The 57,671-nt window shown below is 41.7% G+C and carries 39 protein-coding genes and 2 pseudogenes (1 of these 41 running past the window's edge); 15 read left to right on the top strand and 26 right to left on the bottom strand.

All coding sequences use genetic code 11. The annotated features are described in order from the left end of the window. The 5 genes and pseudogenes from BIW53_RS18620 to BIW53_RS18640 form a co-directional block, all read left to right on the top strand. A pseudogene (locus BIW53_RS18620) lies at positions 1–618 on the top strand (MFS transporter); the annotation flags it as partial. Positions 619–778: 160 nt separating this feature from the next. Next, positions 779–3,415, top strand: coding sequence for a leucine-rich repeat domain-containing protein (locus BIW53_RS18625; protein ID WP_070993533.1), 2,637 nt, complete (start codon positions 779–781; stop codon positions 3,413–3,415). Between the two features lie 330 nt (positions 3,416–3,745). After that, complete coding sequence (locus BIW53_RS18630) at positions 3,746–4,036, top strand: ArsR/SmtB family transcription factor (protein WP_070993534.1); 291 nt, start codon at positions 3,746–3,748, stop codon at positions 4,034–4,036. Between the two features lie 58 nt (positions 4,037–4,094). Beyond that, entirely contained in the window at positions 4,095–5,054 is a 960-nt protein-coding gene (locus BIW53_RS18635) for a permease (RefSeq protein ID WP_070993535.1), read from the top strand. A 13-nt stretch (positions 5,055–5,067) separates the two neighbouring features. Beyond that, positions 5,068–6,228: a M14 family metallopeptidase gene (locus BIW53_RS18640; protein ID WP_070993536.1), complete on the top strand. Its 1,161-nt coding sequence runs from the start codon at positions 5,068–5,070 to the stop codon at positions 6,226–6,228. An 83-nt stretch (positions 6,229–6,311) separates the two neighbouring features. Here the strand turns inward: BIW53_RS18640 and BIW53_RS18645 are convergent, their stop codons facing one another. From BIW53_RS18645 to BIW53_RS18660, 4 genes are all read right to left on the bottom strand, one after another. Beyond that, positions 6,312–7,778 carry a flavin monoamine oxidase family protein gene (locus BIW53_RS18645; RefSeq protein WP_070993537.1) on the bottom strand — a complete coding sequence of 489 codons (1,467 nt, stop codon included), beginning with the start codon at positions 7,776–7,778 and terminating at the stop codon, positions 6,312–6,314. 181 nt (positions 7,779–7,959) lie between these two features. Beyond that, positions 7,960–9,069, bottom strand: a complete 1,110-nt coding sequence (locus tag BIW53_RS18650) for an ATP-binding protein (RefSeq protein WP_070993538.1) — start codon at positions 9,067–9,069, stop codon at positions 7,960–7,962. A gap of 186 nt (positions 9,070–9,255) precedes the next feature. Next, positions 9,256–12,597, bottom strand: a complete 3,342-nt coding sequence (locus BIW53_RS18655) for a LamG domain-containing protein (protein ID WP_070993539.1) — start codon at positions 12,595–12,597, stop codon at positions 9,256–9,258. A 1,386-nt stretch (positions 12,598–13,983) separates the two neighbouring features. Then, positions 13,984–15,336, bottom strand: a complete 1,353-nt coding sequence (locus BIW53_RS18660; protein ID WP_070993540.1) for a glycosyl hydrolase family 28-related protein — start codon at positions 15,334–15,336, stop codon at positions 13,984–13,986. 753 nt (positions 15,337–16,089) lie between these two features. Here BIW53_RS18660 and BIW53_RS18665 point away from each other — a divergent pair. Next, positions 16,090–16,899 (top strand): alpha/beta hydrolase, encoded by an 810-nt coding sequence (locus BIW53_RS18665; RefSeq protein ID WP_139158887.1) that lies wholly within the window; start codon positions 16,090–16,092, stop codon positions 16,897–16,899. A gap of 200 nt (positions 16,900–17,099) precedes the next feature. On the opposite strand, the gene BIW53_RS18670 is transcribed toward BIW53_RS18665, so the two are convergent. Together BIW53_RS18670 and BIW53_RS18675 are read right to left on the bottom strand one after the other, a co-directional pair. Continuing rightward, positions 17,100–19,427, bottom strand: a complete 2,328-nt coding sequence (locus tag BIW53_RS18670; protein WP_070993542.1) for a hypothetical protein — start codon at positions 19,425–19,427, stop codon at positions 17,100–17,102. Positions 19,428–19,443: 16 nt separating this feature from the next. Then, the gene (locus tag BIW53_RS18675; protein ID WP_070993543.1) at positions 19,444–20,733 is read right to left on the bottom strand and encodes a hypothetical protein; all 1,290 of its coding nucleotides are present in this window, start codon (positions 20,731–20,733) and stop codon (positions 19,444–19,446) included. Between the two features lie 290 nt (positions 20,734–21,023). On the opposite strand from BIW53_RS18675, the gene BIW53_RS18680 reads away from it, so the two are divergent. Then, positions 21,024–21,512: a hypothetical protein gene (locus BIW53_RS18680; protein WP_070993544.1), complete on the top strand. Its 489-nt coding sequence runs from the start codon at positions 21,024–21,026 to the stop codon at positions 21,510–21,512. Positions 21,513–21,524: 12 nt separating this feature from the next. Here BIW53_RS18680 and BIW53_RS18685 read toward each other — a convergent pair whose 3' ends face one another. The 3 genes from BIW53_RS18685 to BIW53_RS18695 form a co-directional block, all read right to left on the bottom strand. Then, positions 21,525–22,715 (bottom strand): anhydro-N-acetylmuramic acid kinase, encoded by a 1,191-nt coding sequence (locus tag BIW53_RS18685; RefSeq protein WP_070993545.1) that lies wholly within the window; start codon positions 22,713–22,715, stop codon positions 21,525–21,527. A 15-nt stretch (positions 22,716–22,730) separates the two neighbouring features. Beyond that, a complete protein-coding gene (locus tag BIW53_RS18690; protein ID WP_070993546.1) occupies positions 22,731–23,141 on the bottom strand; it encodes a hypothetical protein in 411 nt (136 codons plus the stop codon). 62 nt (positions 23,142–23,203) lie between these two features. Further along, entirely contained in the window at positions 23,204–25,159 is a 1,956-nt protein-coding gene (locus BIW53_RS18695; RefSeq protein WP_070993547.1) for a RecQ family ATP-dependent DNA helicase, read from the bottom strand. A 126-nt stretch (positions 25,160–25,285) separates the two neighbouring features. Between BIW53_RS18695 and BIW53_RS18700 the strand changes: the two genes are divergently transcribed. Beyond that, positions 25,286–26,803 carry a phospholipase effector Tle1 domain-containing protein gene (locus BIW53_RS18700; RefSeq protein WP_070993548.1) on the top strand — a complete coding sequence of 506 codons (1,518 nt, stop codon included), beginning with the start codon at positions 25,286–25,288 and terminating at the stop codon, positions 26,801–26,803. Here BIW53_RS18700 and BIW53_RS18705 read toward each other — a convergent pair. The 8 genes from BIW53_RS18705 to BIW53_RS18740 all read right to left on the bottom strand — a co-directional run bounded on the left by BIW53_RS18705 (position 26,780) and on the right by BIW53_RS18740 (position 38,521). Next, entirely contained in the window at positions 26,780–27,478 is a 699-nt protein-coding gene (locus BIW53_RS18705; RefSeq protein ID WP_245699483.1) for a substrate-binding periplasmic protein, read from the bottom strand. The two genes, BIW53_RS18700 and BIW53_RS18705, sit on opposite strands and share 24 nt — an antisense overlap. Before the next feature lie 220 nt (positions 27,479–27,698). Continuing rightward, positions 27,699–27,917 carry a DUF2798 domain-containing protein gene (locus tag BIW53_RS18710; protein ID WP_070993550.1) on the bottom strand — a complete coding sequence of 73 codons (219 nt, stop codon included), beginning with the start codon at positions 27,915–27,917 and terminating at the stop codon, positions 27,699–27,701. A 202-nt stretch (positions 27,918–28,119) separates the two neighbouring features. After that, positions 28,120–30,579: a glycosyl hydrolase family 18 protein gene (locus BIW53_RS18715; RefSeq protein ID WP_070993551.1), complete on the bottom strand. Its 2,460-nt coding sequence runs from the start codon at positions 30,577–30,579 to the stop codon at positions 28,120–28,122. A 123-nt stretch (positions 30,580–30,702) separates the two neighbouring features. Beyond that, complete coding sequence (locus BIW53_RS18720; protein WP_070993552.1) at positions 30,703–32,139, bottom strand: lytic polysaccharide monooxygenase; 1,437 nt, start codon at positions 32,137–32,139, stop codon at positions 30,703–30,705. 47 nt (positions 32,140–32,186) lie between these two features. Then, positions 32,187–35,309: a glycosyl hydrolase family 18 protein gene (locus BIW53_RS18725; protein ID WP_070993553.1), complete on the bottom strand. Its 3,123-nt coding sequence runs from the start codon at positions 35,307–35,309 to the stop codon at positions 32,187–32,189. A 571-nt stretch (positions 35,310–35,880) separates the two neighbouring features. Continuing rightward, positions 35,881–36,846, bottom strand: a complete 966-nt coding sequence (locus BIW53_RS18730; RefSeq protein WP_070993554.1) for a sensor histidine kinase — start codon at positions 36,844–36,846, stop codon at positions 35,881–35,883. Continuing rightward, the gene (locus BIW53_RS18735) at positions 36,827–37,393 is read right to left on the bottom strand and encodes a heme NO-binding domain-containing protein (RefSeq protein ID WP_070993555.1); all 567 of its coding nucleotides are present in this window, start codon (positions 37,391–37,393) and stop codon (positions 36,827–36,829) included. The genes BIW53_RS18730 and BIW53_RS18735 overlap by 20 nt, the downstream gene beginning before the upstream one ends. Before the next feature lie 3 nt (positions 37,394–37,396). Next, positions 37,397–38,521, bottom strand: coding sequence for an HDOD domain-containing protein (locus tag BIW53_RS18740; protein ID WP_070993556.1), 1,125 nt, complete (start codon positions 38,519–38,521; stop codon positions 37,397–37,399). A gap of 88 nt (positions 38,522–38,609) precedes the next feature. Here BIW53_RS18740 and nosR point away from each other — a divergent pair, with 88 nt between their 5' ends. After that, the gene (nosR, locus tag BIW53_RS18745; RefSeq protein WP_070993862.1) at positions 38,610–39,953 is read left to right on the top strand and encodes a response regulator c-di-GMP phosphodiesterase, NosR family; all 1,344 of its coding nucleotides are present in this window, start codon (positions 38,610–38,612) and stop codon (positions 39,951–39,953) included. On the opposite strand, the gene BIW53_RS18750 is transcribed toward nosR, so the two are convergent. The 5 genes and pseudogenes from BIW53_RS18750 to BIW53_RS21320 all read right to left on the bottom strand — a co-directional run. Beyond that, positions 39,916–43,032 carry an efflux RND transporter permease subunit gene (locus tag BIW53_RS18750; protein WP_070993557.1) on the bottom strand — a complete coding sequence of 1,039 codons (3,117 nt, stop codon included), beginning with the start codon at positions 43,030–43,032 and terminating at the stop codon, positions 39,916–39,918. The genes nosR and BIW53_RS18750 overlap by 38 nt on opposite strands. Further along, positions 43,029–44,387, bottom strand: a complete 1,359-nt coding sequence (locus tag BIW53_RS18755; protein WP_070993558.1) for an efflux RND transporter periplasmic adaptor subunit — start codon at positions 44,385–44,387, stop codon at positions 43,029–43,031. Before BIW53_RS18755 ends, BIW53_RS18750 begins: the two co-directional genes overlap by 4 nt. A 1-nt stretch (position 44,388) precedes the next feature. Further along, positions 44,389–45,039 (bottom strand): TetR/AcrR family transcriptional regulator, encoded by a 651-nt coding sequence (locus BIW53_RS18760; protein WP_070993559.1) that lies wholly within the window; start codon positions 45,037–45,039, stop codon positions 44,389–44,391. Positions 45,040–45,147: 108 nt separating this feature from the next. Next, positions 45,148–46,239, bottom strand: coding sequence for a methyl-accepting chemotaxis protein (locus BIW53_RS18765; protein ID WP_425415559.1), 1,092 nt, complete (start codon positions 46,237–46,239; stop codon positions 45,148–45,150). A gap of 129 nt (positions 46,240–46,368) precedes the next feature. Then, positions 46,369–46,827 (bottom strand): annotated as a pseudogene (locus BIW53_RS21320) (PAS domain-containing protein); the annotation flags it as partial. A gap of 202 nt (positions 46,828–47,029) precedes the next feature. On the opposite strand from BIW53_RS21320, the gene hemH reads away from it, so the two are divergent. Further along, positions 47,030–48,049, top strand: coding sequence for a ferrochelatase (gene hemH, locus BIW53_RS18770; protein ID WP_070993561.1), 1,020 nt, complete (start codon positions 47,030–47,032; stop codon positions 48,047–48,049). 51 nt (positions 48,050–48,100) lie between these two features. On the opposite strand, the gene BIW53_RS18775 is transcribed toward hemH, so the two are convergent. Then, positions 48,101–48,841: a hypothetical protein gene (locus BIW53_RS18775; RefSeq protein ID WP_070993562.1), complete on the bottom strand. Its 741-nt coding sequence runs from the start codon at positions 48,839–48,841 to the stop codon at positions 48,101–48,103. A gap of 168 nt (positions 48,842–49,009) precedes the next feature. Between BIW53_RS18775 and BIW53_RS18780 the strand changes: the two genes are divergently transcribed. After that, positions 49,010–50,116 carry a sensor histidine kinase gene (locus tag BIW53_RS18780; protein ID WP_070993563.1) on the top strand — a complete coding sequence of 369 codons (1,107 nt, stop codon included), beginning with the start codon at positions 49,010–49,012 and terminating at the stop codon, positions 50,114–50,116. Beyond that, positions 50,109–50,750, top strand: a complete 642-nt coding sequence (locus BIW53_RS18785) for a response regulator (RefSeq protein ID WP_070993564.1) — start codon at positions 50,109–50,111, stop codon at positions 50,748–50,750. The genes BIW53_RS18780 and BIW53_RS18785 overlap by 8 nt, the downstream gene beginning before the upstream one ends. Before the next feature lie 63 nt (positions 50,751–50,813). Here BIW53_RS18785 and BIW53_RS18790 read toward each other — a convergent pair whose 3' ends face one another. Then, positions 50,814–51,959 (bottom strand): acyltransferase family protein, encoded by a 1,146-nt coding sequence (locus BIW53_RS18790; RefSeq protein ID WP_070993565.1) that lies wholly within the window; start codon positions 51,957–51,959, stop codon positions 50,814–50,816. A gap of 89 nt (positions 51,960–52,048) precedes the next feature. Beyond that, positions 52,049–54,583, bottom strand: a complete 2,535-nt coding sequence (locus tag BIW53_RS18795; RefSeq protein WP_070993566.1) for a bifunctional diguanylate cyclase/phosphodiesterase — start codon at positions 54,581–54,583, stop codon at positions 52,049–52,051. Positions 54,584–54,836: 253 nt separating this feature from the next. On the opposite strand from BIW53_RS18795, the gene BIW53_RS18800 reads away from it, so the two are divergent. From BIW53_RS18800 to BIW53_RS18810, 3 genes are all read left to right on the top strand, one after another. Beyond that, positions 54,837–55,247, top strand: a complete 411-nt coding sequence (locus BIW53_RS18800) for a hypothetical protein (RefSeq protein ID WP_070993567.1) — start codon at positions 54,837–54,839, stop codon at positions 55,245–55,247. A gap of 188 nt (positions 55,248–55,435) precedes the next feature. Continuing rightward, positions 55,436–55,972: a hypothetical protein gene (locus tag BIW53_RS18805; protein WP_070993568.1), complete on the top strand. Its 537-nt coding sequence runs from the start codon at positions 55,436–55,438 to the stop codon at positions 55,970–55,972. A gap of 127 nt (positions 55,973–56,099) precedes the next feature. Next, positions 56,100–56,285 (top strand): hypothetical protein, encoded by a 186-nt coding sequence (locus BIW53_RS18810; protein ID WP_070993569.1) that lies wholly within the window; start codon positions 56,100–56,102, stop codon positions 56,283–56,285. A 57-nt stretch (positions 56,286–56,342) separates the two neighbouring features. Here the strand turns inward: BIW53_RS18810 and BIW53_RS18815 are convergent, their stop codons facing one another. Continuing rightward, positions 56,343–57,671, bottom strand: the 3' portion of a protein-coding gene (locus tag BIW53_RS18815) for a S9 family peptidase (protein WP_070993570.1). The gene runs 834 nt beyond the window's last position; the window shows 1,329 of its 2,163 coding nt (coding positions 835–2,163); its start codon lies off the right edge, out of view; it ends in the stop codon at positions 56,343–56,345.

The raw sequence follows: 57,671 nt of genomic DNA on the forward strand, positions 1-57,671 counted from the left end.
CTGCTCACCTCGTTTTACTACATCGGCCTATTATTTGGTTCTAAACTTGGTTACCACTTGATCAAATCTGTTGGTCACATCAGAGCTTTTTCTGCTAGTACCGCGGTTGTAACGGCCTGTGTCGCAAGCCATGGTATTAGCGACAACATCTACATATGGCTAGTACTACGCTTGGTGGTAGGCTTAGGAATGATGTGTAATTACATGGTGCTAGAGAGTTGGCTCAATGAACAAGCGGCGCCAGAGCAACGTGGACGTGTGTTTTCATTTTATATGTTAACGTCCTATTTGGGTATGGTTGTAGGTCAGTTTGCACTATCGCAATTCCCACAGTTGGGGTACGCTCCGCTGTTTCTTATCTGCATTGCATTGTCGTTTGGTATTGTGCCAATTTCAATAACACGTAGGATACACCCGAAACCTCTCAAGCCCCTCCAGGTCAGCTTATGGGGTTACTTTAAAAGAGTGCCTCAATCACTGACCGCTGTATGTTTTGCAGGGATCATTAATGGCAGCTTTTATGGCTTAGCTCCCACCTTTGCAAGTCAAGCTGGTTTGAATGCCAAGGAAATTGCTATGTATATGTCAGTTACTATAGTCGCAGGCCTGCTAGCCAAACTTGCCCGAACAGATAGAAATACGGAGACTTTCAGCTTGTAGCTTCCTCATAATAGACTCGGCTTTATTCGCACACCCCGCTGTACAGATTTTCCTAAAAAGAATACAATCTGCGCATTAAAGCTAACAACAATTAAATTTAATAATTCATAAGGGTAGTATGAAACAGATACTCAACACTAAGGGACTAGCACTTTCAATACTCACGCTTGCATTAACAGCATGTGGTGGAAATAGTGATAACAAAACATCAGAATCGCAAAATCAAGCCCCTGTCATCATGGCAGCTGGAGACCTAACAGTTAAGGAAAGGGATACGTTCTCATTTTCTGCACAAGCCTCTGGCAATAATGGCTCAATCAAAAGTTTCGTTTGGGAACAAACCGCAGGGACCACCGTTGAGCTATCAAACACCGATACAAATACTATTGAGTTCATTGCACCGGATATTACCGAAGATGAAACTATCACACTTAAGTTAAGCGCTACCGACAATGATAGCCAAACCACTAGCAAAGAGTTTGTTGTTACAATAAACGCTTACGCTCAGCCTTCAGCGGATGTTTTCCCCGACAAAGCCTTATTAGCATGTATGAACATCTCTCGGCTTGATATGGGTACCAAAGCTATTGAATGTAAAGGTGTCCCTATCCGCTCATTAGAAGGCTTACAGACACTCTCACAATTGGTGTCGGTTAAGATTGAAAGTACTTATCTTGAAGGACTTGAAATACTTGGATCGCTAACACAATTAGAAGACTTAACACTGCATGATGACTACGTTGACACTGATTATTCAGCACTAAACAACTTAACCGCTCTAAAGTCGCTATCTATCTATTCCCGAACGTATAACTCAACCATTGATTTATCAAACTTTCAAAACTTAACGTCTTTAACACTACAATCTATTTATTTTAGCTATGATCTCTTTGACATATCAGAACTTCCAACATCGTTAACCGAGCTTCATTTATCGAGGTTAGAAGTGTATAACGCCAGAGCCTTATCATCACTATCTCAGTTAGAAAAGTTAAGTTTAGATAATGTTAGTAATATTGATTCTTTGTCTTTTCTATCACAAATGCCGAATTTGAAAGAAGCAACATTGGCAAACCTCAATGTTAGTGATATCAGTGCACTTGCATCGACTCCTAACCTAGAAAAGTTAGTTCTTAGAGATGCCAATATTGAAGATTTCAGCATCATTGGAGATCTTACCAAGCTTACATCCTTAGCATTGGAGTATAAGTATATTGGCTATAACCGAGCATTCGATATCAACACTATCAAAACGCTGTCAGAGCTAGCAACGCTGTCCCTTCGTGGCATTGAGTTGGAAAATACCGCAGGCTTAAACTCTTTAAGCAATCTTACGGCACTCACGCTAAGCAATAACAACCTAACTACGCTAAGCTTTTTGGCAAGTTTAGAACAACTCATTCACTTAACAGTTGGCAGAAACGCACAAGCTATGGACATTTCATGGATTGTATCTTTACCTGAGTTGGCTGAGTTAACGATAGATGATTCAATAGATATTAGCAGTCTAAACGCCCCTGTTAATTCACTCACTAAGCTAAGCATCCAGCATATAAATACATCTAGCTCTTTGGATATAGCATACCTTAGCCAACTGAATAAACTTGAGGAGTTGGATATTTTTACTAGTGATATCAGCAACATCGGCAGCATTTCTGACCTTACAGAACTGCAACACCTGTCAATTCAAGCCCGTATTGATGAGTTACCAAATATCAGTAAATTATCACGACTTACAACACTCACACTGACCAATAATCACTCTGATGATGACAACTCTGATGATGACATTGGTCTATCTGATTTTACGGATTTTGGAGCTAATTCATCGCTCACAAGCTTGAAACTTAAAGGGTTTTCAAAAAATGAAGATTTAACCGCGCTAGCTCAATTTTCTGCACTAGAAGAGTTGGAGATCTGGGAATCAAAAGCGACAAGCATCACACCCATATCACACTTAAAGAAGCTTAAGCGATTGACACTGTCTGATTTTCCAGCTGTTAACCATATGGCTGAGTTGATGAGCCTAGGTAACTTGGAATCTCTAGCCATATACTCAGCCCCAAACATGATGTGTGCTGACCTAGAAGCATCACGTACAGCCCTTGCAGAAACCGTATTATTGGAGCTGCCGGATGAATGTGTTGAGAGTTTGGTAGATTTTAGCCTTATTACGGATGACAACTTGATAAAATTTATTCGTGAAAATGCTTACTATGATGTACTTGCCCTAGATTCCTTAACTCTTGAAAACAATAATATCGTGTCACTGACTGGGCTAGAGCAATATAGTAACTTAAAATATCTACGGATGGTGTCATATGATCGCTCAGAGCATGTAATTAGTCTTTTAAACAGCCTGAATATCAGCCCACCACCAAACCTATCAGAAATTACAATAAGTTCGGGAAGTTTGACCACATTAAGAGACCTTACTCTGCCTCAGACAGTAAAATCATTTGAATTGATTTACAATGAGACAGTTTTTGATTTGGAAGGCTTCCATGTTCCTTATATTGAGGACCTAAACTTATCATCGACTCCACTATCCAATTCACAATTGTTAGCAAACTATACCAATTTAACCTCTTTAGACTTGGATAACACACGCATACCTGATTTAACGCCATTGCATTCACTAACGCAACTAAGGATGCTGGATATATATTGGTCGAACATTGATTGTGCTCAAGTAGCAGCATTAGAAGCTGCTTTGCCAAACACTCAAATCAGAAAATATAGCAATTGTAACTAACTTCTCCTATGGGGCCATCGAGTCGATGCGCCCCTAATTTTCTCTTAAAGATAACTCGCTAGATACATTTTCTCAATTACCTTCTATCACCCTAAATTACCAATCAGCAACCTATGCAACATCGCCCTATTTGCTCATTGCTTAGCTCTATACCAATTACCTCAGATAAACCTTCATACAGTTCAATCGCGATTGGTTCTTTAAGTATTTTGCTGATTTTTATTTAAATTTAAATGGTTAAGATTATCTTCGATATTTAGCAAAACAATATATTTCGATATTTCTAGAAATATATTGTTCTGTCGTTTTTTCTGTCTTACACTGCGTGTTATGAAAATTGAAATGGCTGCCAACCAACTGGCAGAGCTTGGGCATGTAACCCGGCTCGAAATCTATCGAATTTTAGTACGCGCAGGCCACCATGGCTTGGCGGTGTCTGCTATTCAAGAAAAGTTAGATATACCCGGCTCAACACTTTCTCACCATATCTCTCGATTGGTGAAAGTGGGGTTATTGAGCCAAACCCGTGAAGGTCGCGTGCTGCGATGCCAAGCTCAGTATCAAGAGCTTGAGCGTCTTATCGACTTCCTGTCTGAGGAATGCTGTAAAGGCTGCGACTAAAAAAAAAAATTTACACTATATTTCGAATATTCTAGAAATATAAAACCAAGGAGCATCTATGTTTACTTATCAACAATGGCAAAATGCGCTGGAATTTTTTGTTACGACGTTTGCTGAACTCACCTTACTATTTTTAGTGATCAGCTTTATTGTCAGTGTAGTTAATTACTATCTCCCCATGGCAAAAGTACGTCAATTATTGTCGGGTAACAGAGGCTATACAGTAGCCATTAGCCTCGGCGCGGTAACACCATTTTGTAGCTGTTCAACGCTGCCAATGATGGTGGGGCTACTCAAAGCCAGAGCCGCATTTGGCCCCGTCATGGCTTTCCTATTTACCTCCCCTCTGCTTAACCCATTTATCATTGCGCTACTTTGGGCCACATTCGGCGTTAGTATTACGCTATTCTACGCATTTTTTGCTGTTGCGATGGCGATACTCTCGGGCATGTTAATGCAGCACTTTGGCTTTGAGCGCTTTATTCGCGATGAGTTGTTCACTCCAACGCCAAGCAAGTCTTGCGATTCTGCCAATGAATCCAGTTGCCAAACAACGTCATCTGGTTGTTGTGACACTCCCTCAGCTAAAAAGCCGCAAACAATTGCTCATATTGCAGCCCTATCTAAAGATGCTTTTAAACAGTTAACTATGATGCTGCCATATATGGCAATTGGCGTTGCAGTAGGCGCAGTTTTACACGGTTTTGTACCGAGTGAACTGTTTAGCAAGCTTGCCGATGTGCACCTTTTATTATTGATCCCCCTGTGTGCACTGATAGGCACTTTTTTATATGTTCGAGCTTCAACCATGATCCCCATTGCTGCATCACTGGTGGCAAAAGGGTTAAGCCTAGGCGCTGTAATGTCGCTGACCATTGCAGGAGCTGGCGCAAGCTTGCCTGAAATGATCATGCTCAAAAAGCTGTTTCACTGGCCACTGCTGCTCGCGTTTATCGGATTGGTATTTACCACCGCCTGTATAACGGGTGTAAGTATTGAACTATTGAATTTGTCATAACAGGAGAAACATCATGGTCACCATACATTCCGATTTTGAAAGCGGCTCGATTGAAGTGATAAACGCCAGCAACGCACAAAATATTGAGCTCAACATCAGCAAAGACAATCAAGCTTGTACCAGGCAATGGTTTTACTTTGCTGTTGAAAATAGTCTCATAGAGCCACAACAACTAAAGCTGTGTAATGCAGCAAAGGTGAGCTTCCTAAATGCTTGGCAGAATTACCAAGTGTTTGCCTCATATAACAATGTTGACTGGTTTCGAGTAGCAACTCAGTATCAAAACGAGCAGCTTATTATTAATAATGATGTCACAGAGCACATAGTTTACTACGCCTATTTTGTGCCATACCCTTTGGCTAGACAATATCAGCTCAATCATCGTTTGCAGCAAAACCATCACGTAATGACTGAGCAAATAGGCAAGTCAACGTTAGGTGAAAACATGACGTTATTGCGGATTGGAGATCACCATGAACAAGCTAAAAAGGTCTGGCTGATTGCCAGACAGCACCCTGGTGAAACCATGGCGCAGTGGATCATTGATGGATTGCTCGAACACTACCTTGAAAATACAACAACATTCACCAGACAATTTGCCAACATTGAGTTTTATATTGTTACTAACATGAACCCTGATGGCAGCAAGCTGGGGAATCATCGTACCAATGCGCAAGGCGTCAACCTCAATCGCCAATGGCAAGACCCAGATCCAGCCAGTTGCCCTGAAGTCGCAGCCGTTAAGCAAGCAATGGAGTCCTATGGTGTTGATTTATTTATTGATATTCATGGAGATGAACAGCTTGCGTATAACTTCATGATGGTTGAAGGGAGTCATCCCATGGGGAAAGCGCTTAAACGTTCATTACATCAGCTCAATAGTGATTTTCAAATAAAGTATGACTACAACACGCCAAATGATGAAGTGAATGACTCTGCTATCAGCTCATGCTGTGGTTGTGCTCCAAAGGCATACTCAACCGCAACACAGTATGTTTACCAAAAATTTGGCGTTGCTGCTATTTTATTGGAAGCGTCATTTAAACCACTTGCAGGAAAGGTACAAACCTCTCGCTGGGACCATCATGATTGCCAACGACTAGGCGCCAGTTTACTGCAATCCATAGCTGCTACAAGCAAAATGTGGGATCATTCGTATACCAACACTGTTTGAGATGCTTAACTAGATAAAGTGAATAGTTGGCTAGTAAATCAGGCACCTTAAAAATAATAAGGTGCCTGCGACATACGCACTGATTACAATTTCAGTTCGCTGATTTGTTTTGCAACTCTTACCCCACTTCTAACAGCTCCTTCCATGTAGCCTAGATATAAAGTGTCGGTATGCTCTCCTGCAAAATAGATTCGTCCTACAGGTTGTTTGAATAGATCCCAGTAAGCGCTCATTTGGCCTGGCCCATAGGCTAAAAACCCGCCTTTTGTCCATTGTTCATTTAGCCAACTTTGAGATTTCGCTTCAACAAAATACTGTGAAGACCCCGGATACATCAGCTCAATTTCAGCTAATCTGGTGTCGATGACCTGTTGATCGCTCCAATGTTGCTGCATCTTACTAAAATCACCGGATGTATAAGCTATCAAGATGCCACCCTCGCCTCCTTGGCGCTCAGTGGTCTCCCAAGTCCAACCCGTTGGTAGGCTTGCCACTACGGTATCACCGCCCAAGTTATGCTCTAGCCAAAAGCGCTTGCTGTAACGCAATAGCACTTTAGAGTGTGTACCATAATTGATATTTTTAGCGGCTTGCGTCAACTCATCTGGCAATGCAGGAGTAAAGGTGATCTTGTTTAACACTTTCAAAGGAACTGTCACGACTATCACATCCGATGTATAAGTATCATCCGATACTGTTGTGACAGTGATTTTATTGTCTACTTGTTGAATGTTTGTCACTGCTTGATTTAGTAGAATATCGCCCGAGATATTTTTGGCAAACGCCGAGGTCATAGCCTGACCACCTTTTAAAAAACGAAATGACTCAACATCGTCATCTGACACATTTTCATATACCTTTGCATACTGGGCTAAATGCAGCAAAGATAAGTCTTTTGGCTCATCAAACTCCCCCCTGACAAACTGTTCAGCGAGCTGCTTAGCACTAGGGTGTAGTTGCAATTCATCTATCCAGCTTTGCACATTCCGCTTATCTAATTCGACAGCCGCTTCTAATATGAGTGGCTTTTCAGGGTCGGGCACTATATCCGCTAACAGGCTAAGTTCATCATAAAAGCGATAATAATCAGTGACTACAGGTGCACTGTAAGACTCATCAAACTCATCGTAACTCACTAAGTTGTCATCAATGTAATATGCGCCGCTTTGGATACTCCCTTCATAGCCGGTATTAGCCAGCTCTACATCAAATAAGTGGGCATAGCGATGAAGTTCTTTGTGAACGGTCTCACCATCTATAAATTCACCACCGATTTCACCGCTTTGCTGACCCATCTCAACTGTTGCGACTCGACCACCAATGCGGTCTCGAGCTTCCAATACTGTCACGTCAAAACCTAACTGCTCAAGCTCATAAGCAGCACTTAGCCCAGACAGCCCAGCGCCAACAACAACAGCTGTTTTTTCCGTACTAGATTTTTGTGAGTCAATAGGTAAACCGATTTCATCATGGTCACCACATGCACTGAGAAACAGTAACAATATATATGTGAAGGTACTTCGGAAAAAGTCCATTTTCCAAATGTTCATTTTAAAATCCTCATTATTAAATATAGATAAACACCGCAAAAAAAGCGGTGATGAATTATATTTATAACAACGGAAAACGCAAACCTATATTTATAAAATATAATTAATTAAACAATAAACCAAAAATTAATGATTTATTTAAATTAACTGTAAATATCATCTAATTAAAAAATTATAAGTTTTACATACCATCTTCTAAATATTTGATAAAACCGGGAGACTCAATGTAGTACTTATCGCCATACTGAGAGATAATAACCATTGATTTCAATTTCTTAACACTTGTTTGTATTGCAGATGCCGTAATTTCCCCCGACGTTATTCTACTCAATTTATCAATAGTGTTTGTACTGTATAAAGCTGTACACTCTTGCTTTATTAAACTTAAGACCGCAACATCTAATTCTCTGAGTCGCTTTTTGAGATTTTCAAAGTCTCCATCTTGAATCATCAATGCTTTAATATACTCACGCCCTTCTTTTAGACTCGTTTGATGCGCCATCAAATATGTCATGAGCTTCATCATCCAAAATGGGGATTTATCTATCTCTTCGTAAAAGTCGCCGACTTCTAGGGGGTCATAGTGCAAGTTAAAATGCTTTCTTAAGGTGTCACAGCAGTGCTTTACGAATTCGCCTCCCAGCCTTGGGAAATCAATCATAAAGGCTGAGTCGTAAAATGGGCGGTCTTTATCAGTGAACATAGCATTCACTCCAGAACGGCTAGAGCCCGCAAACACGACACTAATATCGCTATAAGTATCTAATGCGGTTCTCAGTGCATGCTGAACTGACAGAAACTTTTCCGAAGAAGCTAGATGTTGAATTTCATCAATAATAATAAGTGCTTTGTCACCACACTTGTTAAATAGCGCTTCAACCAATTGATTGATTTTATATAACTCCGATTGGCTTGGCTTATGTGCATTGTTATCACTAAACTCTATGGTAGCTTTGCCAAATACGTTATTGCCCACCTCTAGTTTTTTGATCTCTGAGTTAGCAATATCGCTTAGTTTACCCTTCACCGACTGATTTAAGACATTGAGTGTACTACTTAACGCTTGAGTGATGGCAAGCGTCGGGTTCTCAGGCTCCCCCCATAGGTTCACATACACGGGAATAAAGCCATTATCCAAAGCAATGGGATACAAATCTTTGAGTAAAAATGTTGTTTTACCTGTTCGGCGAACATCAAGTAGCGCAATACGGCTCACAGCTCCTTGATACACCGTTTGTAGGTATGACTGCGCAAGTGCTTTGCGTTGGAAATGCCAATTGATCTTTTTCATCTGATCTAGCCACTATGCTGTTTTATGGTTAATTATGCACAGTATACATAATTAACCATAAAACAGCATGTTCAGTAACAACGTCATACATATTTTTTTACTTTATCTATATAAATCAAATTTTTAAGCTAAAAAAAATAGACAACCCAATTAACTTAGGCTGTCTACGACTTAGTCACGACTTAATTACTGACCACTAAAAAGCGCCAATATTTCATTCTCATCTAGGGCTTTTTTGAAAAAACGTACATCGTCTATATCCCCTTCAAAGTGATTGCCGGTTGATTGGTTATCGCCATTACGTCGCGCACCAATCAAAATGTCCATACCATTACTTGGTACAAAACCAGACACTTTGCTACCCAAAAGCTGGCCATCTAAATACACCTTGAAATAGCCTGCACTATGATCATTCACAAGTGCAGCAAAATGCCATTGTCCATCATCTATCGAACCTGAGCTACTGCGGATTGACCTATATGCTCCGCCACCCAGACCGACTCTACCGTACAACGCTCCATTGCTACCTGCGAACAGGTAGAACTGCACGTCTGAAGTGGCATCTTTAACTTTAGAGATCAACGCACCACTGTCGGTGGTTTTAAACCAAAGAGTGGTTGTAAAGCTGTGCTGTTGCGGATTGACGTCCATTAATTCATGAGCAGACAAGTTTACATAGTCATCACCATCAAAACGCAAAGCGCCTTGAATATGACCTTCATTCACCCAACTAGCACCTTGCACCACTCCATTGACTTCACTCAGGGCTCCATTATTTGTTGCTGTACTCCCTGAGAGCTCATCCAACGTGAGGTGAAGTAAATTCGCATAAGCTGGGTCAAAACTAAAGCTTGCTTCGATAACGTGATTTTCACTCACATTATCAAATAGATACTCGTTAGCAGCGGGAACAGATTCTCCATCTACCAATAGAGATGATACCTGATATAAAGGTGCTGGAGTGATTGTCATCGTTTGAGTTGCACCACGCGCAACCGACACAGGTCCATTTGGAAAAATATCACCATGCGTGCCACTGAAGGTGCTGATCCTTACAACTTTAGGAGCAAAATTCGCTTTGATCACTTTGTGACCCATGGCTTCACAGCGCCCATCAATCACCTGATCGCAACCTTCCCAACCCAAAAAGTCGTGGTTGCTATCTGCGACTGCACTCAAAGTAACCACTTGATTGGTATCGAACACTGCGCCGCATGTTTGTGGACAGTCAACACCTGCAGGGTTGCTAACGACACGCCCTCCTTCATTCATCAGCACTCTGAGTGTTACATATTCAAGCGCCCCAATATCATAAGCACCTTGCAATGGTCGTGTTATATTGACTAAATCTCTCGTCAACCTCGCTGCTTCCACTGCATATTCCGCAGGCATATCAGTGCCCGTATTCACAGCGGCTGTATCACTTCTCAGAGCATATGGCGCATCATTACCGCCTTCCAAGATATCATCAGCCGCATTAAGATTAGTAACCACAATGACGTCTCCCGCCACATCCATCGGTGTGTTGTCAGGAACGATTAGGTTATTAGCAATGGAGTGAGTTTCTCGATAGATACGAAAATCCACGCTTTCTTTTGCAGGGTTAATAATAGTGTTATTGACTACATGGTGTGATTTACCAGCGTAAATCTGCTGCCAAGGTATGTGTTGGTCTTGTTCATCGTACATTTTGTGATGTTCATCATCGGTATTAAAACGTACCTGAATGGCTGACTCCTTCCCATATTGACCGCCCTTACCTGCATCTTTAATAACATTATTGGCAATAACACCACCTAGAGTTGGCGCATGAACGCCCATGCCATAACCCCCTTCGACGCCACCTTCTAAGGTGTTGCGATAAACATCACAATGACTGTTGGTTTGTAAGCTGATAGCACCTATCTGATCACGGCTATAATTTTTAGTAGAGAAGTTCGTTACATGATTTGCAAATACTTCGCACTCAACTGCGCTAGATTTTACATTGATGGAATCCCAGCCCGTTCTATCAACTATGTTATTGTAAATTTTAACGCCAACCAGCTGTCCCGCCATCGGTTCATTGTAATCACCAAATGCAACCTGCTGTTGTTGATCAGGTGCTTGATAATATTGGCAAATACGCCTTTCATTACCGCCCATACCTGAGCCTGGTAAATGGAATGGATCGGCATGTTCACTGGCCTTGTACAGTCGATAGCTACCATTGGAGCCGATATACATTCCTTCAGTACCGGTATTGTGAATGTAATTGTCATGATAACTGGCATTATAAAACGTCATGTCGCTTCGAGAGCTAGCATCTAGGTGATTGACAACCCCATCATTGTTGTAATCATGCATGTTCTCTCTTTGGTATTGTTCCACCGAGTCATGCAGTACCAAAGGCTCGTTATAGGCATCATAAAATTGTGGCGTTTCACCTTGCTCTGCATACCTTGCAGGCACTGAACCATCAGAGCAATTACTAAACGTTTTGAGGTTAAAACCTGACTGTGTTGTATAGCCCACTTCAATATGATCAAGTTCAATGTCACTACTGCGTTTGTAATAAGCAACACCTTTTCGAACTGTACCAACACGACCATCAATTTTAAAACCGTAGTCATAAGCTTGATTACCAGCACCAGTAATATGTATATGCTGACTGTTTAACACATCAATTGCGGTGTCAATATAACCATTGCTATCTAGGTTTTTAAACACCACTTGTCCACCGGTGTTGATCACTGTGATTGGCGCTTGTGCCGTTCCTGCAACATTCTCAATTCTTAATTCATGGCTTGCGCCCTCTGGTGCACCTTTAACACATAGCACAGCGCCTGGCACCAATACCTGAGCAGGATTAAGGGATTCATTACCTTTACCTTCAACAGTGTTACTTCTACCATCTACGGTGATCCGTTCTTCATGGCTCAATTGCACGGTATTACTTGCAGAGCATAAAGGCTGTGTTTGTATTGCGGTGATCGTGCCCTCAATCCACGTATTTCTGGTTATACTTGCTGGAATTTGCTCATTAAAGAGTCGCAACAAAAAGCTATGTGACAACCACTGTTCATATGTGAGCGGGATCAGTTCATCGCCTACAGGCTGATTATTTGTCTCAAACTCCGTTAGCAAATTAGTGGTGCGAACGGACAAGTTATTATCAGTGACCATACCACTTGGTACGACTAAGTATGACCCTGCGTTCTGTGGGTCTATTACCAATCTGAGTTTTGACTTATCGGCATCCATCGTCAGAGCAAGATCACCGATAGTAGCCTTATAACGAATTCCCGCTGATTGAGATTCAGCTACATAATTTGGATAACTGCTTAAGTCATGCATCTGATCGTCATACCAGTATTCACCGACTATGGGATCTGATGTTTTGATTGTATTGGTAACCAGTGAGTGAGGATCATTTACCTCATTGACATAACCACTAAAGGTTACTTTATACAAGTCGGCCAGACTGTAAAAAGGCAAACATATCATGCTTACAGCTACTAGAGCCCGCCGAGAAGTTAAAAAAGTCATTTTATAATCCTTTTGCATTCAAGTTATTCGGTAAGTTAAATATTTTTTATTTTTAGATTTTTTATTCCAGCAAGTTGAGATGAGAGAATAACTTTAACAAAACCTTCGTAATACACCTACACTTTGTATGGGCTAATATTGTAATAATATCTTACAAAGGCGCACAGTTAAGGTCATGTGGCAATCTTTCCTTACCTTTTAGAAAGCGGCTTTTATTGAAATAAAAATCGCCCACACTTCGATAATATCTTTATTTTTCATTAGTAAAGTTGTGACCTTAGACGACCAATAACGACTAGCTACTTAAAAGCCCTAAGGCTGACAAAGCACACTTTGCTCCAAATAATCGCTCTGTGTCTCTCCAAAAAAATAACGTATAGGGAGTTTTTTTAACCATGATCAATAAACTGAAACTATTTCACTACTATGTTGCGTCCACCTACTGAACATAAAGCAATCCGTTGAGATACAGTTTAAAATTGCTCTACACGTATCACCGCCTTCTACTCCCAGTTGGAATGCGCCAATATCAGCTAACTTAGTAACTATACGCTCCCATTTAAAACGATGTATAACAGATACTTTATCTAAGCCTGTGTGGTGAAACTGTATCCAGCTATGGGGGATTGCATGCGTTGGCCTTACATGTGTTAGTGCCCTGACTTACGACTGCAACCGATGCTCGCAGTAAACTCATTCTTCAAATCTGCTAACTGTTTACATACACCGCATAAACACTTCCAGACACAGAATGCCTTCAGCCCCTAATTAAAAGTTACGCCCGTGCCTACTTTGGCACAGCTGGTGATACTGATAGGTTTTTTACAGGACCAAGTGAAGTATTGAAATAAACAGGCTCTGCTTGATGTACTAGAGCGATACCCTTGATGATAGGCTTGAATACTTTAAAAACGGAGGCCATATTGAGTGTGTTGCACAAAGTATCTACAGCATAAGTCAGAGGAAATGCTCAAGCAGCCTTCAAATAAGTAACAATAACTAACACCTGAAGCTGCTCTTAATTTAATGCTTAATATTAATTTTCAGTAATTTAATTCAAAAAAGCTAAGAGCATCGCAGAGCTGAAAGATAGAGGTTTAGGTAGGTTTCTACCGCTCCACAGGCAGAGTTTCTACAGGTGTTCTTCGCAGAACAGGAACCCTCGATTTAATAACTGTGTGGCACTGGTTTTGGCTAGTATTGCGACTACTTAGCAAATAGGTTCAACAATACTTAGTCCCCTCAACATTCCAATAGAAAGTTGTTGGTTCACCAGTTTCAACTACAAATGGGGTGTATCCAACTTGTTGAGATTTTTACCACCGTATACATAACTAAAGGCTGGTTTTTCGTGATGCTTCAGCCTTTAGTTAGTTAAGCTAAATATTAGTGCACTTTCTCCAGCGTGATTTTACCCGCCGAAAGACCGCCGCCGCCCACATAATCTAGCTGAGCATATATTTGCCCAGATTCGATTTTAAATTTGATACGCTGACGGCCAGAAATATGGCTGACTTTGCCAAGCTTACTACTACCATTAAAGTTGTATATTGCGTACTCTTCTAACACAGGTTCATAGCCATCTCTAATACCAGAAATAGTCACACGGTATGATGAATTACCCTGTATTGCCATTTTACTCGGAAGCGGATGCCAAGTACGATTGGCTGGTAAGCTAATTACAGCTGATTGCTTGGTAATGCCATCTGTATGTGTTGAGTTGTCGTCGTAATTACCTGTTCCACCAATAGCAACAACTTTACCGATCAACTGAGTATTTTTCAGTACAGCACTATGTTGCCACCAGTCTTGTCCTGTCATGCCATTGAGTGTGATCGTACCGCCATTTTGTGCGTCAATTACAGCATATTTTCGATTACTACTGCTTCCGCCTTGTGCGAACACGCCATTAATGTCTAATGAACGCGAGTTTTTTACTTTGAAAACAGTATTCACTCCTTCAGCGTAGAAGTTAGAGATCTGGTTATTCCAAGTATAGTGATCAGCTGGACCATAGATCTCAACCCCAACATTGGAGTTTTGCACCGTTGAGTTAACAATGTTACTACCCATTGCCGCCAGTTTTAGTCCCGTTTGAGCGCCTTCAACATACACATTGTCAAACACGTTCACGTTGTTAAACCAGCCGTTTGGCTCAGTATTCCAATACGCAGGGTCAGTGCCATTACCATGCAGTTCGATACCCGAATTAACGTTCATAATGAACAGGTCTTCAAAGCGACTCCAAATCACCCATTTTCCGTAAATGCCTTTGTCAAAGCCCGCAATATCTAACTTACTAAAATGCGAACGATAAGAAGCAAACGGAATATCTATCGCTTTACCCATCGGCTGGGCGTTATTTTGTGTCAGTGTTAGGTTGTGAACTTCTACCCCGTGGGCCACTTTTAAGAGACTAATGTTGGATGACGTTACCAACTTTGAAAGCTCCCTTTTCTCACCAGTCACTTTTAGTTTTGAGCGATGAGAACCGGAAACTTGGGTGAAATCCAACGTGCTTTCAACATTAAACGTACCAGCTGGAATATAGAGACTTTTGTTATTTGTAATCGCATAATTGATTGCAGCTTGTATTGCCTGGGCATCATCAATGTTGTCATTTGCAACAGCTCCAAATCGTGTATCGGTAATTGATACTGTGCTAGTATCCACCGCAAACGCACTGGTAGATGCCACTGTCATAGTTCCCAACAAAAACAAAGTCGAATATCCTTTCATATCCTTTTCCTTTTTAAAATATGTAGTAAAAATCATAGAATCCATTATTTCCTCAAATAAAATTATGAGGAATACACACTGTACGTTACGAACGTACCCAAATTCAAGCCGTCAAAGTAAAATTATCCTTATTACCTCAATTAGGATTGCCTTTTGAAAAGGTCAGATATTTTGTCAACAGCGCAACTCTATTACTTGAAACAGATTATGAGTTGCATGCTAGCGTGAGGAAAAAACCTGCGATTGTGAAATTTCGAATATAAGAGCTTTATACCAGAAAGTTAATTGAACTTGTTCAGACAAGAGCTAAAAAAATTATAGTGATACCCTAAAGAGGGTAAACCAATCTTATGTAACTTAAGCAGTTACATAAAAATTATTTACAGGGTAAATTTAACTTTTATCAAAATACGTGCCTAGAGTTCTGTGTTGAGCCCAAATGTGCAGATTGATTAGAATTAGTCCATACATTGTAAATCTACTTCAGTATACTGATTCTATGTCGCTTACCTTTCGCCTTTTTATAATCAACTTAGGATTACTAAAAGTTAACTAATTATTAGAAATAACACAGTTAAATAATATGAATAAATAGCAATTAAAATCGAAATTCCGAGCCTAACATTGTTACCAATTTAACAATTAAAAATATTGCCATTTAATATTTAAAACCATCTAGAAGAACGTTATTTTGTTGTTCATAAAGAAATTAAGTGTAATATAAAAATAATAGTCACAACAAGGATGCAGCCAATGTTAAAAGCACTCATAGTATTACTCACACTGTCTATTTCGATCAACATATCTGCAAATCAACAGTTAAAACGCTCTGAGTTTGAATTTGCCCATACCCTCACATTTAACTCTAAAGTGTTGAAACAAACCCGTTCAGTAAACATCTATTTACCCCCCAGTTACACACAAAACAAACAACAAACCTACCCAATTATTTACTTGCTCGACGGCTCAAAAGATGAAGACTTTATTCATATCGCAGGCCTAGTTCAGTTTGCTAATTTCCCGTGGCTTAATATATTGCCTGAGACAATCGTAGTTGGTATTGAAAACGTTGACCGTAAACACGACTTCACCACCCCTAGTGACAACGCATTAGATCAAAAGGAGCTACCAACCCACGGCGGTGCAATGCGCTTTATTGACTTTATAAGTAAGGAGTTACAACCCATGATAAAACAACAATATAGGGTCAATGAGACCTCTACCTTGATAGGGCAATCACTTGGTGGGTTATTAGCAACTGAAATTTTGTATAACCACAGTGCGCTGTTTGATCATTATGTGATCATCAGCCCCAGCCTGTGGTGGAATGATGAAGCACTCCTGAGTCAAGAATTTAACCCTCCTCACCTACCCAAATCAGTTTATATCGGAGTAGGTAAAGAAGGCGAACAAATGGAGCGTATTGCCAAGCAACTTCATGAAAAAGTCACCCCAACACTGCATGATAAAACACAACTTAAATTTGGCTATTTTCCAGAGCTCAACCACGGAGATACGCTACACCTTGCTGTGTATGATGCGTTTAAGAAAATAACATACTAGTCGGCCCTGTTGAATACCTATTCAAACTAGGTTTAGTAAATATCTATAATTCGATCGACGTGAAGAGCAATACTGAAAACTGTGACTAACAAGAGGACTTTTGCATCGTTCTTACTTATTCATGATTAGGCTTGATGATAAAAAAGGGAATTCACGCCAAACTGGCATAGTAATTCCCCTAAAATAACATTACTGATTAATTAATTTAATCTGATAGTCGCATAGCTCGTTACACTACTACCCGTAGCTCCAATACATGTCCTGTTGGTTGCAACCGTGTTTGTTAGCGTTAGGCTTACTTCTTCATTCATGTTATACGCTCCACTTGGTGTGACGTAGACTTTTTGGCCGTTAGACTTGGTACGGTAACACTGGGTGGCAAACTCAATATGGCTCTTAAAGTACACCTTACTGCCCCATGGCGCACTGGTATCACAATTCCAATTATTTGAATTACTATATCTACTGCCATTACCGTCTTTAAACCAACAAGTTTTAACACGCGGTGTGCTTGCCCAATGGTAAAATCTTAGTCTATCGCTGTTGTTGTAGGATGTGGTAACATTGGCACCGTTACTATCTTTACACCTTAACGACAAAGTTTGTACGTTTTGAATCGGTCCACCCAGTCTAATAGTGGCCGATGTGTTACGTAATTCACTCTCGGTCAGTCTGTGTACAATTGTGCCAGAGCTATCAATCACATCACATGATTGGACGCCGCTTGCTTCTAATCCAATGTTTAGACTGTTCGTTGTGTACAGTGGTAACCCTGACAATGTACGATTGTACGACATAAGCTTCACTTTGATACTAGGGGGCGGCTCAATTGCAATGCTAGCAACAGACTTTACCACTTGGGCTGTTCCTGACGAACCTTTAATGCCATGGCACGCTCTATTTGTACTAATTGCATTATATAAAGTAACTATTTTCTCTTCATTGGCTATCGTAGCACGCTCACTTTTATCTGAAGAGATGATTCTCTCACACTGTTTTGCATATTTAATATCTGATTTAAAGATGATATCTGAATATTGTGGTGCCTGAGTGTCACACACCCAATTTGATGGGCTACTGTTTATAGTCAAATTACTTTGCTTAAACCAGCATATCTTGACTTCAGGTGTGTTTTTCCAAACGTAGAAGTTATAAATACTACCTTCTTGTACCACCATAGGTACTCCATGAGAAAAACATCTTGTCATTACTGTTTGCATTCGCTCTGCAACACCTAACTTAAGCTCTACCATAGCTTTACCATCGTTAACATTGACGACTGCTAGCGGTTCGTTATATTCGTTATACACTCGACACTCATCAACGGCAGAGGAACCATCAATATTGATGACCATTGCTTTGTTATCAGGAAACACCGGTATTCCTTCAAATGAATCTGTTGCCCCTGTGAACAGGGCCTTCGTAAACTGCTGAAACGTAACGTAGTATAAACTACTTTGCAGGCCTCTCGCCTGCTCGTAAAATTTAAACTCGTCTTTGTTCTTTACATAGAAAGCGTTGCCGCTAGTCACAATTTTAGCAGTAGGCTTAGACTCTTTAATTGCCCCTAACGGATAAATGGTAAGCTCTTTGTTAGCGCTTGAAATTGTATTATTAATAACCTCAGCACGCCCCTTTAACCCTGTAATATCTACACGAGGATTATCGTCACCCGCCCCACCTGTCAGTAAGTTGTTATTAAATTTAACGTTATTTGGATTCTCAGCTTTTAGTGATACGCTGCTCGAGTAGTTCTCAAAGTATGAATCCTCAATTGTAATATTATTGTGGCCTTTAGAATACACATAAGTAAATTGATCAGACGTACAACTTCCGCATTCGCTTCGATAAAAGTGAGAGTCTTGAAGAGTCATTTTAACTCGCGGCTCACCTGTTCCGGCGTCGCTTCCACTATTAATAACAATTGCAGCCCTGGAAGATAAATCTCCTCTGATATCCGCTCCCAGCTGAGAAAACGTTATTGTGGAGCCATCAAAATTATTGTTAAGCTCGTCGGTATGCACAATATAACGACATCCCATAAAATCTGATTCCGACGCGTCAATTTCAAATGCGGTATTGCTATCTGATTTAACCTTAATACATGCCCCCCCATTTTTTGTAATTGACGCATCATTGATTCTCAACCTCGTTGCACCATCTAATGTCAATACATGTTCACTATGCGAGCGAAATCGGATCATGGAAACATCAAGGCTGTGCTTGACCACAACCGGATTACTAAAAAGTATCTCAGACTGTGATTTACCTGAGCCAACTATCTTTAATGGAAAGTCAATGTTGATTTCTCCGCTTAACGCATCTAACTTAACTTTGGTGCCTACATACAGAGTATGATTCTCTGACGAAGCAGCTCTAGCGTCTTTTAGAAATGCTTCAAACTTTTTGTTGATATCGCAATCTTCTGCTTTCTCACATTGGATTTTTTCTAAATAAAATTCTTGAGCACTGACATTGCAGCTAACCAGCACACATAGCACTGATAATAATGGTAATACTTTGTTCATCATTAATCCTTGTTAGTTACTTGGTTTTGCAAAGAGTCGTGCGAGATAAGTGAACTGCAGCATTCTCTGTCATTCCTATACTTGGAGTAGAAACGCCTGGAAAAGTGTTTCCAGTTATTTTATGAACACTGCCTTGCTCAATATAAGCAATAGGCGTCACTTTCGCGCCTACATCACAGCGACCGAGATGATTGTCTGATAACCTATTACGCGACGTGGAACATGTAGTATCATAGCTAAACTCATTGTCCACTATTTGAAGAGAGCCTTCCTTGTGGGCATTGAAAAAATAAGTACTCTTGTTGTCACAATTTCCATTCATGCTTAAAGTGAACTTATTGTTTTTAACAAGCGCGCCAGACCAACCATATAGTTTAATACAGCTGTCACCTGTAGCACCCGCGGTGCAAGTTACTTTATTACCTACAAAAAATGTATCACTTGGTGTATTGCATATGCGTATAAATTTTTCACTTCTAATTTCTTTTTTACATGTATTTGGGACGTTACTTTTCAAAACATACTTACAATCGAAGTCATTATTAATGATTTTGCTGTTAATTCCCTCAGCAACATTCTCCTCTGCCGTATCATCAATGAATATATGATGGTTAATACACTCACCATTGGGTATATCAAACACATTGTGCTCTATGGTCGAAAAATTACCTCTATATTTGAGTATTCCACATCCTTCACCCCCGCAAGCTTCGTTTGATAATTTCAGGCCTTTCAACGTGAAGCCTTTGGTATTGAAATCATTGAGTTGTGTACTTTCTGAATCACTGCTTGTCTTAACTTCAGAGTCAAATAAGTATCCTGTATCACGGTTAAGCTTAATCGCTACAAGTTTGTTTTCTTTTTCGCTATCCGACATATCTTTCCATTTTGTAGCAGAACCTCCAAAATGCTCGCTTTTTATAAACTCAGCATAATATTCTCCAACAATTGAAACATTGCCAATCTTCATCTCATCACTATAAAGCGGGTACCTAGGCACCTTTATTGTCTCTGTCACAATATAAGGTTCATTATTATTGTCATTCTTTTTTGGTATAATAATCAGGCGATAGTGCGCCGCAACAGCAGCATTGATGGCAGGTACAAGCTCATTGTCACTGAGTTTTACTTTGTTGTTTTTTATCAAGTAAATACACCCTTTTGCAGCAGGTGTATTAGCGCTTTCACTATAAGTTAAGTCGCTTTCATTATCGCATTTTTCAGTCCAAATAGTTGAAGCAGCACCAAAAGGGGAAGCAACAACAATGCTTAGAATAGCTAAGGTCTTAAGTATTGATTTAATCATGTAAGGCTTGTTATTTGTTATACGTCCCTCAATTATACACAAGCCAATATTTTGGATTTACTATTTTTGCAAAAATAAGTATGTTGTCGTGATATGTCTTGAACATTTGAAGGGCACAGCTTAGCAGTTTACGTAGGTTGTAGAGTGAAAATTTAAAATACTCTTTGGCATCGTTAACAAGTGGCCATGTATTGCTACATTTTTGGCTATTATTGCGCACAAAGTCATAAAACTGTCATTTAACTGCGCAATAATGCGCCCCACTTAAAATCAACCACCACTTGAAGACGATGACACAACCACCGGTACTGCTGAGTTTCTCGGCTCGCGCATTAGATGAACATGCTGAAGATCAAGCCTGTCTACACGCATTGCAGTACGATACCTTGCAACTTGAATATCATGGTATAGGTCTACCGTTTTTATGTGAGCTACCATTTGATGCTCAGCTTGGTGATGCCATTGCGTTATACGCAACCTCTGTAACAGCCCGCTCAGCGAGCTTCAGCGCAGAAACTCCCGTCACGAAACACGCGCTAGACACTGGGCACGAAAATCTCATATTAAAAGGTCAAGGGCAGTCGGGCGAGTACATTGTTCAACTTAGCTTGGTGGGTCGCCATGGTATGGTAAAAAATACGGTGGAATACAATGCCTATATCAACAACACTTCATCTGTGAATAGGCCACTCGATACAAAAACATCACCATTAATGGTTGCATCAGTAGTTAAACGTCATACAACCAACCTGATGGCATCTCTACTGGCCATTTTTTAGCACGCCTAATAGCTAATCCGCAAAACTCACTTTACCCATAGTGACATTTGCTACGGTTTGGCCTTTATGGTTTGTGCTTTTACCAGCTAAACACTCATTGGCCAGTATTGCGAACAACACAGCTTCTTTCGCATCGGGATGAATACCAAGCCTATCACTGCTATGCAAACTAATATGCGCTGCTAGTTGCTGTTTGATTTGCTGCATTAGCAGGGGGTTGTGTACACCACCCCCACTACAATACACCCTAGTTTGCTCATCACATAGTGAGTTTATATGTGTCGCAATAACGTTGGCTGAGAACGCACTTAGAGTTGCCATGACATCTTGATGGCTAAGCTGCCCAGTATCACAGTCCTGTTGTGCGCGCTCCAACATCATCAAGTTAAACAGCTCAGGTCCTGTTGTTTTTGGTAAGGAAATCGCAAAGAAAGGTTCTGCTAATAACCTTTCGAGCAAATCCTGATTGATCGTCCCTTGTTTAGCCTGCTTTGAGTTCTCATCATATGATTGTAAAAAGTGCTTGCGCATGTAAGCGTCCATCAGCGTATTTCCTGGGCCAAGATCGCTACAAACCACATCCTCCAAACCTGCCCCTTTTGGCAAATACGTTAAATTGGCAATCCCCCCCATATTTAGCAGCACACGGTGTTCCGTATCACTTGCAAAATAGTAGTAGTCTCCATATTGCGCCAAAGGCGCACCTTCGCCCCCTGCGGCGATGTGTTTTTGCCTAAAATCAGCAACCGTGGTAATGCCAGTCGTGACTGCAATATGATCTGCATCGCCAATTTGTAAGGTTGCATTACCAAAATCACGGTAAGAGTGCTGATGCTTTGGACAATGAAAGATGGTCTGCCCGTGGCTAGCAATGACATCAACATCATTGGCCTCAACCTGCCAGCTTTTTAAGCACTGGTTGATTAACTCACCATGATATTGACCGAGCCAAGCATTGAGTAAGGTTAAATACTCGAGACTCACAGTTTGCTTAGCAAACACTGACAAAATTTTATCTTTGACTGTCTGCGGGTAGGCACATGTGGTAAACGCCTGTACTTCCACCTGCGTATCTCGGCCACTGCCACTAATGCGACATAACGCAACATCTAGGCCGTCCAGCGAAGTGCCACTCATCAGGCCAATGATCAAACGTTCTGACTTAGCCGCACTTTGGTATAGTTTCTCGATATGTGGATGCATAGAAATTTACATTGTTTATTTTAGTTTTTCAGAAGTATACACACTTACTATCGGATAGTCGTGGCGACCAAACTCTACGGTCAAGGTAACCGTTTGTTGCCCTTCTAGCGCAAGCTTATTAACTGTCGTAATTGGTGTGTGACGCGTACCATCAGCCAGTACGGCCATCACATGTTCAGCTTGAAGAAAGCGCTTGCCACTGGCCATATTCTTTATTGTTACCAGCGCGGCTCTATCTCCTTGCTCACTACTCATTGGAAAATATGCTTGCAAGCTAAAGTCACTGATTTTTGGATATTGTCTACTGTCGTTAACAAACGCACTGGGAGGGATGTTGGTAATGTTGCCATCAAAAGTATAAATACTCTGCTGCGCAATACTTACACTACTAAACATTAGTAAAAAAGATAATAAATACGACTTCATAATCACACTCCTATGACTCACATTACACTGGTAAGCCTGAATATACTGTGACCCCAATAGGCTTAATGCTCACTAGAGACCAATGCTAACAGTTGTACTTTATCCGATATTTGTGCAAAACGTAGCCCTTCACAACAGCCAAAGCCTGGTAGCTGCTTTAGCTTGTAATGGCTGATTAATGGCGTTGTGACTCCCGCCAAAAATCGGATCACTGTCTCTTTAGTAGCCTCAATACCACCTTGTCTTAAATGCTTTTGCATGGCAAACACGTAGTTGCGCAGCTCGTCATTTTCCGGCACTACTGGCGTTTTACTCAAACTCAGACTCACCACTTGCTCACGACACACACTACAGTGACCACAGCATTTAGGAACTTGATGATCATCAAAATAGTAAGCTAAGTTGGCACTTAGGCAGCGGTCTAACTCAAAAAAGCGCACCATTGCAGCAATACGTTTAATTTCCGCCTGTTCTTTATCTTTGAAATAGAGATACAAATGACGGGCCAACTCAGGCTGCGATAGCACCTCTGTATTTACATCATACACCTGAACCAGTCGTTTACTTTCGAGCTCGATGAGTCCTTGTTCATGCAAATAGTCAAGTGCAGCAACAACTCTTTGCCTATCGGCCCCGTTTGCAACCAGCGCTTGAATATCTACGGTTCCCCATACTTTCTTGAACTGGGTATGACTGAATATCAGGTTCAAAAATGCTTGTCTTGTAGAGTCAAAGCGACTGAGTAACTTACTTTGGGGTGTAACAAATTTGAGTCTAAAATCGGCATAATAGGCATACTTAGCCGTGATCGCGCCCTGAATTTCCAATTGTACCAACAGCGTTTTCAATGCCAGAACACGAATATTACTCGCTTTTGACAAAGGCAACTCCTGTACCTCCCACTTTCCACCTGTTTGCTCTTTTAGGCATTGAGTTATGACATATTCAATACCCGAACGCTCTGGGGTATCACCGTAAACAAAGTTTTCAACGGTTGTCACTGAGTCCAAATTGCCAAGCACAGTGCAATAGGCTGGCTGCCCATCTCGCCCTGCGCGGCCGATTTCTTGACTATAGTTTTCGATTGATTTGGGTAAGTCATGATGGATCACAAAGCGGATGTCCGACTTATCCACACCCATACCAAAAGCAATGGTCGCCACCACAACCTGAATTTGGTTATCCATAAACTGTTGTTGAACACGGCGGCGTGTCTCATCCCCTAGACCTGCGTGATAAGCTTCAGCTTTAATACCAGAAGCTTGTAACTGCTTTGCTACCTGCTGCGCTTGTTGTTGCAACGTAACATAAACGATACCAGCACCTTGTTGTGAACGAATAAGCTGCACTAATTGCACAAGCTTATCCTGCTCTTTAACGCTACATACCGACAAGTCTAAATTTGACCGATAAAAACCCGTTTGCACGATGTGCTGCGGTGAAATATCAAAGCGTTTGGCCATATCAAATTTTACTTTCTTGGTCGCTGTGGCAGTCAACAACAGTACTAGCGGAATATTTAACTCGCGTCGATAATCTGGGAGCTTTAAATAATCTGGTCTAAAATTATGCCCCCATTCGGAAATACAATGTGCCTCATCCACCACCAGCATAGACACCTTAATACCTGTTATGAACTCCCGAAAACGCTCGTTCTTAAAGCGCTCTACTGAAACCATAAGAATTTTGATATCACCCTTGCGTACCCCCTGCATCACCGCTTGACTTTGCTCAGTTGATTGACTGGAGTCCAATGTTGCAGCGGCAATTCCCTTTCCTTGCAAAAATGCCACCTGATCTTGCATCAAAGCCAGTAATGGAGAAACCACGAGCGTTAAATGAGGCAGATGCAATGCAGTAAATTGATAGCATAAAGATTTACCCGACCCAGTTGGGAAAATCGCAAGCGATGAATGGCCGGCCAACAAATGTGAAATAGTTTGAGTTTGACCTGGACGAAAACTGGCAAAACCAAAATGTTGCGATAAGCTTTCTAGCAACTGCTGTCCATGCTCCATGATAAGGTCTCAATTAGAAGTAATTTATTGACTTAAAAGTATCATATTTTGTGTTTAGCATTAACGCTAATACGCAAATTTTGCGTGCGTTGGCAAATTCATTTCTGTGCATATGAGGAGAAAGCCATGTTTAATCCATCCGATCCTTCGTTATTGATTTTTAGTTTTGACGGCACAGGGAGCGAACCCAGAGATAGTCAACAGTACAGTGCAGAGCAATTTAAAGAAGATTGTGAAATAAGCAATGTATTAAAGTTGCATTTACTACTGGGAGGACGTATTCACCCTCAAGCAGAAAGCCACTTTCCTTCTCAAAAATGCTTTTATTACAGCGGAATAGGTAATCAAGGTAGTGCTGTAAAAAAGACTCTTAATCAGATTTTGGCACCTCAAAGCTGTGATGTCGCCAGTATTTTGTCACATGCAATGCATGACTTTGAGCAACATTACAAAACCGGAGATAATATTATCTTGATCGGTTTTAGTCGAGGAGCAGCATTGGCTCGCAGGTTTGCAAAGTGTCTCGAAAAGCATACTGATAGCAACGTATATCTATGTGTTTTTGATACCATTGCCTCAATTGGATTTAGCAAAATAACCAAAGCGACCTGTGGCACGGAACATGTGATTTTTTCAGACCATGACGTCCCCAATAACGTCGAAGCTGCATTGCATTGTGTTAGCCTCGATGACAAACGTCGGGCTTTTGAAGCAACTTTATTTAACCAAGCTCCAAATGTTCATGAAGTGTGGTTTGCTGGAAGCCACTCTGATATCGGAGGTGGTTTTTATCGCAGTGGCTTATCTGATATTTGTTTGCGCTATTCCCTAGAGTGGTTGTTAACACTTCCTGTGCCCCTACAATTACTCACTCGTGAACAAATAGATTATCAGAGCTTACTACCAAACGATGGTACCTTGCTCATTGATGCAGATGACTTAGCAATTAAGCCCGACGCACTAGCACCGAGTCATCAACATGATTATTTTTGGAGCAACATTAACTTCAAGGCTACGCACCGCTTATGTGTTGTCATGAAAGACAACCAAGTCACTGACATACCACCCATTATTCATCACAGTGTTGCTAAGCGAGTCTTCAATAACAGTAGTTATCGACCCGAATCGCTCAAAGGCCTAAAACATCTACTAGAATATGCCAATGGAGAAACGCTGGAATGTGTCGGCATTAACCCACATATTGAGTTGCCCACCCAACAACTTAATATCTTACAAGTAGGCGAGCGTAAAAACATCAAAGTGTATGCATGTGAGCACTACAATCACACCGGACTATGGTTGGAAAAAGGTGCAACCTATCGAATAGAGCCTATTAATCACCAAATCTGGTATGACAAAGATACGCAAGTAACGGCCAGTGGCTGGCAAAGAAATAATCGTACCGTAGGCGTCAAAAGACTACCGATTGATATGATGGAGCCATATAAGCGACTACCTGGCAGGCCTTGGTTTTCATTGGTCGGTTGTATAAATGCAGATGACAACCTTGCCTTTGCGCTCAATGGTGGCGGTGATATCAAGATTAATGAACACGGCGAGTTCACGCCTTTTGCCAATGATATATGCTGCGATTATGGACTAAACCGCGGCGCCATAGAGCTAGAAGTGACTCGGTTGGGATAATGATTCAGAAAGATCAGCTTGGTACTTTAGCTCAATTGCTTTGAGCTGCTCTGAGGCTAAGCTGATTGCCCGATTTATTCGTGCAACTTGCTCAATATCAAACGCGTCTTTGTTGAGCATAAAATGAATGCCATTATCATGGATCACATAAGGGTGTAGACGAAGCGTGTCATAACCCAAACGATTTTTATAATAAATGCCACTAGCTTCATCTTCAATTAAAAAGTCGACACGACCTCGGCGCACTAGCTCCATGCGTTGCGACAAACTCGCCACTTCAAAGTAATTTTCTTTAAACTGTTCGATTCGTAAAATACTTGCCAGCTCCTCACCATAATACGCTCCAGGATTGGCTGTAAATAAGTATCCTTGATTGAACAGTTCACCGAGACTTTCAACCTCAACCATCGTAGACAAAGTAAACAAACGCATCCGTTCTCTGCGATATTCGGCACTGAAATAAGCAATTTTAGCTCGTTGATCGTTGTAACTGGCAGATGGCAGAATATCGATAAAGCCTTTTTCAAGCTCAGTAATACCCCGCGCAGAAGATGGCAGCTTAACAAAACTGATACACAATCCAGCTTTAGTAAAGATATGCGTGGTTGCATCGATATCTAAACCAAAGTAACGCTCAGCATCATACATGACATAAGGAGGCCAAGACGTGCCCACACCTACTTTAAAAGTGCGTTCACAACTATGAGAGTGATGAGTATAGAAAATCAATAAAACGTAAAAGAGTCTGTAATACAAGTTGCTACTTCAGCCCAAATTAAAAGCGCTCACTTGAGTATGGAAGATTAACGAGATATTACCAATTAAGTACAGATATCAGCTCAAACTATGTCTTAAATACATTGTATATTTGCAACAAACACAACCAACATGTGAGTTAGGGCAGTAGCTTTTGAGTGATTTTTTGTGCAACTGGCGCACTGAAAAATGAAATCACGGCGGCGGCCGGCCAAGCCAACAGAAAAGCTCGTCCCCAGTCAATCAAAAAGTGTTCACTTAGTCCTAAGTTGATATAAGTCACCCATAACGTCATGAGAATTGAAAGAAAAAGTGACAGCAACATAGTAAAAACTATACGGTGTTTGAGTGATGGCATGACGGTAAATGTCCTACAGCAATTCCAGAGCGGGCAGGATATAAGATCATGCAATTTAAATCTAGACGTAATACTGCTTCATCAGAGTTTGAATGCAAAAAAGCCAGCGCTTTATGTGCGCTGGCTTCGTATTACTTAATTGGCATTTGCTGTGCTCGTCCTTGAGTCAACCCTCAAGTATGCAGCATTTTGCTCACTGTTCTTAAAGTGCTTGCCAAACCATCGCAGTGCCAGGTTCTTCACCACGGGTCCACCACTTAGCTCGGTACTCTTTTCCTTGGTGCACAACAACATCACCACCCCAGTAAACAGTGTTGCGATCCCAAGTATTTACTGGCTCTGAAACATCTTTAACGGTCACTTTGAAAGACTCAGAAGCCGAAGCTTTACCATCTGAAACCGTAACCGACACGGTATACATAGTGTCTTGTGCGACTTCGCCCGCACTGAGGCTAACGTTCGCACCAGAGCCCACCAGCGTCAGACCAGCCGGTACATCCCAAGTGTAAGTCAACGCATCATTGTCAGCGTCTGTCGCAGTTGCGCTTACATTCACTTGAGCCGATTCGTCTACCATTACATCAGCAATTGGTTGTAACACTGGTGCTGAGTTTGATGCAGTAGTTACAGTCACTGTAACATCTTTAGAAACCGCCACTTTGCCGTCAGATACTGTCACAGTCAGTGTGTAATTAGTATCCGCTGCAACAGTTGGTGCTGTTACTGAAACGCTGGCAGTATTTGTATTTGCAAGCGTTAATGGCGCATCACCTGTCCACGAATACGTTAGCGTATCACGGTCTGCATCCGTTGCCGTTGCAGTAACCGTCACTGTACCACCGTTACTAACAGTTACTTGGCTATCGACTGACACAACTGGAGCACGATTAGGTGGTAAATCACCAGCTAGACCTTCGTGCATCGCATTTAGAATATCACCATTATCAGCGTCAATTTCCCAAGCGAATAGACCACCCAAATCGTTCACTTTAACATAACTACCTTTAGCCATGACCGAGCGAGGGTTATCGTAAGTGAGTAATTTACCATTGCTACGGTTCCAAACATAAGCGCCTTCTGCCTGATCATCATAGCCGGCTTCAAAACCGTTAATACCTGTACCATTTGGACCTAGCAAGTTAGCAACAATGCCTTTATAGTCCATGATCCCCGCTTCCCAAACACCTTCTGAAGTAGAGCCTGTGAACTTACCGTTACCCGGTGCTGTCATTGGGTTACCCGCAATGGTCGCATTTGCTTCCATTACACCTTCCCAACCACGACCGTACATTGCAGCCCCCATAACTAGCTTTTTAGAATCAACACCTTGTGCAAGTAATAACTTGATAGCATTGTGAGCACTATACGCCGGACCTTTACGAGGCTCACCGTTGTCATCTAGCCCCGTACCATTACATTCATCAGTGCTGATATGAGAACCACAATACAGAGCAGTCTGATGACCTGTTACATTGTTCCAACCACCGAAAAAGTCATACGTCATTGCAAAGATATAATCCATGTGCTGAGAAGCAGCTTGATAGTCAACATCTTCAATTTTGTCATAGCCAGAACCGATTGCAGAGGTCAGTTCATATTGACGACCAGTTTCAGCTTCTAGCTCATCTAACATCGCACGTAACTCTTTCATCAGTGCAACATATGCCGGACCATCATTGACCGGATCACCTAAGTCTGGGTTAGGGCCATCACCACCTGGGAATTCCCAGTCGATATCGACACCATCATAGAACTTCCACGTTTTTAGGAATTTCTTCATTGATGCAACAAAGGTGTCACGATTTGCTTTGTTGGTAAAAGCATGGAATGGGTCAGAAAGTGTCCATCCCCCCACTGAAGGTAAGATTTTTAGGTCAGGGTAACGTTGCTTAAGTGCCATTAGTTGCGCATAAGTACCACGGATAGGATCTTTAGAGTCAACACCTGGCAATGCTTTTTGAACCGCAGCCCAAGGGTCATGAATCACTACCTCATAATCTGCGCTGCCCGCACAAGCAGTTTGTAACGCTCGCCAACTGTTACCGTTTTCGATTTGTTTTAACGACTCATTTTCACCACAAATTGGAATGAAACCATATAGTAAGTGAGATAGGTTCTGCGCAGGAATTTTAGTTACATCAAAATTGCGGCCATAGATACCCCACTCTACAAAATATGCACCTGTCACGTAGTTCGGGTTAGTACCATAATCTTTATTATTAGGATTCACATTCATTGGCAGTGGGTCTAAATGACCACCGTCTGTGTCTGCGATCACAATCTGTTTACCTGCGCTGCGCGCACATGCTTGACCTTCACATAGCTCAACATACAAAGTATGGCGACCTGAACTTGTATAAGGGAACTCAATAGTGCCGCTCTTAGTTCCAGCAGGCAACGTTCCCTCATTTACAAGCATATCATCAAAGTAAACTTTATAGCCGTCGCCACCTGAGCCACTCCAAGCATTCCATTTTATGCTGATGTTGACCTGCTCTTTTGCTTTTACAAGATCTTTATATGAACCAGCACCATCTAGGTTTACTTCTACAAAAGAGTACTGCTGCGCCTCCCAGCTTAAGCTTGGTGTTGAAGGAGCCGCAACTACAGCTCCAGACATCATCGCCAGGGCAATCGCCCCTGTAAGTTGTTTTACTTTCATTACTTTCTCAACCTTATTTACATGTTATATCCAGCCAATAAAGGTGGATGATTGTTGTACCAATACTAAATAAACTCTCTGCTCACAGTGTACCGCCACCCATCAGTGGCGGTGTTAAGCGGATTACAGTGCTAGCCAAACCAAGGCTGTACCCGGTTCTTCACCTCGAGTCCACCACTTCGCCTGATAGTTTTTGCCATTGTGAGACACTTTGTCTCCACCCACATAGGTCGCTTCAGGGCGCCATGCTGGAAACTCAGATTGATTGACATCCTTCACCGTCACTGACACTTGTGCCGATGTACTTAGTTCACCATCTGACACTGTCACATTGATGGTATACTCAGTGTCGGCAGACACCTCTGGTGCGGACAATTCAATCGTAGCACCCGTTCCTGTCCAGCTCAGAGCCTGTGGTACCTGCCATTGATATGACAAAGTTTGCTGCTCATCATCAAAAGCATGAAGATGTAACGTTGTACTTGACAGTTCATCCATCACGAGCGGCTCAGGCTGATGGATTTGTGGGGGGGTGTTATCCGGTGCAGATTGCAAAGTCAGGTTGTAGCTATAACTTGAGTTACTCACAAACACTTCATTGGAGAGTAGGTTTTGCGCGTCAAACGTAATCTCCCCATCACTGTTTTTAACTCCAACCTGCATAATGCTGGCGTGATCAAGGTTTAACATCTGTGCGAGTTGTTCAGCCCAGTTGCCGTGGTTAAAATCCGTCACCTTCAGCGACGTACTCACCAATTCCTTACCTGTTTCATCGAATACCCGCGCCCATGCCGTATCACCCACGTTCGCTTGCTGCCCTTGGGCAACAAAATAACCGGCACTGCTCCACTGTATGGGACCTGTGTCACGCACTATAGTTACGTCGCTACAGTTGTAAAAACCTTCACCCACTGCATCAATTCGTTGCCAGCGTGTATATAAAACAGCCTCACCTACGCGGTCCTGAGGAATACTCACTTTCATGTCATAAAAACGTTTGCCATCAGGGTCTTTGACAAAATCTACGTTACCCAGCTCTGTGATAAGTTCTAAGTCTTCCCAGCGCACCGTGTCCGTAGCTCTATCGAAACCGGGCTTGGTAAGATAAAACTTCCAAAAACTTGGGTTGTGTGGCGTAGTAGCTCGAAACCTTACTGCCACTTCACCATTAGCGTTAGGCATGATCTCAGTACTTTGCCAATGTGCTGAGGGTACATCCATACCTCTTTTGCGGTTGTCTCCCCCTGCACACAAACGACCATTAGGCACGTTGGCTTCAACAGCACTTTGATCATTGTAATTTGCGGTATTTACTGAAAATTCATGTTCCTGAATAAACTGGACATAACCCGACTCTAAAAACGCAGCGCGACACGCTAGGTTCGGAATGTTTGTACCATCTTCCGGCCACCAGTAACCACCTTGTGCTTCACAAATTGATTGTCTTGCTTTGGGAAAATCCATAAAGCCATGGGCGTTGACCTTGTAACTCACGGCGCTCATAAACACGGTGCTGATACTTGCAACCAGCAAAGGGGTTTTAAATAACTTGCTGTTCATTGTTGTGTTCTCCAAAGATGGGCAGCTTATTGCTGCCCGTCCAATCGTTACAGGCTACATGCCAGTTGATAATCGCTACTGCCTTCAGGGGCCTTGTTAGTCCACCACTTGGCTTTATAGATAATGTCGCCTTGGCGTACTAAATCTCCTTGTGCGGCATGTGTGCCACGCGGTAGCGTTGGATATACAACAATGTCTTGAATCGGTGTGCCTTCACACTCTGTCACAGGTTCACCACCATCATCACCCGGTACAGCTTCAGGTAACTGCGGATATTCATACTTGAAGGCGAACTTCTTACCATCTTTCTCTGCAATAAAGTTGATAGGTCCTGTGATTGGCATGTAGTACATAACTTGTGCGTTGACGGTTTCACCCGGTGCAAATGATTTAGGTGTGCCACCCCATTCATTTTTCAACGTGATTGAAAAGCGGTGGAACTCATTTTCAAAACCACCAATGTTATTACCAGCGGCGTTTGAACCATTCACCTCAACCGCCATGCCTAGTTTTTCAGTGGCATTCCAGTTTGATTTAAAGATGGCTGATGTTGCCACTGGTACATCAAACGAAATTTTCGCGCCAGTTAAATCTATTTGTGAGTTGTTAGTAAACGAGAACGTTGGGCTAATTGGGTAATTTGCATCCCCCAGCGGGAAGTCCTTCGCCACAAAGCTTACATCTATCGATTTTTCAGGTAACTGGAAGTCTGCATTACCTTGATGCACGTTATATGGAGCACCACTTTGGTTAAACTTGTCATACGCCAGCTTAGTCAAGCTCGACCCCATAAAGTATTCACCCTTTGCGGCATCGTAATCAAAATCCCCTGCCAGTTCCCAAAACATGATACCGCCAAGGCCATTATTAATTACATAATCAACTTTAGCGCCCATTGATTCCTCATCTTCGATGGAAATGAACACTTTTTTCTGTTCATTCCACAGCCACGGAGCCACAGCAACGGAATCATAATGGCGACTATAAGTGCCTGTTAGCGTATCGGTTGGATCATTCTCTGGGTCAAGACCATAGTCAGTAAGGTAGCTTGGCGTGACACCTTGTTGTAGGTTTTTAGCATGCCAAAGTGGATTAGAGCCGGCAGGTACTTCAAGTCCTACATCGTTCTTATCGTGCCATAAATTATCAATCCCTACCGCACCATTACCACACTTGTTCTTATCACCCTTACCCGTGCCTGGCGGACAGTTTGCTTGATCAGCCAGTGCTGCTTGGCCCCACAGACCATTCGTGCCACCTTGTACATTTTGGAAACCACGCGTGTAGTAAGGGATACCGATGTTGATGCGCCCCGCTGAAATTGAGCCTCTGAAATAACGAACAGCCCAATCGGTATTTAAATAGCCAATGCCTTCAAATTCAGGTGTACCATATACATTCCACTGTTTAAGCTCAGAATCTTCACCAGTATCAAATAACGCAGCATTGTGGCCCACATGAGAGTTCCATGCACCATGCAAGTCGTAAGACATAATATTTACATAGTCTAAGTATTTAACTGACTGGAATGTTTCCATACCACGTAATAGATAACCTGAAGATGGTGATGCAATAGTCAACATATAGTGTTGGCCATCTTTTTCACCGGCTTTATCTAATTCTTCGCGTAAACGCTCCATAAGCACTTTATAAGACGCATTTAAACCGCCGCGACGCGCGTTAGAAATAGGGAAGTCATCTGGGTGTCCAGAATCATCCATTGAAGATGGGTACTCATAGTCAATATCCACCCCATCAAAACCATATTTCTTGATGAATTCCACCGCACTTTTGGCAAACGCTTCAATACCTGCGTGATTTATTGAGCCATCAGCATTGGTCGTCATCGTGTAAAAACCACCACTGTTTACGCGTTTACCATCAGAACCAAAGTATCCGCCAGTCTCAGCCCAGCCACCCACGGAAATAAGTGTTTTCACATCTGGATATTGTTTTTTGTACTTATTGAGCAGGTTAAAGTGACCTTTATAAGGTAAGCTCGGGTCCATCTCAGCACCCGCAACCCCCGGCCATTCCATGTTTGTCGCTGGGTTACCGGCTGCGCTTGGGTCGCCAATTGAAACTTTATTGTTGGCATCTACGTGAGCAAATGCATAGTTAATGTGCGTAATTTTGTCCCAAGGGATATCTTTTACTAGATAACTAGGTTGACCGTTTGCACCATTTCTCCAACTGGTAAAATAACCAATGACACGGCGAGGGTGGTCCTGCCCCATAATTTCACGGCCATTTTGGTCGTAAACCGTACAATATGGTGTGTTCACACCCGGTGTTTGATACAAGCCTTCTGGTTTACAGTCATCGGTACCAGGGTTGTCGCTTACAACGTTAATTTGCTTACTGACCTGACCCGTAGCGCCTTCGTTATCTGTCACGGTTAACGTAAATGTTACCTGACCCAACTCCTCAGCTACCCAAGTATGCTCAGTTGCAGTTCCATTTGTTGCAACCACCTCTGTGCCATCAACGGCAAAGCTCAATTTAGTAACAGAACCATCTTCATCAGTACCAGAAAGAGCAAATTTAACGCTAGAGCCCACCGTTACTTTCGGCGGTAGATTCACCAAATCAAGTACTGCAACAGGCACTTTGTTAAGTGGCGGGCCACTTTTAACAATGACTTGATGACTAAGCATACTCGATACTGCGCCTTCGTTATCAGTCGCTTTAACTGAAATGGTATGCGTACCTTCTACCGCATTCCACGCTGCTTCAAAGTTGTCATTTGTACCTGACGTATCGGTCAAGAGCAAAGAACCATTTACGTAAAAGTCAACTTTGCTAACTGTACCGTCTTCATCCGTTGCATTAGCAATAATGGCAACGCTGTCATTAACGTTAAACTCAGAACCATCAACTGGGCTTAACTGGTTGATTTTTGGATCCTTATTAATGACAACGCTGTCACAAGCACCCAAATTTTTCCACTCTTGCCATGGACCAGAATGCGTTTCTGGCTCTGATTGAGTCCACCATTTGGCCTCATATGCCACTTCATTTTGTTGGACCACGTTACCCGCTGTTAGCGTCATACCTGACTGCCATATTGGGACACCGGTGCAATCGTATGCGTGTGATTGCGCCCCCATTAACCCTAAAGTTAAGGCACTCAGTTTGAGTGCCGACTTGAGTAATTTTTGTGAACTCATGATTATCTCCGACCTTTACATGTAACTTTTGTTTAACAAATTAACATTAAAGCTAACACATAAAATGGGAGCGTCAATCACGTTTTGTTCACTTTTCACCCTGCCATACAAGCCACACAAGGTCAGAGTAGTAATATATTCGTATAGATGTTGCACAAAAACCAAACAGAGATCATCCCATTCTTTTCAGTAATTACATGAAATGGATTCATAGTAAAAATATTAGACATGAAAAATTTAATATATAAAAACAAAAGGTTGTGAAAATAAAATGTCATATTACAAATTATTTTTATAGCTAAAACGAAGAAAAACTAATCCGAATGAGAAGGAGTTTATATATTTCAAAAAAATATAAGAAGATCATTTTTGCTATAAATAAATATAACCCGCCCAAATATTACGTTAACGTTAACGTCAACACCAATGATGCAAATGTATGTTTTTTAGTTATTTGAACTAGCTTTTATATGCTTTTTGGACCTATTAAAGTAAAGTTGTAACTGACACCCGTGAGAATTTACAGGCTAGGAATACTGCGAAAATGACTAACCCTAGATAAAATGTACGATTAGAGGTTACTTAGAGGCTCTGTCAATATTGGCAGCTCACATAGAATTTTACTGCCACTGCCTTGAGTGCTTTTTATAGTTATAAGCCCTTGATGTTCGATTATTATTCCATAAACAATGGCCATTCCCATTCCTGTTCCCTGACCGACTGGTTTAGTAGTAAAAAATGGCTCAAAAATGTGTGCAATAGTCTGTTCACTCATGCCGCAGCCATTATCTTCAACACTTAGGTAAATATTGTCTTGTTCACGGTAAAGCTCAACCACAATTTCTGCCTTTTGTGCATTTCCCTCACATGCTTGCTGTGCATTTAGCAGAAGGTTAACAAACACTTGGTTGAGCGCAGCTAAATTACAATAGCTAAGCGGTATAGGTTGTATATGACAGATAAGGTGTGTACTTTTGAGTTGATTATGCAAAAGCTTTATCGCACTTTCTAGAGATTCACGAATATCGCCCATCGCCAATAAATTGTTTTTTGGCCTAGCAAAACTCAAAAGATTTTTTACGATAGCGCCTATTCTTTTGAGCCCTTCCTGCGCGTCGTCCAGTAATTCATCTATATCACTCAACAGAAAATCAAATGACTGCTGTTGGTTTAAACGGTGCAGCTCCACTTTCAGCTCTTCGGGGCTAAGTTTTCCATCTAACACATTTTTTGCGATGACTAACAACTCATTGATAGCAGGTTTGACATAATTGAGACTTTCTAAATTGCTCATTACATAAGCCAATGGGTTATTTATTTCATGAGCCACTCCCGCCGATAGGGTGCCTAAAGTCGCCATCTTCTCGGTCTGCATGAGTACTGCTTGTTGGTTTTGAAGTTGTACAACTTTCTCTTCCAATGCTTTGTTTGATTGGTAGAGCTCCCTAGTTTTTTCTTCAAGAATATGTTCTAACTCATCCCTAGCTTGTTTCTCTCTGAGGTATGCACGATAGTATTCATCGGTTGATTTTTCCATGTTCTTTTTCCTCGAAAGTAAGTAATAAAGTACATTCCTGTTCACCTTCGTGCATACATTTTTGATGATCAATACTGATATTCATTTGATAGTACGATGCAGCGCCATTAATGAGCCCTTCTGCACAAAAGCACAGCTTTCTATTAGAGCGATAAAACATCAGAATATTGCGCTCGTCGATTTTTTCACAGTGAATTTGAGGCAAGTTAGGTTCATGATATAGCTTTGCCACCTCAGCATGGATCACTGTATCAATCCCCATAATTAAAGAGCTAAAATCTTCAAACTGGACTAAAATCTCGCCATGTTTTTGTGTTAAATAGGCAAACAAAAACTCACCGAAAGTTCTCAAGATATCAGACAGTGGCTTATCGACAACCACAGCAACTTCTTGCGCTAAGGCAAAAAGCTCATCGTCGGGATAGTTTTTTGCTGATACATATACCCGCTCTGCTGGGGCGTGTTTTTCCATTAACTTTTCCCACACCGTAATGTCGTGTGTTTTGACAACAAGTTCTTCCAACCCTCTGAAAATAATTCCTTTCATGACTCACTCTATCTTGTTTTCTCGACCCTGATACCAAGCCCTTACCGCATCAAACTGCCCACATACCTGTAATCGTGAATAAAGCTCAGGCGTGAGATCAAAAACTTTTTTTTGCCTCAACTGCTCTGATATAGCATGAAGTAAAGTTAATGAAATATTGGGTTCAAGCGGTAAATCATTAACCAGTTGAGCCCTAACTAGGGATTCGTCAAACCCCCACAATGCTAGTAAATAAGCGGCCAAAGCGTAGTTAGAAACCGAGTTTGATGCGTATTGTGGCAATACACACTCTTTGGTCAAAACCCCTACCGCACTTAACAGACAACATGCAAAAGCATTCTGTTGAACATCACTACTTTGTTTTAAGTATCGTGTAAGCGACTTTACCATTAATGCCTTTTCTAGCGCTTCATCAATCAAAGCTTCAATTTGGGCTTGTTTTAATCGATTAATAAATAGCTGTGACATCTCATAACAGGTCACTAATGCCTTCAATGCCACCAAGCCGACACGAACTACCGCCTCTTTAACATCAGCAGTATGGGTTTGGTAGCCCATAAATGCAGAATTTGCTATTTGCAGTAGCTTGCCAACCAAAGCGGGGTCATGACTTAACAAATCCACAAGTTCATTAATGTCTGGCGAACCATGTTGTAGCGCTTCCATCAACCCAGAAATACTCGCTGTTAAACAAGGTAATCCAGTAATTTGCCCTAATTTTACCCGCGTGAGCTTAGTTAATGGCAGGCTTTTAAGGATCAATGTATTAGTGATGACTTGTTTTAAGTGCGTATCTGTAAATGGCTTTACTAAGTGAAAATGAATAGTGTTATCTACTTGAAATCTATACTCTTCTTGTAGGTCACCGCTAAGTAAACACCTTATCGCGCAAGGACATAACACCTTTGCGCGAGACAGTACATCCAAGCCAGAAACCGCTCCGAGCTGTACTTCACATAGAATAATGTCAGGTTCGCCCTGCTCTTGGAGGCACCGTTCAAACTCATCGCTGTGTTGCAAACTGACGATAACTGCATTTTCATACAAGCGACTCAATGAACGTGAAAGTGCCTTAAGCACCAACTCATCGTCATCAATCAGCAGTATATTTATCGTCAGATCCGTCATGCAACTTTATCCTGCGATGGGAAATTGTGTATATAGACAGCTTAGTCTAAATTTATTTACATACACATTTTGTAATCTACTGTTTTTTATGCAAGATATTGAGAAGCTCAACCAACTTGAAAAACGTCCCGCACATGTGCTGTTGTTGGACGATGAACCGAGCGTGCTTAGAGCTCTGTCGCGCCTATTAAATCACCATAAAATACAAACGACTACATATACTTCAGGTGAAGAAGCATTGTCAGCGATGGAAAGTCGTGAATTTGATGTGGTGATCAGTGACATGAGAATGCCGAACATGGATGGGCTGGAGTTTTTAACAAAGGCGATGAATACCTCGCCCGACTCACAACGTATGCTATTAACTGGCTATGCAGATATAGAAGCCACCATCGATGCCATTAATAAAGCAAAGATCCATGCTTACATGAACAAGCCATGGGAAAATGACCATTTGGTTCACGCCGTAAAACAAGCCATAGATAAATATCGTTTAACTAAACATAACTCTATTTTACAAGAACATGTGCTGGCGCAAAACAAACAACTCAACGAGCTAAACCACTCACTAGAGCAACTCGTTGAAAAGCGCACTCAACAAATTAGGCAGGTTCTCAAAAAGCTCGAGTTCAAACACAAACATGAGCAACATGAACATAGGGCAACCGTCGAGCTGTTGTACAACTTTATCAACGCCAACCCATATATAGATGGAAAACTAGCAAGCAACATAGCAAAAACCTGTCGTTTAATTGCTAAACAACTTAAGCTTGATGCAGAAAAAGTCGCAACTGCGGGTATGGCTGGCTTTTTAGCCCAGGTTGGGTTGCTGGCGATGGACCCCGCACTATACAAGGTGCCAACCAGTCAATTAACTGATCAGCAAAAGAAGGTGTACTATACCCATCCTGCAACCGCACAACTGATGCTCATGCCAGCACAACACCTGAACGATGTAACCGAAGCCATCTACCACCAGTATGAGAAATACAACGGCGAAGGGATCCCCAAAGGCCTTGAAGGCAATGCAATCCCAATCTGTGCACAAATTCTCGCTGTTGCACGAGATTACTGGCAATATATGGCGCTTAACCAAAAGGCTGATGACGAGAAACAGTTAGATGCCCTATCCCATATAAAAGCATATAGTGAACACTTTTATAACCCTAGAGTCGTAGCTGCACTTGAAGCCTGTGCGGCACAGCTACACAAGCGAAAAAACGAACAGACCGGCTCAATGCAGATCCTAAGTAGTGAACAACTTACACCAGGTATGGTACTGGGCCTTCCCGTGCATAATCATCAAGGCATCATGCTGCTACCTAAAGGCCATATATTTACCAAAGTCTCTATCACCAAACTCAGACAACTGGAACACCATAAGCCCACACCGTTTAGGTTGATGATAAGCCATCATGCAAATGGTGCTTAGATGTCAAATTAAAATCTTCCAAAAGCACATATATTGATGGTAAAACAAATACTATCAATAGCGTAGACAGCGCCATACCAAACACCATACTCACCACCAAAGGCTGTACAACCTGCGCCTGTAAGCTGGTCTCTAGCAACAGTGGCAAAGTGCCCGCGATAGTGGTGGCTGATGTAATAAAGATGGCTCTAAATCTAGCTTTTGCAGCCATTACCGCTGCGTTCTCCAAGCTTTCACCACTATGTTCATGCTCCTTTATGAATGCAACTAACAAGATAGAGTCATTAACAACAATGCCTGCCAAAGAAATAAAACCGATCATACTGGGCATGGATAAGTCAAAGCCAAGTAAAAAGTGCCCCCACACCACACCAATTAAAGCCAGAGGAATAGCCAGCATAACCATAACCGGTTCAAAATAGCTGCGAAATTGGAAACTCAAAATAACAAACACACCTATTAGCCCTAGTAAAAACTTACCAGCCATCGACCGTCCAGTCTGCGTTCCCGTTTTAATTTCACCTTCATAACTAACGCTCAATTGCGGGCTTTGTATAAGTAAAGGCGCAATTGTCTGCTTTTGTAACTGTGCGACCACTTCATTCGTGTTAGCTACTAGAGCATCCACATCTGCGGTAATGGTCACCGTACGTTGGCCGTCAACCCGATTAATGCGTGTTACACCTTGCTCAAGGTTAAGCTGAGCAAGACTCCCCAGTGGCACCTGTTGACCTGTATTGAGCGAGATCGGATAGTTCAACAAACTATCAATGCTGTTTTTATCGCTCTCTTGTAATCGTACATACACCTCAATACTGGTGTTATCTCTTTGCACCTCAGTGGCTACCTGACCAAACAATGCACTGCGCAATTGAGTTGCTACCGCCTGACCATCAATGCCATGTGACAAAGCTCCGGGTTTTAAGCTAACACGCCATTCGTGCTTACCCAAGCGCAAGTCATCCATCACATTAGAGACTCCAACATACTGAACTAATTGTGCTTTTATCACTTCAGAAGCCTGCATTAGTTCACTCAGCTCACCACCATGTACTCTTATTTCTATCGCACGCCCTGCGGGTCCAAGCGTGGGTTCCTTAAATGATACAGCTCTGACTCCTGCTACCTCACTGACCTGTGCTCGCCACAACTCAACTAACTGTGCCATTTTGGTCCGTCTTTGCTGAGCTGTCAGCAAGTCTACTCGTATAGTCGCTAGATGCTCTCCTTGTTCATATGCATCGGAGTTGCGGTTGTACTGCACAGTCACATGCTCCACCAATGGACTGCTTTCGTTTTTTGATAACTCGTTGCTTACTCGCGTAAGAGATTGCGTGTATTTCGCAACCACGGCTTGAGTATCTGAGAATGCGCTATTTGGTGGTAACAACAAGCGCACTTCCAATGTATCTCCCTCTAACTGCGGAAATGCCTTAAACTTTACAATGCCGCCAGCCATTAAAGCGACAGTGATAAAAAACAGCAGTAGTACCGAACCAATAAATTGATAGCGCTGCTGGACGCACCAATGCACCGCCTTAACTAACGTAGTTGCTCTGAATTGTTCAAATGCTTGGGTAAAGTTTTGCTTAAAACGCCAAGTTGAGGATGCTCGCTTTTTACTGTGACGCAATGAATGCAGTAAATGGTTTGGCAAGATAAAGAATGCTTCAATTATGCTGACAAAAATAGTGGCAATTAAAACCAGTGGAATATCTTTTAGCACTTTACCAATATCACCACTAATAAATGCCAACCCCACAAATACCACTATAGTTGTTAAAAATGATGAAAAGACACCAGGGGCGACTTGAATAACGCCCTTAACCACATCGCCATCCAAATCTTCCCCTTGCTCTACTTTGGTAGCAATACTCTCGGCAATCACTATGGCATCATCCATCAAGATACCAATTGACATTAACAATGCCACCATTGAAATCATGTTAATGCTGACTCCCATCAACATCATCAAGGCAAAAGAACCTAAGAATGAGACCGGCAATCCCATTGACACCCAAAATGAGTATCGAAATGAAAAAAACAAATACATAACCACCAGTACGAGCACAAAACCTTGCCAACCATTGCCCAACAGCATTGTTAACCGATCTTCTATGATTTGCGCCGTATTTTGGGTTAGTGTGAGCGTCACGCCTGTCGGCGCAAGCTGTTGCTCTTTTTCAACAAACTTACTCACCTTCGCGACCAGTGTTATTGCATCCTGACGCTTCGCTTTTTTAATATTCAGTAACGCAACTCGCTGGCCATTAAACACCACTTGTTCCTCGTCCAGTTCAAAACCTTCACTGAGAGTGGCCACATCACGCAAGTAGACTTGTTCACCATTGCTGAGACTTTTTATCACTAAGCCTTCTAAATCTTGGGCAGTTACTCGTTGTTGATCAAAGCGTACCGCCATCGTTTTACCGTCTTGGCTAATCTCTCCCACTGGCAATTTGATATTCTGCTTTTGCAGCAAAACCGCCAGATTATTTGCCGACAATCCATACTCGCGTAACTTAAATAAAGACAGCTCGACCTTAATTTGTTGGTCAGAAAACCCCTCAATATCCACGATATCGATATCATTTTGACGCTTTAACTTGTCTTTTAACTGCTGTGCATATTGCTTTAGTTCATGTATGGGTAAATCCGCACTCACAACTAACGAAATCAAGTGTTGATCGCGGCCTAGCTCTTTTACAATCGGTGTTTCTATCTGTTGTGGAAAGTTATCAATCGCATCAATTTGCGTTTTCACATCAGACATCAATGTAGATACAGCCACTCCCTCTTGAGCTTCTATGGTCAACTTAGCCACCCCTTCACGGGATTCACAACTTAGCGTGGCGATGCCGTTGACTCCATCAACAGCCTCTTCCATTACAATACATAGAGCTTGCTCCACTTCGCCTGAACTAGCTCCGGGGTAAATCACACTGACTTGCACTTTGTCACGGCTAAATTCAGGAAAAGTTTCGCGTTTTAGATCAGGTAAAGCAATTAAGCCAGAAATACAAATCATCAGCATAAGTAAATTAGCTGCCGTTGGATGGCGAGCAAAAAAAGCAATCATGGAAGCTCCTCCACAACGCTCACTTGCATCCCCTCAAGAGTCGGTAGAATATCAGATATTAATACCTGTTCATCGGATTGCACAGTACCTGCAAGCTGGCCGTTTATGGCAGCATATTGCTGCGTAGTAAACAGCACCTCCACAGGCTTTTTACGCAGCACGCCATTTTCAACAACAAAGACATGTCCACTTCTAAGCGCTGACAGTGGTACGCTCAGATAAGCCTTTACCCCACTGCCGATCTTTACCTCAACAAACATATCTTCCAGTAAAGGGGGCTGTTTAATTGGGTCAAAGTTAAGCCATTGATTATGGGTTTCTAAAGCCATTTGCAAGCTATTACTAAGTGCTTCACCACCTTGTGTTATCCGCGTCACTTTAGCGGGCCATTGTATGGTTGAAATAGAATGCTTACCCCCAGCGTCAAGGGCACCAGAATAATAAATTAGCGTCGCCTGCAAAGGCAGAGTACGTACATCGGGAAAACCATCAGCCTTACTATCCTGATTTTGCCAAACTCGGCTGAGTAAGGCGCGGGCTTGAGAATGATTAAACTGTGCGTTTACTTTCATAACCCCTAAATAACGCGCCTCTAGTAATATTGATCGCGCCGTCACTACCTGTTGTTGTTCAATATTCACCTGCGTAATGCGGCTATCCTGTGGCAAAGTTATAATCGTTTTACTTAGCTTCAATTGTGCTTCTTCAACCCGGGCACGCTGCGCCAATACGTTCGCTTGTACTACTGCAAGGTCTGAAGGAATAAGATCAATACTGGTTTTCAATTCCAATACTTTTTGCTGTTGTGAAAATACCTGACTCTGCTGCTGATCAACAACAGATTGAGACACTGAACCTTTTTTAAGTAGGTTTGTTTTTCGTTTTAACTCCTGACGCAAAATATCGAGTCGCTCAGACTCCAAGCGCAACGACTGAGTCATTTTTTGCTGATTAAACTCGATCATATCCACACGCGCTTGCGCTGAACTCAAGTCATACTTAGCTTGGGCCAACTTGAGTTCATAATCAGCTGGGTCTATTTTTAGCACTACGGTGCCAGCATTCAACAATGCGCCTACTTCAAGGTCTGGGTGTTTGTATATCACCCGACCTTCTACCTCTGATATCGCACGCCATATTTGTTTCGCTTGAGCTCGGCCATAACCAACAATATGTTGCGCTAGCATACGCTCTTTAGCAATTCCCACCACAACAGCTGGCTTTACCGCTCTATTAGCCACTTGCTCTGGCGCTGATTTAAACTTCACTAAAATTAACAACGCTAAGATACCAATCAAGGGCAAGACCAATAGCCATCGTTTTTTATCCCTGCTCATGATGCTAGAAATGGCCATACTACGACTCCTCATTACTTTGAAATAGCCCTGATGTCATCAATAATGTGTTGTGCTCAACCAAAGCTTCCAGAAATTTATCATCGTACTCAACGTCTTCCATTTTGTGCATTAACTCCCTGAGATACCAAGGATAAATCATCATACTCATTAATGAGATACGAAACAGCAACGGGTCAACATTGGGCTTTATCTTGTCCTGAGCAGCAAAATGCTTGTAAACGCTGTCGATCACTTTTACATGAGAGTTACCCATTTGCTCTAGAAAAAATGCACGACAAACCCCCTGATTTAAAATGACCTCCTTTAACATCAACAGAGGAAACTCTGGTGACTGCTTCATTACTTGTGTAAAGCTGCGAAATACATCACTGATCGAAGTAAACTCATTACCAGACAAATGGGTTTGAATGTTGGCCATCACCTGACCCGTCACCTCAAGGATCATAGCTTTGTACAGACCTTCCTTATTTTCAAAATAGTATTTGATCAAGGCGGAATTGACTCCAGCATGGTCAGCTAATTCACGAATGCTCACTTTATCGTATGGTTTTTTCACAAATTTGTCGCGAGCGGCCTTAATCAAGGCGGCACGTGCCTCATCGTGATGCTTAGTGGGGCGTCCTACTTTTTTTGGGAGGGGGCGTGTCATATAAAGTCACTACTATTTAATCACATGGTTAAATAGTAGCGACCCATCTAAAAGATGCGAGACAAATAATTAATCAATATGCAGATTTTGATTAACTACTATTGAAGTTTAGCGTTTAAAACGTACCACTAACTCATACATTTCACTGGCAACATTGCTCAGCTCACCGCTTACTTGCTTGACTGAATCTGCACTGTTCAAACTATCATTTGCCAAGCCCGCGATATTAACAATCTGCTGATTAATATCATCAGAAACAGCCGCTTGTTCTTCCACTGATGTTGCAATTTGCATCGACATATCATGAATTTGACGAACGGCCTGCTGAATTTGATTCAACATATCAGTACTTTGTGCCAGTTGCTCGATACCAGACAATGATTCCTGCTCACCTTGCTGGGCAATGTTCACCGCATGTTGTGTACTGTCGCTGAGTTCATTAATGATTGTGTGAATTTCTTTAGTCGATTGTTGAGTTCTTTGTGCTAAATGGCGCACTTCATCAGCAACCACTGCAAAACCACGGCCTTGCTCACCTGCTCTAGCGGCTTCAATGGCTGCATTCAGTGCTAGCAAGTTAGTTTGTTCGGCGATTTGTTCAATTATTTGCGCAGCATCAGCAATGCGTGTGGTTTGCTTAGACACACCTAAAACAGAATCACGGATCTGCAACACCGTTTCACCCAAAGCTTCAATAGCGTGCTTGGTAAGCTCCCCTATCCGTGCGCTTTCATCAGCCATTGATAGGGCACTTTGCGCATGTTCAGCGCTAACCTGTACATTGCCGGATACATCGTTGATGGTTGTACTCATTTCATTCATGGCCGTGGCGACCTGTTCAGTCTCAAGCTGTTGGCTTTGTAATTGTTGATAGGTATCACCAGCTTGCCCTAGAGCTTGCTTTGCACCAGAAGTAACATGTTTGGCTGCATGTTCAATTCGGGTGATCACGGTATCTAAATGTGCTTGTTCGCTGAGCAAGCGCACCTGAATGTTAGCCATTTTGCCATCCCATGTGGAATAAACTTGGGTTGCAACATCATCACAGAAACTATGAGATAAGCTGTGCTCTAACCTTTTTAACTGTTCACTGTCACGCCAAAGACTGTAACCACATAGGCTTACACTATTGATTAGTAACCAAAAAAATGCACTACTAGACGAAACAAACCACCACAGGGCTAAACCCACTACACTCATAATTACAGGCCATATAACCCGTAACTTAGGCCATTTGAATGGTGCTCTTTTTTGATTAAGCAAAGTGTCATATAACGCCTGCGCCCTAGTAACAGTCTCTTTGTCTGGGCAACGCCTTACCGATTCATAGCCTACAACCTTACCTTTTTGAGTAACCGGTGTAACGTAAGCATCAACCCAATAAAAATCACCGTTTTTACAACGATTTTTAACTATACCCATCCAAGGTTTACCGGCTTTTAGTTGCTCCCACATTGTGGCAAACGCCTGTGCAGGCATATCTGGGTGACGGACTATATTATGAGGCTGGCCTATCAATTCTTCGCGAGAAAAGCCACTGACAGCGACAAAATGCTCATTACAATCAACAATTCGTCCTTGCAAATCAGTCACTGAAATTAGTTTTACATCTGGCGAAAAATGTTTCTGCTGTTGTGTTACTGGTTGATTGAGACGCATACACCCTCTCACATGCTGTTTATATATGCGCTGAGCGCACGACGCTAAAATGGGTGTGAAAGGTACTGTGCTGTTCTTCCCCATGCAAATATAATTAGTCCAACACCCTAAAAAATAAGGTAAAAGCATGAGCTAAATAAACAAAATCATGGCAAACTCATACTTCATTCTAGTTTTTCCTTAGATCAGACATTTGCAATCAGAGAGATCCAGTTTACAGTTACGAACGTACTGATAATCTTGTAAAATTATCCAGCATGATGAGAGTGAGCGTTAATACCAACCAGTTCACCTGTCATAGTTTTCCAGCAGCAACTCAAAGGAGCCGTGTGTGTCACGTTTTTCAGCGATTACCGATAACCCTCACGATGGGCGATTCAATCACAAAACCGGTATTTTGGTTACCAATTTGGGTAGCCCCGATGCCCCCACAGCGAAAGCGTTACGCGTCTATCTTGCTGAATTTTTATCCGACCCACGTATTGTTGAAATCCCGAGGCTTGTGTGGTTAATGATCCTGCATGGCATTATTTTGCGTGTCAGGCCAAAAAAGTCGGCCAAGGCTTATCAGAGTATTTGGACTGAGCACGGCTCACCATTAGTCCATATTTCACAGCAGCAAACCGATAAATTGGCCAAACTCATCAAACACAGTGGCTTTAAAAATACAGAAGTAGTCATGGCGATGCGCTATGGCAATCCGTCAATTGAAGCAGGTCTTGAAGCTTTAAGAGACAAAGGTTTAACACGCATCATCGTGCTGCCACTGTACCCACAATATTCTAGCCCGACCACCGGATCTACTTTTGATGCGGTGGCAGATGTATTGAAAAAGTGGCGCTGGGTTCCTGAATTACATTTCATCAATGGTTATCACAAAAACCCTTTGTATATAGAAGCGCTGGCCAATACCATCGCAGAAGATTTAGCGGCTAATGGTACACCGCAGAAGCTGGTATTTTCTTATCATGGTATGCCTAAGAGATTCCTTGACCACGGTGACCCGTACCACTGTTTATGCCAGCAAACAACGCGATTAGTTGTAGAGAAACTAGGGCTAGACAAATCTCTGGTTGAAACAACATTCCAAAGCCGCTTTGGTAAGGCCGAATGGCTGCAACCCTATACTGATGCAACCCTAGCAAGCTACCCCGAACAAGGTATCAAAGACATTGCAATTATTAGCCCCGCTTTTAGTGCCGATTGTCTAGAAACTTTAGAAGAACTCGAAGAAGAAAACCGTGAAATATTTGAGCATGCTGGTGGCGAAAAGTACCGTTATATTGCAGCATTAAATGACCGTGATGACCATATCAATGCGTTGTTTGATGTGATTAAACCTCTATTGTAATCATCAGCTGGCACAGCTCAAGAGCGAACTGTGCCACTGTTCTCCACCAAACTAGCAGCCAACTCTAAACTTGGTCGTGTAATGACGACGGCCCCAAGATATGGCAACAACACCAATCACTGAAGGCAAGATCCAACTTAGAAATACCGCCTGCTCTCCCAAAATATAACTAAACACATGACGCCCACCTACTGCAGAGAATGCAGTATACACACCAATACCCGACCCTAACATGGCTCCCATGTGCTCAATCACCCACGCTCTTGGCGCAATATTACGTTGAGCAACGTACCGCAACATCCTAGTACCCACTAGCAATGAAACCCCAGCAAATACTATCAATAATGTCTGCGAAAATTGTATTCCCACCAACAAAGAAAGGGTAGCAACCACCAGCAATAGAATGAGTAACGACAAATGCAAAGGAGTGCGCAACAAACTAGCGTTACCTTTGGCTTTTAACACCCGCTCACCATGATAAATTGACGCCAGTACCAAAAGCGACAGCATTAATAAAAACAGCGCAAAAATTCTACTTTGTTGAATATACTGTACTTGCTGCTGAACATCGGCAAAGCCTTTTGGCTTGGCACTGAGTGGGTCGGCCAATACTAAAATACACGCCAACACCCCCAGTATTGAAGTGCCATACATTGCCCAGTTGTAATATCGTCCAAAACGATTGTGCGCGCCCCCCCCCTTTTTTGCGATTACCGGCACCCAAAATAATAGCAAAGCGAAACTACCTAAAATAATATGTGTATATACTGCAAACTTGTGGATGTATTCCATGACTTTTCCTCATTCAAAATTCATGCAATATAGATTAGAGAATGGTCGCGTATTCACACAGTCACGAATGTCATGTTATGACTATGACAAATGTCATGGCCCGATAACGAATACTAGCAAGTCGCTACAATGGGCGTTATGATAAGTATAAAAAAGGCGTAGTATTGAGTGTTTAAGTACCAACCAACTTGGCTATTTACCGTTTTACTTACATGGGCAGCCGTAGCTTTTCCCAGTTTGTTTAACGCATCGCGACAAGTAATTAGCACCTCAGAGTACACACTGCACGGCTTGTTTTTGATACTCACTCTGTTTGTCGTGAACGAGTCTACTCGAATTGGCTATCTTATTCGTTACATCCTGTTAGCCAGCCTTGTAGCCGTGCTGTGTAGCTTGTTTTTCATCAGTGAGGTTAATCTCATACTGATTTATAGCGTTATGCTGTGCTCTATACTGGTGTTTTATCTACCAGCTCTAGTCTGTTACGGATATATTTTCATTATTCATGGCTTATTTTTGGTCAGTCATGCGCTGTACTGGCAACATGGCTGGCTGTGGGCCAACGCAGCAATGTTTACAGCATTTCATTTTTTTGCCTTGGTGGTTACCCAGCGTATGATCAGTGAAAAACAAGCAAAAGAACAACTAGCCTTAACCAATGCTAAACTTGAAGCCACACAGAGCTTGTTAAGCACAGCTGCTGAACAAAGCGAACGACTGCGGCTTGCCAGAGATCTCCATGATGATGTTGGTCACAGCCTAACTTCTCTTATTATTAATCTAGATATCGCCAGACGCACCTGTAATGATGAACTCCAGCAGCAAATACAGGCCTGTTATGAACAGGCCAAGCAAGCACTACAAACAACACGCTCAGTAGTAAGTGATAAGCGAGACAATGTCGGCTTTAACCTGATTGATTGCCTGCACAAGTTGACGCAACAAACTCCCAGACTTGATATACAACTTGACGTAGAACAGCACCTTGATAAGGTTCATCTGGATACGGCGCAGTGTATATTGAAATGCACACAAGAAGCCATCACCAATACACTTAAACATGCCACCAGTGCAACATGCATGAAGATTAAACTAGAACACATTCATTCTCAGTTAGTGCTAACCATTTGTGATAATGGTGTGTTCTCTGGTGCCATTGTGTACGGTAATGGCCTAAAAGGTATGCAGGAACGTGTTTCACTGCTGGCAGGAAAACTTAATTTAATCAATTCAAAGCAAGGGCTTACCTTGGTCATTAGAGTTCCCTATGAATAAAATAAAAGTACATTTAATTGATGATCAGTGCCTCATTAGACAAGGTATGCGCTCATTGTTACAACTGAGCGAAAACATAATCGTCACAGGTGAAGCCGACGGTGGCGATTCATTTTTGCAGCAACTAGAGAATAATCAGGTAGATGCAGATGTGATATTACTCGACATGCGTATGCCAAAAGGCTCAGGTTTGGATGTACTCAATGCCCCCCAGAGCCTACAAAGCGATTTAAAGTTTTTGATTTTAACAACATTTAATGAGAATGATCTGCTACTTGGTGGTATGGCTGCAGGTGCAAAAGGTTATTTGCTTAAAGATGTGTCACTGGAAGAGTTAGTTGCAGCAATTGAGCGAGTACAACAAGGTGAAATCGTATTGCAAAGTGAACTAACACAGCAGTTAATAAAGGCAAAGCTTGAGCTTGCAGCCAGTGAGCTGCCATCACTCACCGACAAAGAAAAGCAGATTTTGTCCCTGATGGTATCTGGTTTATCAAATAAAGAAATTGCGGAAAAAGTATTTAACGCTGAGGGGACGGTACGTAACCACGTGTCAAATATTTTAAGTAAACTGCAAGTCAGGGACCGTACGCAGGCCATTCTAAAAACACTTGAAACAGGTATACTTAAATAGCAAATTACGCCCCCAAAAGCACAATCATCTGCCATGTTGTCAATTATGATAATTGCACAACACTTAAGTATTTTGCGCCGTTTTGACAGGCCTGTTACACGTAACCGATTTTGATTTTAAACCAAATAGATAGCGACAAACATTAAAGGGATTGATCACATATACACAAATCAAAATACACATCACAAACGAGCTAACTAGCAAACTAAGCGACTTTAGGGCAATACTCGCCTGCCACTGTACAATGTAAAAAGCCAGTACCACAATAACCGTTTGATGTAATATGTAAAATGGATAAATTAGCTCATTGGCAGCTTTGAGCCATTTTGGGGTCGTTTTACAATGAGTAATTGCATAGCCCACTAAAACCAGCAAGCCCGACCATGAAACTAGGGTACACACTAGCCACCACAGTTGCCAGCGTATTTCTAGTGATACATAGGCACTGATATCTGGTTTAAAGTAATAACCATAAAACAACACAGAGCTCAAAATAAACCACTTAAAATTCGTACCACGATGCTGAGCTAGCGCCTGCCATATCTTAGGACTTTTTATAAACACCATGCCAATAAGAAAGAAAAATAAAAAGAATAGAGAAACTGATAAGTTATCAATGCTATGACTTTGAGATGGCATAAAGAATTTAACTGTTAAGCGCAATGCGACAAGCACACCAACGAGTAAAAACAAGCCGTGGGGATTATCCGACATTCGCTCAATTTTACCCATTACAAAATCAAAACTGGGTCGCTTCAATAACTGAAACACAGGCACGGCAAGCACCATAAACACAATAAGAAACTCAATAAACCATAAGTGGTTTGATTCAAATGCCAGCAGCAAACTTTGGTACGCGTCCACTATAGTTGCGTATTCATCAATATGTTCAAAGTAACTCTGTGGTGGAACAATGAACATCAGACCAACAATAAGCGGAACCAATAAACGATGAAACTTACTATTAAGAAACGCAAATGAAGAAGTACGTTGTAAGAGCAGATAACTTCCGGCTCCGGCGATAAAAAACAGCGTTTGTAAACGTAATTGTTCAAAATAAACCATGATATCATCAAGTAACTTGCTTGATTCACGGTTCATTACATGCCAACCATCTCCATTAAATGGCATAAAGACATGGTGTAAAAATACCGCCAAAATCAACAATACCCGTAGCCAATCTAATTCTGAATATCTTAATTTATCCATTGTTCAATCCCTGTACCGATAGATAAAATAGCATACGTTTAGATCATACTATTTACCACTTTTATGGACGTATTTTAGCCAAACAGCGTTCAGGCAAATTGGGCGTCCGTGCGCTTTTCACGCTCTAACATCTCTAAGCACTTCTCTATAGGCTTGGCCTGGCTGTAAAAATACCCCTGGATCAGATGGCAGCCAAACTCAGCTAACATCCCCTGTTGCTGTTGCTGCTCTACCCCTTCGGCTATCACTTCTATTCCCAGCTGCGAGCTTAAGTCTATCAGGCACTTTATCATCACCTGCTTATTTGAGTCTTCCACCATACTATCAACGAATGACTTATCTATTTTCACGTAATCAATCGGATTATCAATTAAGTTACTTAAAGACGAATAGCCAGTACAAAAGTCATCTAGCGCCACTTTGACACCTTTAGCACTCAAGGCCTGTAATACTTGCCAAGTGTAACTATTAGCGGCCATAGATTCCGTCACTTCGATAGTGATAGATTCAAAGGGAAGAGCAAAATCTTGTATCGCTTCACTAATAAGTTTCAATTGATTATTACTGGCTTTAAATTCATTAATTGAGCGATTAATAGAAAAACCGATGTGTCCGAAGCCTTGTCGATGAAGCATCGCCAGATCACGACAACTGGTTCGTAATACATACTGACCAAGCAAGTGGATCAAACCAAACTCTTCCGCAATAGGAATAAACCGAGCAGGTGAGATAAAGCCTAGTTCTTCGTCATGCCAACGGATCAAAGCTTCAAATTTAGCACATTGACCACTTTTAACATCAATAACTGGCTGGTAGTGAACTCTAAGTAGCTCATGCTTTAAGGCATACTTGAGTTTGTCTTTAAGTTTGAGTTTATCTATGTAAGCATTTTGTATAGCTTCATTATGTAAAGCAACGCGCCCTCTCCCTTGCTTTTTGGCAGTACTCAAAGCATGTGCAGCATTTCGAACCAAAGTCGCGCCGTTTACGTTTTCCTCTACTAAGGAATGCGCTACTCCTATACTTGCACTCAACTCAATTGTAAGTTCATCAAATACGTAAGGTTCACTTAAAACCCTTTTTACATACTCCGCATGCGCCATCGTGTCATTTAAAGTTTGATTATTTACAAGTAAAGCAAACTCATCTCCACCATATCGGCTGGCAATATCCTTTCTTTTAAGAGTTTTTTGCAGCCTATCAGCCACGGTTACAAGAACTTTATCACCCATCTGTGGACCAAATATATCATTGACCTCTTTGAACCTGTCCAAACCAACAAACAACAAAGATGAAGCCCCAGACTGACTCATACTCTGTAGCACGCTCTTCTCCAAAGTATGCATAAAGCTACGACGATTTAACAAGCCTGTAAGTGTTTCATGGTTGGCGTAAAAAGTAAGTTGTGCTTCATTGCGCTTCCACTCGGTGATATCTCTGAAAATGGCCACATAATTACTTATTTCACCGTTTTCTCCTTTAACCGCATTTAAAATCAACTCTTCAGGAAATACCTGTCCGTTCTTTCTACGATTATATATTTCGCCTTTCCACACGCCGGTTTGTTCAAGTTGCTGCCACATTTTTTGATAGAATTTTTTACTTTGCTTACCAGATGATAAGATGCTTGGATCTTCTCCATACAATTCTTGTGCGCTATAGCCTGTTTGCGCTTCAAACGCACGATTCACCATCACTATCTTATTGTGTTGATCGGTGATCATAAAAGCTTCTGAAGCATTCTCAAATACCACATTTGTAAGTTCTAACTGTCGATTCAAAGCGGTGGTGTAAGTGATGTCTTGTACAGTTGCTCTCATCACTCGTTCAGGCTGCAGGCTGTCATTTACTTCTACTTCAGCCACAATATGAAACAAACCGTTACTTTGATTTTTGTCTTTGTGAGAAACAACCAATTCGAACGAGTCAATCATCCCATTGCTAATGTGTTCCATTTGCTCCAATAACCTTTCTTTATCAGGCTCTTGTAAGCTGGCTGAAAAGCTCTCCAGTGATACCAACTCCTCTTGTGTATCGAGCAGGTTTCGCATTTCCTGACTGAAATAATGCGTACCTTGTTTGGTATACCACGTCCATGAACTCAGCTTGGCGATTCGCTCCCCTGTTGCTAACTGTTTGAGTAGTCTCTCCTTTGCGTTCATTTCTAGGTTATGGCTTAGCTCAGTAGCCACAATGTGGCCCAGCTCAGAAAACCACATTTTTTCTTGCTCGCTAAAGACTTTAGGATGATTGAACATACACACCAATATACCGATTGGCTGATGATTTGGTGCACGCAAGGTTAATCCAATATAGCTATTGATATTTAGAGTTTGTAGCAAGGCATCTTGTGGGTAACGCTGCTGCAAATCAAACTCAAACGTACAAACTTCTTGTGTACACGTGGCATCTTTACAGGGGGTGTGATCCAGTTCATAAACAAAATTGTCCACACATTCGCCATGTTGCAAATAATGTAGTGTTTTAACGCGCTTCCCTTCATCTATAAACTTGCCAATAAAGCAATGGTTGCTACTAAAGTGATGATTAAGCGTATCAAGTACAAATTGGTAGCGCTGCACGCTACTTTGTAAGCTATAAAATTGACTGATCGACAAGTGCATAAAATCCCGTTACTCAATTGGCCCTAAATCAGAAAAAGCCTATGCAAACAGCAAATAGTAGCAAACTAAACTACAGACAACTTTTAACCGGATCAATAAAACTGCGATTGAAACGATAATTATCTACGCAATTAGTTGCTAACACTTTACAAATAATTGCAATACATTCGCGCAGTTTCTTACAGTTTATTACTGGTGAGTTTTTGGCTAGTTCTTAATAATAACAAGTACACAAACTGTTCAGGAAAGTCCGATGAAAAATTTGCTAATTGCAGTCACTACTGCAGCCATACTCAGCGCTTGTGCACATCATGATGATGTTAGACCAGGTAACAATAGCCAACATTATGTCGTTATCAAATCTGTTGATAGAAACGAAGGGATAAAAGAAGCATTGAGCCAAGCAACACACTATTGTGAGCAAAGCCAAGGCACGATGATCGTTTTAAATGAAACGGTTGAGTACACAAACGAAATACCAGAGCATGATTATTTGAAAACCCGTTCAACTACAGAGTTTATAACGGAAGCTGGGTCATGGTTATGGATACTTGGAGATGGATACGTTGATGATGTAGCGGCAGTAGCAACCATCGCAGGTGCAGGTAAGCTTCACAGTATGGGAGCTCCTTACTCAGTCACCGTTAACTTCCGCTGCGCATAATGCGTATTATCTAGGTTTGGGTATGCATTTTCATCGCAAAAAAGCTTACCCACCCTGAGTACGCAAGCAACAACCTAGATTCACATTACTGTTCCGATTACTTCTACTTTATGAGCAAGGCAATCTTTTGTTTTATATAACAATCCTATATATTAGTGCCCTACACATTCATAATAAGAAAGAAATAAATGAAAAACCTAATTACCCCACTGCTATTAGCACTTAGTATGTCAACATCCGTCAACGCAACCCAACTCGATGTAACAGAGTTCTTAAAAGTATTACCACAGTATGTCCAATGGGCAGTGCAAGTAGATAAAGAAGGACAAAAAACGGGCACCCCATTGAATAAAGTGCAGTTACAAATCGCCAAAGAGGTCGGTGTTACCCATCCTGAAAAGATACGCATGGTATATGTTGATAGCGTGCCTTACCCTTACGAAAACCCTGTGCTTAAAGAAATGGGTGAACGAATTGGTTTTATTGGCGAAGGGATCACCAACAACGCCCAAGTATTTGGTTATTCCATATACGTACGCAAAGGATTTACCTTAGATACACCCAAGCTGGCACATGAATTTGTACATGTAAAACAAATAGAGCAGGCTTCGTCACTATTGGAGTACTCTAAAAAGCATCTGGTTGATATGGCAACATATGGTTATGCCGACGCACCATATGAGAAAGAAGCGTTTAAAGCTAATGAAAAATATAAACAGATGTAGAAAACGCTTATGCCTCAAGGCATTGACTTAGCACGGTGTGAGATATAATTTCATTCGTAACTCGCACTCCCATGCCAACTCTGTATAATTACAAGTTAGGTAGGCGTACAATAAACAGAATGCGAACATGAAAAATAAAAAGGTTAATCCTCTGGTATCACATTTCACCATAGCTTTTACAGTTTTGGCTGCAATTTGGATGTTTGTAACAGATAAAGAAATGCTGATTTTAGGTAACTCTTTGGTATTAATCTATATTGTTTGTGCGCTTGCATCTAGAATGCTTAAAAAGAGCAAATCAGACAAAAAATAAACCAAATATAATAAAAAAGCCCAGTCAATTGCTGGGCTTTTTTGTTTTGTTCAATGCTTAAAGGCGACCATTAGCCAGTTCAATGAAAAAGGCATAGTTCAAAGCAGTGTCTTTAATTCTCTTAAAGCGCCCTGATGCACCACCGTGCCCTGCTTCCATATCAACTTTAAACAGTAGTTTGTTATCATCTGTTTTCATTTCTCGTAGCTTAGCAACCCACTTAGCAGGTTCAAAGTACTGCACCTGGGAATCATGCAAGCCCGTTGTTACAAGCAAGTTTGGATAGCTTTTTTGGGTCACTTGATCATAAGGAGAGTAAGAGCGCATATAGTCAAAGTATGTTTTGTTGTTTGGGTTACCCCATTCATCATACTCATTGGTTGTCAGCGGTAAGCTTTCATCAAGCATGGTATTGATCACATCCACAAAGGGCACTGCTGCATGAACTCCATGATAAAGCTCTGCAGCTTGATTGATCACAGCGCCCATTAGTAGGCCACCAGCACTACCACCTTGCGCATAAACTCGATGTTTATCTCCATAACCTTGCACTACAAGTGCTTTAGTTACATCCACAAAGTCATTAAAGGTATTCTTTTTGGTCAATTTCTTACCATCTTCATACCAAGGGCGTCCCAACATTTGTGAACCTCTAATATGCGCGATTGCGTACACAAAGCCTCTATCAAGTAAGCTCAAGCGGCTAACTGAAAATCTTGGGTCAACGGTATAACCATATGAACCATAGCCATATTGTAGTAAGGGGTTAGTCCCGTCTTTTTTAAATAGAGACTTCTTGTAAACAATTGAGACTGGTACTTTCGCACCGTCACGAGCAGTAATAAAAATACGTTCAGACAGGTAATCATCTGGGTTAAAATCTCCCAATACCTGCTCTTGCTTCAAAGTCGCTTTTGAATAATCGTTTAAATCGACTTCAAAGGTTGTTTGAGGCGTTGTCATACTAGTGTAAACCACTCTCACACTATCACTGTTGAGCATTGTATTATTCGTCATATACACTTTGTATGCAGGATCGTTAAAAGTAAGTTCATGCTCTTTGTTTTTATGCAATTCACGAATCGTTACTTTTGACTGCCCTTGATCACGACTTTGATACACCAAATGATTCTCAAACAGGTTAAAGTCTTCCAGCTTCACGTTTGGACGATGAGCAATAACAGTAGTCCAATTATTCTTATCTGATGCTAAGCCAACCTTCACCTTCATTAGTTTGAAGTTCACTGCATCTAAATTGGTCATGATGTAATACCAATCATTTAATTTGGCAATATGATACTCATGGCCTTTCTCGCGAGGGAGCAAACGTTTAGGTTTAGATTTGCTGTCATTTGCAGACAAAACTGACACACCTTTAGACTCAGT

This window comes from Pseudoalteromonas byunsanensis, assembly GCF_001854475.1.
GTDB lineage: Bacteria > Pseudomonadota > Gammaproteobacteria > Enterobacterales > Alteromonadaceae > Pseudoalteromonas > Pseudoalteromonas byunsanensis.

Excerpts from the sequence above, each read along its gene's own strand:
- BIW53_RS18685 (WP_070993545.1), bottom strand. The coding sequence starts at position 22,715 with ATGCATCCACATATCGAGAAACTATACCAAAGTGCGGCTAAGTCAGAA.
- BIW53_RS18690 (WP_070993546.1), bottom strand. The coding sequence starts at position 23,141 with ATGAAGTCGTATTTATTATCTTTTTTACTAATGTTTAGTAGTGTAAGT.
- BIW53_RS18670 (WP_070993542.1), bottom strand. The coding sequence starts at position 19,427 with ATGAACAAAGTATTACCATTATTATCAGTGCTATGTGTGCTGGTTAGC.
- BIW53_RS18715 (WP_070993551.1), bottom strand. The coding sequence starts at position 30,579 with ATGAAAGTAAAACAACTTACAGGGGCGATTGCCCTGGCGATGATGTCT.
- BIW53_RS18775 (WP_070993562.1), bottom strand. The coding sequence starts at position 48,841 with ATGGAATACATCCACAAGTTTGCAGTATATACACATATTATTTTAGGT.
- BIW53_RS18735 (WP_070993555.1), bottom strand. The coding sequence starts at position 37,393 with ATGAAAGGAATTATTTTCAGAGGGTTGGAAGAACTTGTTGTCAAAACA.
- BIW53_RS18660 (WP_070993540.1), bottom strand. The coding sequence starts at position 15,336 with ATGAAAGGATATTCGACTTTGTTTTTGTTGGGAACTATGACAGTGGCA.
- BIW53_RS18720 (WP_070993552.1), bottom strand. The coding sequence starts at position 32,139 with ATGAACAGCAAGTTATTTAAAACCCCTTTGCTGGTTGCAAGTATCAGC.
- BIW53_RS18810 (WP_070993569.1), top strand. The coding sequence starts at position 56,100 with ATGAAAAATAAAAAGGTTAATCCTCTGGTATCACATTTCACCATAGCT.
- BIW53_RS18730 (WP_070993554.1), bottom strand. The coding sequence starts at position 36,846 with ATGGAAAAATCAACCGATGAATACTATCGTGCATACCTCAGAGAGAAA.
- BIW53_RS18695 (WP_070993547.1), bottom strand. The coding sequence starts at position 25,159 with ATGGAGCATGGACAGCAGTTGCTAGAAAGCTTATCGCAACATTTTGGT.
- BIW53_RS18800 (WP_070993567.1), top strand. The coding sequence starts at position 54,837 with ATGAAAAATTTGCTAATTGCAGTCACTACTGCAGCCATACTCAGCGCT.
- BIW53_RS18805 (WP_070993568.1), top strand. The coding sequence starts at position 55,436 with ATGAAAAACCTAATTACCCCACTGCTATTAGCACTTAGTATGTCAACA.
- BIW53_RS18665 (WP_139158887.1), top strand. The coding sequence starts at position 16,090 with ATGTTAAAAGCACTCATAGTATTACTCACACTGTCTATTTCGATCAAC.
- BIW53_RS18725 (WP_070993553.1), bottom strand. The coding sequence starts at position 35,309 with ATGAGTTCACAAAAATTACTCAAGTCGGCACTCAAACTGAGTGCCTTA.
- BIW53_RS18740 (WP_070993556.1), bottom strand. The coding sequence starts at position 38,521 with ATGACGGATCTGACGATAAATATACTGCTGATTGATGACGATGAGTTG.
- BIW53_RS18700 (WP_070993548.1), top strand. The coding sequence starts at position 25,286 with ATGTTTAATCCATCCGATCCTTCGTTATTGATTTTTAGTTTTGACGGC.
- BIW53_RS18795 (WP_070993566.1), bottom strand. The coding sequence starts at position 54,583 with ATGCACTTGTCGATCAGTCAATTTTATAGCTTACAAAGTAGCGTGCAG.
- BIW53_RS18785 (WP_070993564.1), top strand. The coding sequence starts at position 50,109 with ATGAATAAAATAAAAGTACATTTAATTGATGATCAGTGCCTCATTAGA.
- nosR (WP_070993862.1), top strand. The coding sequence starts at position 38,610 with ATGCAAGATATTGAGAAGCTCAACCAACTTGAAAAACGTCCCGCACAT.
- BIW53_RS18790 (WP_070993565.1), bottom strand. The coding sequence starts at position 51,959 with ATGGATAAATTAAGATATTCAGAATTAGATTGGCTACGGGTATTGTTG.
- BIW53_RS18755 (WP_070993558.1), bottom strand. The coding sequence starts at position 44,387 with ATGGCCATTTCTAGCATCATGAGCAGGGATAAAAAACGATGGCTATTG.
- BIW53_RS18750 (WP_070993557.1), bottom strand. The coding sequence starts at position 43,032 with ATGATTGCTTTTTTTGCTCGCCATCCAACGGCAGCTAATTTACTTATG.
- BIW53_RS18680 (WP_070993544.1), top strand. The coding sequence starts at position 21,024 with ATGACACAACCACCGGTACTGCTGAGTTTCTCGGCTCGCGCATTAGAT.
- BIW53_RS18675 (WP_070993543.1), bottom strand. The coding sequence starts at position 20,733 with ATGATTAAATCAATACTTAAGACCTTAGCTATTCTAAGCATTGTTGTT.
- BIW53_RS18710 (WP_070993550.1), bottom strand. The coding sequence starts at position 27,917 with ATGCCATCACTCAAACACCGTATAGTTTTTACTATGTTGCTGTCACTT.
- BIW53_RS18650 (WP_070993538.1), bottom strand. The coding sequence starts at position 9,069 with ATGAAAAAGATCAATTGGCATTTCCAACGCAAAGCACTTGCGCAGTCA.
- BIW53_RS18635 (WP_070993535.1), top strand. The coding sequence starts at position 4,095 with ATGTTTACTTATCAACAATGGCAAAATGCGCTGGAATTTTTTGTTACG.
- BIW53_RS18630 (WP_070993534.1), top strand. The coding sequence starts at position 3,746 with ATGAAAATTGAAATGGCTGCCAACCAACTGGCAGAGCTTGGGCATGTA.
- BIW53_RS18645 (WP_070993537.1), bottom strand. The coding sequence starts at position 7,778 with ATGAACATTTGGAAAATGGACTTTTTCCGAAGTACCTTCACATATATA.
- BIW53_RS18640 (WP_070993536.1), top strand. The coding sequence starts at position 5,068 with ATGGTCACCATACATTCCGATTTTGAAAGCGGCTCGATTGAAGTGATA.
- BIW53_RS18765 (WP_425415559.1), bottom strand. The coding sequence starts at position 46,239 with ATGAGTGTAGTGGGTTTAGCCCTGTGGTGGTTTGTTTCGTCTAGTAGT.
- BIW53_RS18625 (WP_070993533.1), top strand. The coding sequence starts at position 779 with ATGAAACAGATACTCAACACTAAGGGACTAGCACTTTCAATACTCACG.
- BIW53_RS18655 (WP_070993539.1), bottom strand. The coding sequence starts at position 12,597 with ATGACTTTTTTAACTTCTCGGCGGGCTCTAGTAGCTGTAAGCATGATA.
- BIW53_RS18760 (WP_070993559.1), bottom strand. The coding sequence starts at position 45,039 with ATGACACGCCCCCTCCCAAAAAAAGTAGGACGCCCCACTAAGCATCAC.